Origin of the sequence: Ancylomarina longa (genome assembly GCF_003996985.1) — a bacterium.
Classification (GTDB): domain Bacteria; phylum Bacteroidota; class Bacteroidia; order Bacteroidales; family Marinifilaceae; genus Ancylomarina_A; species Ancylomarina_A longa.
The window spans coordinates 1-51,698 of sequence record NZ_RJJX01000026.1 but is presented as its reverse complement, the minus strand read 5'-3'; the positions used below and the strand labels follow the sequence as shown (position 1 = coordinate 51,698).

The window sequence follows — 51,698 nt, the reverse complement described above, 5'->3', positions numbered from 1 at the left end:
CAAAAGAAAAAACCAAAGTTTTTTCACCTTCTGGAACATTTAAGGAATAATTACCATCGAAGTCGGTTGTGGTACCGATGGTTGTACCTTTTACAATTACTGAAACTCCCGGGATAGACAGCCCATCATCGGCTGAAGTAACCACCCCTGAGATTTCTCGACCTTGAGCTAGTACGCTCTGTAATCCTATAAAAAACAGGATTAACATCGAAAACAAACTTTTTTTCATAAACTTTTAGTTAGTGGTTAATTAACATTAATACACACATATATATAAAGTCTATTGCATTAACCTAGTTAAAACAATAGCAACATTATGCACCCTTTAGAATTTATCTGATAAGATCTTAGTACCCCTACTTATTTCCTATCAAAAAGTACAGATATAATATACCCCTATTTTATCTGCGGTATCAAAAGTGTGAAAAAAACTTAAATATTCAAACATTTATTTTTCGCAAACCTTTTAATTTCACATCAAAACATTAGTGGGAAATTACAATTTGCAGCAAAACAACCATTATTACTTTCAAATACAAAGGAAGCTATACTACTCATTTTCAATTTCATTCCCGTTAACGTTTGCGTAACTTTCCTACAACATCTTATCATTATAATGCTTAAATCTTTTTTTAGTTATCTTTGTATTTATAATCAAACTAAATAAGAATGGCTTATATAAGAGATCTAAATGGGAAGTCACCTATCTATGGCAACAACTGCTTTTTTGCTGATAATGCAGCTATTATAGGTGATGTTGAAATGGGTAATGACTGCAGCATCTGGTTTGGTGCTGTACTAAGAGGAGATGTGCACTATATAAAACTTGGGAATAATGTGAATATCCAGGATAACGCAACAATTCATGCTACTTATAAAAAATCACCTACCAATATTGGAAACAATGTATCTATCGCTCACAATGCAGTTGTACATGGATGTACAATCAAAGATAATGTCCTAATTGGAATGGGCGCTGTTGTATTGGATGATGCTGTAATAGAAAGTAATTCCATAGTTGCTGCAGGCTCCGTAATCACCAAAGGAACTCATGTGGAATCAGGAAGTGTTTATGCAGGTGCTCCAGCAAAAAAAATTAAGGAAATCAGCCCTGAACTGTTGGAGGGCGAAATTAATCGAATTGCTAATAGTTATGCGATGTATGCAAGTTGGTATCAGGAAGATGAAAAAATCAGCAAATAGGCAAAACCATTAAATTGCATTTCCTCTCTAATAATATTCTTCTGGAAATTATTTAGAGAGGATTCTTTTTGTCAATAACTTAAATGCTTTGCTTTTAAATTTGTTTGCAAGAACCTACTGGCTTTTTCTTCAAAACTATCCACAAATTCCGTGGTGAAAAACTGGCGCTCTCCATTCTTTGAGCAAATGGTTTCCATTTCCGGATGCCGATTTAAATAATCGTGCAAGCTTTTTGCAACAATTTCACCCTGTGAGATCAATCGAACTCCCTTTGGAAGATGTTTTTGAATCTCCTTTTCAAGCAAAGGATAATGTGTACAAGCTAAAATTACCGTATCTATCTTTGTATCTTTGGATAGCAAACTCTCTATATTTTCCTGAATAAAATAAGCTCCACCCTTTGTCTGAAATTTGTTGTTTTCGACTAATGGAACCCACATTGGACAAGCTTCCTGCACAACTTTTATTTGAGGATACAATTTATTAATTTCTAAAGGATAGGAATTGGATCTTACCGTACCTACAGTACCAAGTATTCCAACATGATTTGACTGTGATAAATTAATAATTTGTTCCACACTTGGTCGAATAACACCTAATACTCTTTTAGTAGAACTAATATTTGGCAAATCGTTTTGTTGAATACTTCGTAAAGCTTTAGCAGACGCAGTATTACAAGCCAGTATTATTAACTCGCACCCCATAGCAAACAACTGTTTTACTGCTGCTAATGTATAATCATAGACTACATCATAGGAACGCGTTCCATACGGACTCCTTGCATTATCTCCTAAATAGATAAAATCATATTCCGGTAATTCCTTCAGAAACTGATTTAAAATAGTTAATCCTCCATAACCTGAGTCAAATACTCCTATTGGATGCTTTTTTATTTCCATATGATTTTTAAATATGAATTATAACATTTTAGCTAAGAAATAATACTTATCTCATGAAAGGATAAAATTACATTAGAAATTTTCCATGGAAAACATTTTCATACAAAAATGACTTTCATTTTCACGTATCACCCAAAATTGAAATCGACAGAAAAACTATTCCAACTCCTAATTTAGTCAATATCAAGTCAACTCTGGCAGTTTTCCTTATTAAAATAAACGCATAAAAAAAGATGGTATAAAATATACCATCTTTTCATTATATTGTATTAGAAATTATTGGATTCCTAACTTTGCTTTCACCAATGCCATTACATCTTGACTATCTGCTGAGTTGAAAAGAATCACTCCAGTACTGATGTCAAAAATATAAGTGAATCCATTCTCTGCACCAACATCTTTAATTGCTTTAGAAGCTTTATTGAAAATTGGTTTTAACAATTCGTTTTGAGTCTTTTGAAGTTCTTGTTGTGCAAAACCATCAAATGTTTGCATACGATTTGTCAAATCCTGAATTTCTTTCTCTTTATCCGCTCTAACAGCTTCAGATAATGATTCTCTATCTTTCACATAAGCATTAACGAGTGTTTGATATTCAGCTTTCATATCTTTAATTTGCTTATCGTACTCAGCAGCTTTGGCCTGAATTTGTTTTTGGGCTTCGGCTTTTTCAGGCATGATAGATAGCAATTTATTGGAATCGATATGTCCAAATTTTAGTGTTTGAGCAAAAGTATTTACTCCACTAAATAAAAATAATGCTATTAAAGTTACTTTTAAAATTCGTTTCATAGTATCAGTCAGTTTTTATTTTAAATTTTAATTAGTTCTAATACCTAGTTTATACAGCACTTTATCACTCAAATCAAATTTTGAGTTACTGTAGATAATTGTAGGTCCATTAGCACGATCAATAATCATACCATAACTTCCGGACTTTGCAATTTCCCTTATTGCATCATATATATCATCCTGAATTGGCTTCATCAATTCCTGACGCTTCTTATAAAGCTCTCCATTGTGTCCGAAATATTTATTTTGGAGTTTTTGAGCTAAAACCTCTTTATTGTGAATTTCCCGTTCTCGCTTTTGTCGCATATCCGAAGATAAAAATACTTCATCTGCTCTAAACTTAACATGCAACTCTTTTATTTCCAAGCTAACAGTTTCAATCTCTGCTTGCCACTTTTCAGATATCTTATCTAATTGTGCCTGAGCAGTTTTATAATTAGGCATTTTATTCAAAATATATTCTGTATCCACAAACCCATATCTCTGTTGAGCATGAAGGTTTACCAAACCACATAAAAATATACCAATCAATAAAAATACTCTTTTCATACACGTATGAATTTCAAAATTTTATCCTTGAATAAATTAAAAGACTAAAATAATAGAAATTAAAATAGCTCCCAAGACCCAATACTTAAAATATGTTAAAATTGTTGACCGATAACAAAGTGGAACTGACCTCCATTTTGCCCAGGAAGATTTGCCTGATCAAATCCATATCCCCAATCTATCCCTAACAAACCAAACATAGGTAAGAATATACGAATACCCATTCCTGCTGATCGCTTTAAATTAAATGGTTGATATTCATCAAAATCATACCAAGAATTACCCGCTTCAGCAAATGCCAACGCATAAATTGTTGCAGACTGACTTAGGGACAATGGATAGCGAATCTCAGCAGTGAACTTAGAATATATATTTCCTCCTTTACGGCGGCCATCTGAAAAAATAGGGGTTAATGATCCGTTTTCATAACCTCTTAATCCAATATTGTCACTACCATACATACTATAACCCGACATACCATCACCACCAACTTCAAATCCCTCGAAAGGAGAGCGTTTATTTGGATCATAGAATCCAAGATATCCGAATTCTGTTCCTGTATAAAGAACTAGCTTATCATTACTTGGCAAGATAGAATTATACATTTTGCCTTTGAAAACCCATTTATGATACTCAATCCATTTGTATCTCTCTGCATCGCTTGCTCTGGAGTAATCTAAATTCTCAAACAAAGAATACGGTGGAGTTAACTTCAAACTTAAAGAGAAAGAAGATCCTCTACGTGTGTACAATGGATTGTCAATCGAACTTCTGGATAAGGTAGTAGTGAAACTAAAATTATTTGAAGTTCCATTCGCAATTAAATAATATTGCCAATTGTGTAATCTAAAGTTTTGGTAACTGACTTCATTATACAATGAGAAATAATCATCTGGCCATTTCAATCTGCGAGCTAATCCAACACTTGCACCAAAAATCTTTTGATTCTGATCATTGCTGGAACCTCTTGTTGCATAATAATTATAGCTACGGCTAAACCCAGTTTGTTGAGAATAATAGATAGAAGTACTTAATGAAGTTGGCTTCTTTCCACCCAACCAAGGTTCTACAAATGACATACTATAGGAATTATAGTAAGATCCATTTGTTTGAGCACGAATACTTAAGGTTTGACCATCTCCGGTAGGAAGCGGACTCCATGCTTTTTTGTTAAATATATTCCGTATAGAGAAATTGGAAAACTTCAAACCTACAGTACCAATAATCATACCTGCACCCCAACCACCTGAGAGTTCAATCTGGTCGTTTGCTTTTTCTTCCAATTCATAGGTTATATCAACAGTTCCACTCTCCGGATGCGGAGTTATATCAGGATTAATTGTTTCAGGATCAAAGTGTCCTAACTGAGCTAATTCCCGAACACTACGTATGATGTCAGATTTGCTAAACAATTCGCCAGGATAAGTGTACAATTCTCTTCGAGCAACATGTTCGTGAGTTTTCGTATTCCCAACAATTTTTATTCGATCAATTTTTGCTTGCTTTCCTTCTACAATACGCATTTCCAAATTAATAGAATCCTGCCCCATAACAGTTTCTACCGGATTGATATTAAAAAACAAATATCCGTTATCCAAATACAAATTACTCACAGCATCATCATCACTACTTAATCGTTTATCCAGATAAGTTTGGTTGTAAATATCTCCTTTTTGAATCTTCAATACTCTATCGAGGAAGTATGCTGTATATACTGTATTACCTACCCAGCTTATATTATTAATGAAGTATTGTTTTCCTTCCTTCACTTTTAGGTAAAGGTTTACTCTGTCTTCGGATACCTGTTCCACACTGTCAGAGAGAACAATTGCATCACGATATCCCTTTTCATTATATTTATCAATTAAGGCAATTTTATCCTCGTCCCATTTATTTTCGATATATTTTGAAGATTTGAAGAAATTCCTAAATCTTTTCTCTTTCGTATCCTTAATTGCCTTTTTTACTTTTTTATCCGTGAAGGCCGTATTTCCTTCAACAAAAATATTCTTGACCTTAATTTTATTGTTTCGATTCATGTTAATATCCAGAATAACGCTATTCTCTTCAGATGGATCATCCCTCTGCAACACATTAACATTAATATTATAGTAACCTTTTTCCTTAAAGTAGTTCTTAACGATTGTTTCGGTATTGGCAACCATAAAATCAGTAACCTGAACTCCTTTCATTAATTTTAATCGCTCTTTTAACTTACTGGTCTCGCTCTTAGAAGTTCCATTATAATTAACACTTGAGAGTCTTGGTCGTTCCTGAAGATAAATATTCAAGTATATCTTCTTACCTATCAATTTTGTAGCAGAAATCTGAATATCCGAGAACAAACCTTGTTTGTATAATTTTTGTATTGCTTTGGTCACCTTTTCACCAGGAACTTCAATATTAGAACCTGCGCGTAAGCCTGATATTTGAACCAAAACATTGCTCTCTAAATGTTTTACTCCTGTAACGGAGACACCACCTAGTTCGTATTTCACAGGAGTAGCATAATAAAGCTTCGGATTATAAATAGTATCGGATTCCTGTGCCAATGCACTGATACTTAAAAATAGAGTAAATATGAAAGTTAATCTTTTAATCATTACTTAGATTATAATGGTTATTGCCTAATTATCTTTAATTTGTTCGCTCGTCTTACCAAATCTCCGTTCCCGGTTCTGATAATCCACAAGCGCCTTATACAACTCCTCTTTGTTAAAATCGGGCCAAAAAAGCTCGGTAAAATACAATTCGGAATATGCTATTTGCCATAAAAGAAAATTACTGATTCTATATTCGCCACTAGTACGAATCAATAATTCAGGATCAGGTATTTCTGATGTTGTTAAATTATTCGAGAATATATCTTCATTTATATCCTCCATTCTTATTTCACCCTTTTTTACCTGACCAGCTATTTTTTTTACTGCATGAAGTATTTCCCATCGGGAACTATAACTTAATGCCAATACCAAAGTCAATCCCGTGTTTCCAGAAGTATTGCATATGGTGCCATTTAGCTTTTCGGTTACTTCGGCAGGTAAACTGTCCAAATCCCCGATTGCCTTTAGGCGTACATTGTTTTTCATCAGGGTAGGAGTTTCATTTTCGATAGCCTCCACCAATAAGGACATTAAACCTAAAACTTCATCCTGTGGACGATTCCAGTTTTCGGTTGAAAATGCATATAGAGTAAGATAGGATATCCCCAATTCAGCAGCTCCCTCTACCGTTTGCCGAACTGCTTCTACGCCATTCTGATGACCAATAATGCGATGTTCTCCCCGCATTTTTGCCCACCGACCATTTCCATCCATAATTATAGCAAGATGTCTTGGTAGCTTTTCTTTTATTATCTTATCCTTGAATAACATATAATTATTTTACAAAGCGATCGTAAGAATGACATTCCTCATTATCGGGGAACAGTTTATAACTAATCATGATTCCTAAAAAGGATGCCCAATCGTTATTGTGCATTAAATTGCTTTCTTTAAAATTATTCGGATCATCAAGATGATCCAGATCATCGGTAAAAGTTTTTCGAAAACTCCATTCCAATGCTGCTGTCCACCTACCCTTAATATTGGTTTTAAAACCAACACCCATAGGTATAGTAAACGAAGAACTTGTGCTACTTGGAGCAATATATCCAATACCTGAGGTTACGTAAGGTACTACCCTTCTAGTCTTCGATTTTTGAGGAGCCCTAAATGGCTGAAAATTAAATTCTACTTGTAAAGACAGATCTACTAAATCCGTATTAAAGGAGGCTCCTCTGGCTTGTTGATAAGAATTCTTAAAATCCAAATCGTTTCCACTTAAGCCTGAGAATAACATACTTGCTCTTAATGAGTATCTTGAATTAAAATTGTATCGATATATTCCCCCTAATGCAACTGAACTTGAATATAATTGTTTTTGAGGATTGATATCTCCCATATAATAAGCAGCACCACCAAAGATTCCTAATTCAGCTTTGGTTTGCGAAAATGCTGAACTGCTTAATACAAACAACAGTATTCCCAAAATCAGTTTATACATGAAAACAAGTTTGTATTTCTCTTCTTTCAAATGAATTTAAAATTCATGTTCAAATCTCTGTAACCGTTGATTTGATTAGGATACACTAGCCCTAAATTGATTCACAAGCTACAAAAGTAACATATAATCTTAAAAAACCTTGATCGAGAGAAAAAATAAAACGACACGCTCGTTAAATTTTGTTAAAATAAAAAACCGTACAAATTAGATTGTTAATTACGCTTATCAACTCCCCACATCAGCTTATTCCTCAACGTTCCATAAAAACTATGTGTTTTTAGTTTTAAGACTCTTATTTGGAAATCGGATCGTCGGATTTTAAGTTCAACCGACGATTCAAAATTAGCAGATCTTGAATCAAGCGATGCCAAATAGGAATCACAACGTCCTTCTACTCTAAGGGTAATCTCGTGGTAATTGGGAACTACTATTGGTCGTACCGTTAAGTTGTGAGGTGATATGGGGGAAATAATAAAATTCTGTGTATTGGGAATAAGAATTGGACCACCAACACTAAGAGAATAGGCAGTAGATCCTGTTGGCGTAGCGATAATCAAACCATCTGCCCAATAGGAATTCAGATATTCATTATTTAAATAAGTATGAATCGTAATCATCGATGCTGAATCCTTCTTGTGCACTGTAAACTCATTTAGTGCATAATTAAATTCATCAAACAATCCATTTTGAGAAGTAATCAGTTCCAATAAATTACGGTCTTCAATGATAAACTTCTCATCGAATATATCATGCAAGGCTTGTGGTATCTCATCCTGAGCAATATCCGCCATAAAACCAAGCCGACCACAATTGATTCCGACTAAAGGAATACCTGAATCACGAACGATGGTTGCTGCGTCCAAAAAAGTACCATCTCCACCAATGCTGAAAAAATAAGCAACCTCTTTATCCAAATCATGGTAGCCTGAAAAATTCACATCTACTGGCGGTTTAAAGTTAACCTCCCGAATCAAAAAGTCGTAAAAAGGCTCATAAATATGTACTTCCACATTATTTCTGGCAAACACCTCAAACATCATTTTAAAGCTATCGGTAAAGTTTTCATTAAATGATTTACCAAACAGAGCTATCTTCATAGTTTTGAATATTAGAATCAAGATTTAAATTGTTCTATAAAATTCAATCAGACGTGATTAGTCAAACTGGTATCAGGAATATATTTAGAAAATATTATTCAATTAAAATAGTTTTCCTCCACAAATAGATTATATATTCATCTCCCGTCAATCAAATATCCACGTAGGTTCAGCACAAAGATAAAGGAATCTGCCATGATGCAAGAATCAACACCCAAAAGAAAAAGTCATTGATTTTAAATATTCAGAAATCGCATAAAGGAATTATATCTATCCTCCAGCATATCCTTCATATCATCCTCCTTTACGTAAGTTGATGTGATCGTATAATCATAACGAAGAAAAGTCTGAATTATTGAGGTGAGGTTGGTTCGATTTATTTTCAGGGTAAGCTCAATTTTTCTAGAATTAGTAGAAGATTTTACATACAGACTAAGAATTTTAGCATCGTTACCTTCCACAATTCGTGAAATTTCGCTTAAGGAATAATCTACAGAATTTAGCTCCAGAACTATAATTCCACCGGGTTCGCGAACTGAAAATATTCTTTCTATATATTGCATTAAATCATTTAAAGTTATAAGTCCCAAATAAGTTTTTTCATCTTCCAAAACCGGAATTACTGTCAATTTTAAACGAGAAATAATTTCAATCACATCGTAAATGTGATAATTAGCCATTACATAAGGGCTGAATAAAGATAACTTCTGTTTCCCTATTGCTTCCTCCGCTTTATTCAAATCGTAAATATCATTATCAGAAATAAGTCCAAGAAATTCATCTCCCTTAACAATTGGGAGATGAGAAACCCTAAAAATCTCCATCCAATTCAAGGCCTGGAGACCCGTATCAGTTTCCCGCAACACTGGAACAACATCAGAAATTAAATCTTTTGCAATCATACGTAACTATTTTCACGGAATTACTCTTAATTTTGTCTTGGGTAATAGCAATTACTAATCTAATTTTGTTTTGTCCTATTACCTGCAACTCTATTCATTAAGATTTTATAAAATGACCAGATTAAGTGTAAATATAAACAAAATTGCAACACTAAGAAACGCCAGAGGAGGGAATACTCCTAATGTTTGCGAAGCTGCAATCAACTGTGAAAGATTTGGAGCAGAAGGAATTACTGTTCATCCCCGCCCCGATGAAAGACATATTCGATATCAGGATGTACGTGATTTAAAACCCTTAGTTACTACTGAGTTTAATATTGAAGGTTATCCCAATCGTGAATTTATAAATTTAGTGCTTGAAGTTATTCCGGATCAAGTTACTCTTGTGCCCGATCCACCAGAAGCATTAACATCCAATGCTGGTTGGGATACAGTGGAAAACAAAGATTTCCTGATCAACATCATCAAAGAATTTCATGATGCGGGAATAAGAACATCGATTTTTGTAGATACCAATCTGACAAATATTGAGGGAGCTATTGCCACTGGAACCGATAGAATAGAGCTATACACAGAACCATATGCTACTAATTATCCGAAAGATAAAGAAGCCGCAATAAGTGCATTCGTAAGTGCAGCAAAAAGAGCTGGAGAATTGGGCTTAGCTATCAATGCCGGACATGATTTAAGTCTTGAAAATCTGAATTATTTCTATCAAAACATTACAAATTTAGCGGAAGTTTCTATTGGTCATGCACTGATTTCTGATGCTTTATATTTCGGATTGGAAAATACCATTCAAATGTATCGCCGATGCTTGAAATAATTTCAAAAACAGGAATTGAGAATGCTAATTCATAGTTTAAACCTATTTCATAAAAACACAAACAAGGATGCTAATATGGCATCCTTTTGCATTTATATCTTGTCTCAAATGCATACAAAATTGTAATTTTCAGGATTCCAAATATCTGTATTATCTTTATTATTTGAATTAAATTCTGATATCAATGAAACTCAACTATAGAAAATTGGGAGAAGGTCATCCCCTTATTATCGTACACGGATTATACGGTTCATCGGACAATTGGCTTAGTGTTGCTAAAGAATTGGCTCCACACTTTGAGATTTTCCTTATCGATCAGCGAAACCATGGAAATTCACCTCATTCCAATTCTCATACTTACAAGGATTTGAAAGAGGATTTAAAGGAGTTTATGGATGATCATCAAATTGAAAAGGCTATACTAATGGGACATTCAATGGGTGGAAAAACAGTAATATTTTTTGCCGCAGATTATCCCGAAAGAGTGAGTAGTCTGCTGGTAGTAGATATTGCACCTAAAAACTATAGTAAAATCTCTGATTACGCTCCACAAACTATCGATCATCAATGTATTGTTAGTGCAATGCTGAATTTCGATTTGTCAAAATACAAGACCAGAACCGAAATCAATAACAAACTATCCGAAAATATCAGTAGCGAAAGAGTTCGCCAGTTCCTCTTAAAGAATTTAAAACGCAACGAACAGAAAGACTTTATCTGGAAATTAAATATTCAAACTATTAGCGACTTTCTACCTCAAATTATGGATGGGATAGATGGCAATCGCTTTGCCAACGGAAAAGAAATTACTGGTTTTCCGATTTTATTTATAAAAGGAGAAAGATCAAATTACATTACCGATAACGACCATAATTTGATTCGAACTATTTTCCCATATGCCGAAATTACGACCATACCAAATTCGGGACATTGGGTACATGCCGAACAGCCAAAATTACTAGTGAAAACGGTGGAATATTTTGTGCTTGATTGATGAAGCTGCTCAATATAGTAAAATACGGATTTCTAAACCAGAGAATACACTAAATAGTAAGCTACAAAAAACCAAATCCCAAAATCGTAACAGACTTCGGGATTTTATAATTTACTTCTCTATTTCCTAATCTCACCACTGACCAGCTTTAAAAACAAAGCGTGTCATTGCCTGGATGTTCATTTCTTTATTAGAACTATTATTGGCATCGATTCCATCCTCATATTTGAATCCGGTAATTTTCACGTAATAGTCTTCACCAACAGGTAATTCATTTAATAAATTCAACTCATTTGCTACTGAATTATCAATTGCCAAAGTTTTATCTTCTCCAGCAGTTGCAGGCTGTCTGGTGCTTCTGAATTTTGGCAGGTATTCATTCGCATTCTTATCGAGAATCTCTACATAATAGTAAATATCAGCCTCATCAACGGCTTTCCAATTAACGGTAAGCTTTACACTTCCACTGGCATGCGTTGCTGTAATCGAAAAATTATCTAAAGCGTCGATGTCACTTTCATACAATTGATCTTCCAACTTGTAATTCTCACCACCCTCTGTTTTCAAATAGAATTTCACTTTCTGTCCGCCAGTAAATTGATTGAAATAATCTGTTCTATCTTTTTCTGGTAACAGATATATTTTTTGCCCCTGATAGTTCTGAAAATCCTCTAATTGAATAGAGGTATTTGCATCTGGTAAAACTTTTACCTGCGAAAGTTTTTCACCGTAAACTGCATACTCCATTCTGTAAGCCGATTCATACGCGTTATTTACCAACCTTACCTCATTTACCACATAAGCATCAGCAGAAACGTCATTCAAATCATTGATATTGGTAAAAAATTCACGAGTTCCTGTATTGCTATTCAATTTGAGATAATTACTTGTTGATTTCGATTGTACAAACCATTCTTGCCTATTCGTTGCAGAAATAGATTCATCCTCAATAACCAATTCATTATCACTCAAGCTCCAAGAGCCTACTACCTCATCCCTTCTACCACTAAAATCCTGTTTTTTAAGTACTCCTCCACCTTCAAAACGATATACGATCAGTGCATCGTCGCGATTATAATCCGGCGACAAATACGGATTTGCATACCAATACTTATTGGCTAAATCGGTGGATTTAAAGGCAAACACTTCTTCACTACCACCTCCTCCACTTCCACAGGAGGAAAGAGTTAGACTACTAATGATAACAATGGCAAATAAGAGTTTTTTATACAAGGGATAGTTCATTACTATTTTCTTTTAGTTTTTATTCTTAAAGTAAACACGAAAAAACACAATTTATTGTACAATACCAAAAGCTTTACAACAATATTCTTTCAAAATTTTCAACGCGTATTAGTTCCTCTCCCTGGTATTTTAGAAAAACCTGAGCTGTAGYCAAAATATCCTTTTCACAATAAATGGCAATGCGTTCTATATCGTGCTCTTTCCAGTACACCTCTCCAACCATAGAACCATCAATATCATCTTTTGGTGTTGGAATACCAAAAATCTCGCACAAGAGTGCAAGGGAAGTAAAATGCTTATAATCCCCAAATTTCCACAACTCCATGGTATCCAAAAATTGCACTTCCCATGGTTTTTTCCCTGCTATATCCAAAATATCCGGTAAAATAATTCCATGAATAAGCATCCGACGAGCTATGTAGGGGAAATCAAATTCCTTACCGTTATGAGCACAAAGATTTCGATTTGGTTTGCTACAAAAACGATCAAGCATAGTTGCAAATTCTTCCAGCAAGAGTTTTTCGTCATCGCCATAAAACGACTTTGCCTTAAATTTACGAATGCCTTCCTTCCGGGTGATCATACCTGTTGAAATACAGACAATTTTACCAAACTCAGAATAAATTCCGGCGCGCTGATACACATCTGCAGCATTTTGGTCATCGGATCTAAAGTAACTTGATTTTTTCTCCCATAAATCCTGCAATTTAGGAGATAGTTGATCGTAGGAATTTGTTCCGGATACTGTTTCTATATCTATAAACAACAAACTCTCGGCTTTAATATTATTCAGCATGATTAAGATTTATCATAAACGAAAGTCAAAAGTTATAAAAAAAGGGAATGCCAACAAAACATCCCCCTATAAATTATTTTCATCCCAATGCTTACATTCTAACAATCAGATTTTTCTCAATAAAATGAGTTAAAATATCAATCGCAACTACATTATTTCCACCCTGAGGCACAATAATATCCGCATAACGTTTTGTTGGTTCAATAAATTGCAAGTGCATAGGTTTTACAGTCTTTTCATATCGGTTTAATACCTTTTCCACCGATCTTCCCCGCTCAATAATATCCCTTTTAATCACCCGATTTAAACGATCATCAGCATCACAATCCACAAAAACCTTCAAATCCATTAAATCCCTCAGTTCAGGTTGTGTAAGCGCTAATATTCCTTCTACAATAACTACCTCTTTAGGCTCCACTAGAATAGTCTCCTCCGATCGAAGACAGGTCAGATAGGAATAAATTGGCTGATCTATTGGCTCGCCCTTTTTTAATTTTTTAAGATGCTTTACCAAAAGTTCAAATTCAATAGAATCCGGATGGTCAAAATTAATCTCCTGTCTTTCCTCTAATGGCATGTCTGCATTATCCCTATAATAGGAATCCTGAGGTAAAACTGCCACTTCTCCCTGCGGTAATTTTTCAATGATCTTTCTGACAACTGTAGTTTTCCCGGATCCTGTTCCCCCGGCAATTCCAATAATCAACATGTTGTATGATATTTAGATGTTTGATTCAAAATTGATAAGTTTGCATTAATTTCGGCTGGAAAGTTAGTAATTATTTAAAAAAGAATAGAAATGATCAGGCATATCGCAATGTTTAAATTTAAGGCCTTTGAGTCGGAGAAAGAAAAGAATAATTTTTTTAATAGATTGAAAGAAGCCTTTGATGGTTTAGGGAATAAAATCCCAGAGATTAAAACCATTCAAATTGGATTTGATATACTGCATACCGAAGCTTCATACGACTTCGTTGTAAATGTTGAGGTAGAAAACTTAGAAGCTCTACCCAAGTATGCCAATCATCCGGATCATATTAAAGCTGTTGCGGTAATCAAAGAGATGGCCGTAGATAGAAAAGTTATAGATTACGAATTTTAAGCTAATACCAAAAGCCAATAACATCAATCAAAATAATTAATCGAAAAGAAAATGAGTTTGTATCCATTAAAATTTACACCCATCCTGAAAGATAAAATTTGGGGTGGTAGCAAATTAAAAACGGTATTGAATAAGGATTTTTCCCCTCTACCCAATGCTGGCGAGAGTTGGGAGATTTCTGGTGTAGAAGGAGATATTTCAGAGGTGTGTAATGGAAATCTTGCAGGAAATAATCTGGAAGAATTAATTGAAATATACATGGGTGACCTGGTTGGTGACAAAGTATATGAAAAATTTGGAATGGAGTTCCCCCTCCTCATCAAATTTATAGATGCTAACGATGTTCTTTCTATACAGGTTCATCCAGACGATGCACTTTCTAAAGAAAGACACAATGCATTTGGAAAAACAGAAATGTGGTACGTCATTGAAGCAGATAAAGGTTCTGAACTCATTGTTGGCTTCAATCAGGAAGTAGATAAAGAGACCTATTTAAGAAAACTGGAGGATGGTAAACTGGAAGATATTTTAAACAATGAACCAGTGAAAAAAGGCAGTTGTTTCTTTATCCCCGCAGGTAGAGTTCATGCTATTGGCAAAGGGATTTTACTAGCAGAAATACAACAAACCTCTGATGTTACCTATCGTATTTACGACTGGAACAGAACTGATGATAAAGGGAATTCCCGCGAATTACATACAGAACTTGCAGCGGATGCCATTGATTATCGTTTTGAAAAAAAATATGAAACCGAATACGAATCGGGAATCAATAAAAGTACTGAATTGGTTCATTGTCCGTATTTTACTACCAACTTTCTTGACTTCGATAAAAGCATTAATATGGATATTCTGGAACTAAATTCCTTTATCATTTATATGTGTATGGAAGGTGATTTTCAGATAGAATACGATGGAAAAGAAAAATTAAATGTGAGTAAAGGAGAAACGGTATTGATTCCAGCCTCCTTAGATCATTTCGTTTTACATCCTGATGGAAAAACTCAGGTTCTGGAAGTATTTATCAAGTAAAATTTTAAACAAGTTATAAAACCTCTTTTTGTTTTTTACAGAAAGAGGTTTTTATTTTTACCACGCTAAATTATACTTCCTATCAATAAAATGTGATCGGATTTCGGATAATTTAAGAATCTGTCTACCTTTGCCACCGAAAATACAAATCACATGAATATTACAAGAGCTGAATTTTTGATGTCGAACTCGGATGTTACGAAATGTCCGAAGCCCAATAAACCAGAATATGCGTTTATCGGACGCTCGAATGTTGGGAAATCGTCACTGATTAATATGATTACCGATCACAAAAATTTGGCGAAAATTTCCGGGAAACCGGGAAAAACTCAATTAATCAACCACTTTTTAATCAACTCAGATTGGTATCTGGTTGACTTACCGGGTTATGGCTTTGCCAAAGTAGCCAAATCTACTCGTCAAAGATTTTCGAAATTGATATTTAATTATATCGAGACACGGGAGAACCTTATCAATCTTTTTGTACTTATAGATAGTAGGCATGAACCTCAGTCCAAAGATTCCGAATTTATGGAATGGCTGGGAGTAAATGGTATTCCGTTTACGATCATTTTTACCAAGGCAGATAAACTCACCAAACGAAAATTGAGCGAAAACATCAATACCTATGAGCAGGAAATGCTTAAAAAATGGGAAGAAATGCCGCCCTACTTTATTAGCTCTGCTTCGACAGGACAAGGAAAGGACGAGATATTAAGTTTTATCGAAGAAACTAATAAAACAGTTCAGTTTTAAATAGCATTTCACAGTCAAGGAAGATCTCATCACGATGTCTTCTTTTTTATTTTAAATACAGGTTATTACCTGATAAATAAATTGGTCAAAAATTATTGTTAGAGCAAAATCACTTTGCCTTATATTGCAGCAATAATTTATAAATTTGCAAAGTAAATAGTTATCTGATTTATAAATAAATAATACTATAATGAAAGCCCCAATTAAGATCTTTGCTGGTTCAAATAGCGAGTATTTGGCAGATAAAATTGCAGAAGCTGCAGGATTGCAAGTAGGAGAATCAAGCATTGTTAGATTTAGCGATGGTGAATTTGAAACTTGTTACGAAGAAACCGTACGTGGTGCCCATGTTTTCATCATTCAATCAACTTATCCACCAACAGATAATTTGATGGAGCTATTACTAATGATTGACGCAGCCAAAAGAGCTTCCGCATATAAAGTATGCGCAGTAATCCCTTATTTTGGATTTGCCCGTCAGGATAGAAAAGATCGTCCACGTGTTGCGATAGGAGCAAAATTGGTTGCCAACTTATTAATGGCTGCTGGTGTAGATCGTGTGATGACCATGGATTTACATGCGGATCAAATTCAAGGATTTTTTGATATTCCTGTAGATCATTTATATGGTTCCTCAGTGCTATTGCCTTACATTGAGAGCCTAAAATTAGACAATCTGGTAATTGCTTCTCCTGATATGGGTGGTAGTAAGAGAGCCAATGCTTATGCCAAATATCTTAAATCGGGACTTGCAATATGCCATAAATCAAGAGAAAAAGCCAACGTTGTTGGAGAGATGACTGCTATTGGAGATGTTGACGGTAAGAATGTAGTTATTATCGATGACATGATTGATACTGCCGGCACTATTGCTAAAGCAGCAAATATGCTTAAAGAGAAGGGAGCTAGAACTGTTCGGGCTATTGCATCACATGCGGTTCTTTCGGGACCGGCAATTGAACGAATTGAATCTTCGGCTTTGGAAGAAGTAGTTTTCACCGATTCCATACCTCTAAAGAGTACTTGCCCTAAAATCAAAGAATTATCTATTGCTGATATTTTCGCAAAAACGATTCTTAATGTTTATAATTGCCAATCAATCAGTTCCAATTTTATTTTATAATTCTTATATTTGCGCGGATTTAAGGTAAATACAATTATAAACGTGTGATGGGATGGTAACCGAGCTTTTTTACCGGGCGTTGAAGTTCCTATTGAGTAACACAAAAAATGAAGTAAATGAAAACTTTAGAATTAAAAGGTTCTTTAAGAACTGATTTGGGTAAAAAAGCAACAAAAGCTTTACGTAAACAAGAATTAGTTCCTTGTGAATTGTATGGTGGTGGTGAAAACATTCACTTTGCAGTAGATGAAAAAGTATTGGGCAAATTGCTTTATACTCCAGAAGTATTTATTGTGAAATTCGACATCGACGGAAAACTATTCTCATGTGTTAAAAGAGAAGTTCAATTCCATCCGGTGAACGACAAACCTATTCACGTAGATTTCTTCCAGGTATTTGAAGACAAAGCATTCGAAGTTGAGATTCCTATTAAAGTGGAAGGTTTCGCAAAAGGTGTTCAGTCTGGTGGTAAATTAGCTATTAACTTGAGAAAACTTAAAGTAAAAGCTTTAATGGCTGATCTTCCTGAGAACTTACCAATAAACGTTACTGAGCTTGGTCTAAGTAAAAGTATTCAGGTAAGAGAACTTAATTACAAAAACTTAGAAATCTTAAATGCTAAAAACGCTGTAGTTGTTCAAGTTAAGCTTACCAGAGCTGCTCGTGCTGCTGCAATGGCTTCAGGAGAATAATTCCTTTTTTAGTAAAAAACACAACCTCCCATTCTGTAAAGACTTGGGAGGTTTTTTTAATTCTACTTTTAGGAGAAAGACGGAATCTAATCGCAAACACCTTTTTGTACTTATAAATAATATAACTTTGGGTTTGTTATGATTCGACTATTAAGAAAATTATTAGGGATTTCACAGTCCTCTGATATTATAAAATTGAATGAGATGAAATACCTGATCGTAGGTCTGGGTAATATTGGTGCTGAATATCAAAACACCAGACACAACATAGGATTTAGCATTCTGGATGCACTTGCAGAAAGTGCATCCATTGAATTTAAGGATGCCAGATATGGTGCTATGGCTGAGTATAAGTTTAAAGGAAGAACTTATATTTTAGTAAAGCCAAGCACCTATATGAATCTGAGCGGTAAAGCCGTAAACTATTGGCTGCAAAAAGAAAAAATTCCGGTGGAACATATGATGGTTTTAGTAGATGATCTGGCTTTACCATTTGGAACTTTACGACTTCGTTCGAAAGGTAGTGATGCAGGACACAATGGACTGAAGCACATTAACCAAACATTAGGGCATCAAAATTATGCGCGATTGCGATTTGGAATTGGTGCCGACTTTCAAAAAGGACAGCAGGTAAATTACGTATTGAGCAAGTGGGGTGAAGAAGAAATCAAACTTCTTCCTGATTTGTTCAAGACTTGTATCAACATGATAAAAGGAATGAGCACGATTGGTATACAAAGAACCATGACAGCATACAATACCAAAAAAGCTGCTAAATAAATTTCTGATAAAACAATTGCCATGGATGAAAAAGTACGAATTGACAAATGGCTTTGGGCAGTAAGAATATTCAAAACCCGTAGCCTTGCTTCTGAAGCTTGTAAAAAAGGAAAGGTTAGCATTAATGGTGTTTCGGTAAAACCTTCCCGGGAAGTGAGATTGAATGAAATAATTGATCTTCGCATACCTCCCATTACCAGAAGCTATAAAGTAAAAGCTATTTCCGGAAAACGAATGGGAGCAAAACTAGTTGTTGATTTTATGGAAGACGTTACAGCTCAGGATCAACTTGATCTGCTAAATTCAACCAAGCAATTTGGGTTTGAACAACGTGAGCGAGGTAGCGGACGTCCGACCAAACACGACAGACGCCTAATAGATAAACTAAAACAATAAAATGCGAACAGTCATCAGGGAATCTTTCACTGATAACTGATAACTGATAACTGATAACTGATAACTGATAACTGAAGAATATGATTATTGCACAAGATAAAAAGAAAACAAATTTAGCAGAGTACCTATTGTACATGTGGCAAGTGGAAGACATTATCAGAGCCTACCAATTTAATATTGAGACTTTGGATAAGCAGATTATTCAACAATTTAAACAACCTAAGGAAACGCAACAGGAAATTCGTGATTGGTACGAGAACCTGATCGAAATGATGAAAATTGAGAAAATTGAAGAAAAAGGACATCTTCAGATTTTACAGAATAATGTGAATGAACTTTACGATTTTCATTTATACTTAATCGATAAAAAAAAGGATCAGGCTTATATGGGATTTTTTCAACAAGCAGCTGGTAATATCAATGAATTCCGCAAAAAGGCACATGCTACTGAGGAAAATAATGATATTGAAGTATGCCTTACCGCCCTTTACGGCATTTTGATGTTGAAATTGCAACAAAAAGAAATCTCTAAAGATACCATTGCGGCTGTTACTACTTTTAGTCAATTAATTTCTGACTTAACAGCTAAATACAAGGCTTTCGAAGAAGATAAAGACTAATTTCCAACAATTCTCCCTACGATATTCCAAAATGACATTAAGTAAAAAATACAGCAACTGGGCGCTTCTCCTTTTAGTATCTTTCATTTGGGGAAGCCCTTATATTTTAAGAGAGATAGCCCTGAAAAGTTATTCTCATAATCAGGTTGCAGCAATACAGGTTTTTCTGTCTTTTATTTTATTCCTTCCCTTAATTTTTAAGCATTTCAAGAAACTATCAAAAGAAAATATTCTTCCATTGTTACTTTCGGGAATTACAGGAAATATTGGTCCATCGTACTTCTTTGCCAAGGCGCAAACCCAAATCAATTCATCGGTGGCCGGCATGCTAAATGCCATGTTACCAATGGTAACCTTATTGCTGGCAATTCTATTTTTTAGAGCACAAACCAACAAAAAAATCATTGGTGGTATCCTATTGGGTTTTGCCGGAACCATGGTAATTAGCTTTTCGGGTGATTCATATGGAACTTCCTATTTTTGGGGCGTATTCTATGTATTTATGGCTATTGTTTCAGTGGCTATTAGCATAAATATTGTGAGTTTTGCCTTGCCTAAACTCACCGGAACAGAAATTGCCTCTTTGGCCTTTTTATTTGTAGGTCCCATGGCTGGATGCTTTCTAGCCTTTACAGATTTTAGCACTCCCCTTGCTTCCGAAACATTTTTTCGTAGTTCTGTAATGCTCGGCTTATTAGCACTACTCACTTTTGTAGGAGTTATTTTTTACAATCAACTTATTAAAAAATCATCGCATGTCTTTGCAGCTTCAATTGCCTATCTCATCCCTATTATTGCCATTTTTTGGGGAATTGTAATTGGCGGCGATCATATTTCCATTGCCCAAATCGCATCAATATTCCTTATCCTAATCGGTGTAAATCTTACCCACCGGTAAAGGAATTCTGAAATGTTGGAATTTCAAAAATAGCGTATACAGCTCTCGTGTTTTTATTGCGAAATATTAGCATAAATTGTACAGAATTTGCCTGAGGACGGGTCAATATTGCCAGGGAAGTCAATATATTACAAATGGGAGGGGCAAACCTACCTATGGGAAGGGTAATTCTACCTATGGGAAAGGAAATTGTACCTCGGGGCTACTAAAACCAATACATTCAGGTGACCCTTCCTAAAATAACAATAACTAAAAAATAAGATTTATCTTGCCACAGCAATAATCCTTTGCAAGCTTGAGTGATTACAACGAATAAGTAACGCCAATTAATATAATTTGAATGATACCTAAAGTGAATAAAAACATTCTTCTTGCCATTGCATCCGGAATTTTGTTGGGAATACCTTTCTGCATTCCAGCCCTCTTTTTCCTAATTTTTATTGCATGGATTCCCTTGCTGATATTAGAAGATAAACTTCAGAATCATCCTAATTCTTACCTCCTTTTTAATTATAGCCTTATCTGTTTTCTGATATGGAACGCGATGGCTTATTGGTGGGTGGGGAAAGCTCAGCTATTCGGCGTTATCCTCATTATTATCCTGAATGCCTTAATCCTCTCCCTGGTTTTTTGGTTGATCAGCAAAACCCGTAAGATGCAACAGATTCCTATTCTTTTTCCTTTTCTGATTATCTGGCTGGGTTTTGAATATTTCCATACCCAATGGGAATTGGCTTTTCCTTGGTTGAACTTGGGAAATGCTTTTGCCTCCGCTCCAAAGTGGATGCAATGGTACGAATTTACAGGTACCAGAGGTGGTAGTTTGTGGATTATAATAGTCAATATTGCCTGCTACGCCGCATTTGTAAAATCACATTCAATACGCCTAACCAATATCATTGGTGTTGGCCTTATCATTGCTATTCCCTTAACTTTTTCCAATGTTATCTTTCATCAGCCAGAAAGCAAAATATCAACAAGGAGTTTTGTTCTGATTCAACCCAATCTTGATCCATACACCGAGAAATTTGTACCAGAGCAAGAGGAAAAGCATTTTTCTAATTTTCTGTCCCAAGCAGATTCATTATGCCAGTCATTACAACCGGATTATCTTTTTGGCCCGGAAACCCTGATTTTGGATTATATAAAAGAGAATAAACCCAATAAATCCTCCTACTTTAATCGATTACTGGCATTAAAAAAGAAATATCCTAAAACCAATTTCCTTATTGGTGTACAGAGTGAGGGAAGCTATAATGATAAAAAGGAATCCTATAATTCGGCACTTTTTTTAGCGGATACAATACCTGCCTTCTATCACAAAACCAAGCTAGTGCCTCTATTCGAAAGCATGCCTTTTAATCGATACCTTGGATTCCTGAATGATTATGCGCTTGAAATTGGGGGATATAAAGGCACCTACAGTAGCAGAAATAGCACAGCATCCTTTTATTCCAATGATTCTGTTGCGCTAACTCCTATTGTTTGCTTTGAATCGATATTTGGAGACTATTGTGCCCAACGAGTTCCTGCAAAACCTGGTTTTATATGTATGATCACCAATGATGGTTGGTGGAAAAATACTCCCGGTTACCAATATCATTTCCATTACAGTCAGATTCGTGCCATTGAAAGCCGTCGACAGTATATTCGGATTGCCAATAATGGTATCTCCGCTCTCATTAATGCAAAAGGCAAAATTATATCCCAAACTAAATGGTGGCAACCGGCAATACTTTCGGGGAATGTGAGTTTAGAAAAGAAGGCAACTTTTTATTCTCAGCACGGTGATTTTATTGGTAGAATCTGTCTGTTCTTCGCAATACTTCTCTTAATATTTGTTAAAATACAGACATACACCCAGCAATCATTAAAAAGAACAAACTAAATCGCCTATTTTTAAATCATCTTTTTAAATCATTAAACTTTTTAAACTACAGTATATGAAAAGAATCCTGCTTGCTTTAATGGGAATTTGCTTGTTCATTGGTTCTGCTCATGCCAGCAAATACAAGAAAATTGAGAAGATTTTTCCTGCCGTGAAAAATTTGAAGATAGAATCGAAATATGGGAAAATAAAAATTAAACACTGGGAGAAAAATGAAATTCGCTTCGAGATTCTTATCAGCGTTGATGGCTCAAGCGACACAAAAAATGAAACCATTGCCGACAATATTTCTGTTGATTTTACCAAAGGCGATCACCAATTGGTTGCTCAAACGGTTTTGGGTGACTTCTTCACTTTCAAAAAATTGACGAATTCTCTTTTTAATAAAGGAAAGATAAAAATCAATTATACGGTACAATTACCATCTAGTGTGAATCTGGATATCGTGCAGAGGAATGGATCTGTTTTTATGGATAGTCATGATGGTAATATAAGGCTTGATTTGAGTAACGGGAGTTTTACCGCTCAGGATTTGAGTGGTGAAAACAAATTCAAAGTCGCAGGTTCCAACTTTCAGGTAAATAGCCTGGGTAATTCAGAAATTGATTTTGCCAATGCGCATGTAAGTATTCAGGAGGCAGAAAAGCTATCCGGCGAAAGTCGTGATTCAGAGATTGAAATTCACGCCATCGACAATTTAAATATAAAATCGGCTCGCGATAAATTCAATATAAAGGAGATTGAATATCTATATGGATCATCGAACTTCTCGAAATTTGAAATTGCACAAATGGGTGGGGAGATCGATTTTGAATTGAAATTCGGTCATCTTAATGTTTTCAACATCAACAACCTATTTTCCTTTATTAAGCTTGACTCGAAATACGGAAATATCGGTTTAAGCTTTATGCAAGGCTGCCAAATGGATTACGAAATCAATCACAAATCGGTGAAATTCAATAACTCTACCGATTTCACCTTATCCAATCAGGCGACTGCCGACAAAAAGACCTTTGTTGCAAAAGGTAAAATTGGCTCAAAAAAGGCTATTTCTAATCTGAATATTCGTGCCAACAATTGTAAAATTCGCTTGGAGTAACAGCAAATTAATTATAAGCGCAAAGATCAAATCTATCCGGATTTGGTCTTTTGTGTTATTTGGATTCTTCATTATCTCATTAATACAGATATAATAATTCTCTTACAAACTTCGACGCACATTATTTAAAACTAACTCTCTGATAAAAGCTTCCATTCTCTTAAAATGCGAACCTTTCCAAAACACTTTGTCACAATGCTTACAATAAAAAAACTGATTAAATACCCGAGCCGTTTCCCGATCAATTTTATTTATTATTTCTTCCTTACTAATCTCATATAAACTTGCATTGCAGGTCATACAACGAGTAAAAGATCTGAACTGACTATACAGATCGAATTTCTTGACGACCTCAATTAATTGCTCATGCCGATCAATGGCTCTAACAAAATAAGCATGTGATATTTTTGGGGAACTAAGGAGTAACTTATCACGAGTTAAAATTATTCTTTCCTCCTCGCTAGCAATATCTATTATTTCATCATCGCCAAAGTCGTTACGGTACAAGGTGTCAAAACCTAACATTCGCAAGTATTTTGCCAGCTTACCAAGATGGCAATCCAATATAAACTTTGTTACCCGTAATGCCTTTACTCTAACTTTTGTTTTCGATGAAATATCCATGCTTTCAAAAATCGGATATACGGAGACGCGATCATTTTCTTTTAAGCGATGATTCATCGCTACCGATTCTCCATTGACTAATATCAAATCGATTTCAGAAAATGGAATTCCAAGGGATACCATGGTTTCAGCAATGGTGATTGGTGTTTTAAACGATTCTAAGAATGACTTTTGCCTTCTGTTTTGTGGAAGGAAATCGTTCAATTCTGCATAGAACCGAAAAATAAACGTTTTTTTCATACCACCCTTTCCTTTCATTCTGTCTTGTTATAATTGTGATATTGTATAAGCTGGAATTTAAACTTGGCATTTTATGCTTCTACTGTATATTACAATTAGTGCTTTATTTTGTTTATTCTGAAATTATTGCCTTAGAAATACGCAATAGTAATAAGTGGAATAAATTTACAGATTTAAATATCAGTCCTACTTTCAAGATCTATAAAAATTAAAATAAGACTGAAATAAACAGTACAGGTCTTTTCTTTGTTTGTCAAAGACAATCACAACACAAATATTACCTCTAACGGACTACTAAACCCTCATCCTACTATTTTTTTGCTATCTTCCTCTGAAATTTAAAAAGAAAGATATGAGAAGAATTGGCATTATCCTGATACTGCTTAGTTTGTTGCAGACCTCTGTTTTTGCTCAAAACCAACTAAAAAAGCATTTCGAGAAAGATTTAAGAAACTATACAAGTGCTTTTAACAACAGGCAATGGGATGAGGTAACACAGATGATGTATCCTCCAATTTTTGATATGATGAGCAAGGATAATATGGTGATGGTTTTGGAAGGAATGGATAACATGGGTGTGAAAATGCACACTACCTTTCAGGCTATCGATAAAATATCAAAGGTAGTGGTGTCGGGGAAGGAAAAGTATTGCAAGATCTATTACAATGGCATCATAAAGGTTCGGCTCTCGGGATTAATGTCGCAAGGTAAAATTTTAGTACAACCTCAATTCGAACAAGAATTTGGAAAGAGTAATGTGAAGTATGACGAAGCCAGCAATTCATTTACGATAAATGCGCATCGTTCAATGGTCGCAATTGCCAATAAATCTACTGACAATTGGAAATATATTGATGTGAATTCGCCTCAGGCAAAAGGCTTGCAGCGATTGATACCTGCAAAAGTACGAGCGCAGTTAAACTAAAATTCATCTACTCCAAGTTTCTAAAAGGGCTCAAGAAAACAGAAATATGAAAATATACTTTTCAGGGTCGATACGAGGTGGTCAGCAGGATGTAGAAATATACCACGAAATCATTGAGGAATTAAAGCAATATGGAACTGTGCTTACCGAGCATATTGGTACCAAAATTAAAAAAAATAACATGACCGATCAGGAAATACATGATCGGGATATGAATTGGGTAATTGAATCGGATGTTCTGGTGGCTGAAGTTTCTACTCCATCACTTGGGGTGGGATATGAAATTGGAAGAGCGCTTGATATGAAAAAGCCAATTATTTGCCTCTACAGAAGCATCAATGGAAAAACCACTTCTGCGATGATTCGTGGATGTACAGATCTTCAATGTTTTGAATACGCAACGCTGGAAGAAGCAAAAAAGATTTTAAAAAATCAATTAACTCACTAATAAGATGAACTGGGAAAATATAACCTACCTGAACTTCGGATCGGCAAAGCAACAAAAAGCATATCACTGTTTAAACGAGCTTCAACTGTTTGAAAAATTGAAGGAATATTATCCTATACTTACTGGCAGCCTCCCTATTGATATCTCGATAGCTTCAAGTGATTTGGATATCTCCTGCAAATACCAAGATGCAGATAAATTTGAAAACAGACTTCTTTCTCTATTCAAAAATGAATCGCATTTTACTATTGTTCAAAAGGAAAAGGATGGGTATTGGGTTGTAATTGCCAGTTTTCTTTATCAGGATTTTGAAATTGAAATCTACGGTTCTCTTTTCCCTGTTGCCAGTCAGAATGCTTACCGACATATGATTATAGAATCCAGAATTCTCCGACTGCTGGGAGAAGATTTCAAGCATCAGATTATTCAATTAAAAAAAGATGGATTAAAAACAGAACCTGCATTTGCTCATTTGCTTCAGATATCCGGAGATCCTTACCAGAGCTTATTAGCTTTCGAATCCCTAACTGATGCGGAAATAATGAAATTATGGGAATAATAAAGGTCTTAGGTCAGAGAATAATCCAAATTAAGCACAATTTCGAAGCTACTTAACAAATATCTTTGAACATTAGCAATTATTATCCTATTTTAGAAGCATATAATAAAAATATGAAAGTTATTAATTGTTGGGAATATTTTCGTTGTGGAAGAGAGCAAGGTGGAGTAAACGCCGAAGAATTAGGTGTGTGTCCTACCAGTACGCTTGATGTATTTAATGGAATAAATGGAGGCACAGCTGCCGGAAGATATTGCTGGACAGTAAATGGCACTATATGCCATGATAATTTGCAGGGCAAACTCGAAGACAAATTATTGAGTTGTATCAATTGCAGTTTTTTTAAATTGGTCAACTACGAGCAAGGAAGAGAATTCACCCTTTTGACCGAAGAAACTCTAATACAAGAAATAGATTGCTGAAAACCTCAACAATCTATTCTTCATTTAAAGCTCATTCCCTTAAGCTATAATCCTACTAAGGTTTTTATAAAATCTTAATTCTGACATTCACTCAACTCCAGTTCCTGTAATCTTTTTTTGGTTGGATCGCTAATCAAATTATACAATGCTCCTAGAAATAATATGCCTGCAAATACTGTAGCAAGCATAAATCCATATTTTGCAGATTTGTTCATTATAGAACATTCTATTTCAATCACTATTAACAGACAAATTAGTCTTTTTTATTTCCATTTTTAGTACCTTAGGTATTCGAATATTGAATGCTAAATTAAAAAAGGACAAGAAGATGATAGATTTCTCGGAGATTTTCAACGATCGACTTTCTGTTCATAAGCTAATTGAATCGTTGTCTGAAGGTGTTATTTTCATTAATAAATTTGGAGAAATCATTCGGGTAAATCAAAAATCACTTGATCTTTTTGCTTATCAGAAAGATGAACTTATTGGCCAAAATATTGACATCTTAATACCATCCCGATTCAAAAAACAACACTATTTTCATTTAAGTACCTACTTTGATCAGCCTAAAATCAGACCTATGGGTCATTCTACATCTAAACTTTTGGGATGCAAAAAAGATGGTACTGAAATATGGCTTGAAATTAGTTTGAGCTACATCCGTACAAAATATGATGTTTTTGGCATGGCATTTATTACCGATATAACTACCAGAGTGCTTGCAGAAAATGAACTTATAAAACAAAATTTAGAATTAGATGCTTATGCCCATACCATTGCTCATGAATTACATTCTCAATTGAATAGTATTATCGGCTTTAGCCAGATCCTTCAAATAAATGATCGACTGACAAAGGAAAAAAAAGATGAATTTCTGGAAATGATTGTTCAAAGTGGCTTTAAAATGAACAGTATCATACGGGAAATGTTACTTTTTGCTAATCGAAAAAAAGAAGAAGTTGTAAAAACGCAACTTGCCATGAAGGATATTATTTTAGAAGCACTTAGCCGAATTTCTCCAACCGAAAAAAATAGTGCTCAGATTGTTTTTCCAGCTCAATTTGAAAAATCAAAAGGATATGCCCCTTGGATTGAGGAGGTCTGGTTCAACTATATTCGCAATGGAATTAAGTATGGAGGAAATCCTCCAAAATTGGAAATTGGAAGCAATAAAGTCGAAAATGGTTATATTAAATATTGGATTAAAGATAACGGAAATGGACTATCCGAAAGGGAATGTGAATTGCTTTTTATTGATCCACAAAAATTAGGTAATGGTTTTGTAAAAGGCCATGGACTGGGGCTCTCCATTGTAAAAAGGATTGTTAAAAAATTAGATGGTTGGGTGAAAATAGAAAGTATCCCAAATCAAGGAAGTACTTTTAGTTTTTATCTTCCCAAATAATATCTTTAAAAAACAAGCTTGGTTGTAGAGTGTGCTTGCTCCACAACCTAACTGTTTAAACCTCTATAACTGTTTTAAGAATTCACGAGCGATCACAACTCCATTTACCGAAGCTTGCATCAAACCTCTTGTGATTCCGGCTCCATCTCCACCCAAAAACAAATTTTTCACTGAAGTGGATTGAAATTTATCATCCACCTTAGTAATGTTACTGTAGAACTTCACTTCAACTCCATACAAAAGGGTTTCATCAGATGCCAATCCCGGACTCACTTTATCCAAAGCAAGTATCATTTCTTCAATATCTTTTAAAATTCGGTGAGGTAATACCAAACTCAAATCACCTGGTATAGCATCCTTAAGGGTTGGGATGATATTATTTCTATACAGTCGCTTTGCTGTTGTTCGCCTTCCTCTTACCAAATCACCAAAACGTTGCACTAAAATTTGGTTATTGGTAAGCATATTCGCCAAACGTGCAATATGCTTTCCATATTCGATTGGGGCATTAAATGGTTCAGTAAATTTTTGCGATACCAGCAGTGCAAAGTTGGTGTTGTCACTTTTTAAATCTTTATAACTATGTCCGTTCACAACCGCAAGATCTCCATCGTAATATTCTGAAGAAACAAATCCACCTGGATTACTACAGAAGGTCCGAACTTTATCATCAAAAGTATGCGTATAGTGAATTAATTTGGCTTCGTAAAAGTTATCATTAATTTCTTGCATTATTTCATTGCGACATTCTAATCTAACGCCAATGTCAACAACTCCCACTTCCGTGGATATGCTTTCCTTTGTACACTCCTTCATCAGCCAATCCGCTCCATCTCGTCCAACCGAAACCATTACCAGATCGGCAAAATAATCTCCGGAACCATTCCTTACCCCTTTAATTTTATCCCCCTCAAGAAGTAATTGCTCTACAGCACAATTAAAACGAACTTTAACACCTCTATCAATAACATATTCGTACAATTTCCGATAGAGATCCTGGGCTTTTTCAGTTCCAAGATGACGAACTGGGCAATGCACTAATTTAAGGTTCGATTCAATAGCCTTCTTGCGGATTTTTTTCATTGCTGGCGTAAGAATCTCCCCATGAATATCACTAGCTGCACCAAATTCAAGATAAACTTCATCGGTATATTTTATTAGTGCTATTGTCTCTTCTACGCCAAGATATTCGGGCAATGTACCACCTACCTCATGCGATAAAGATAATTTTCCATCCGAAAAGGCTCCTGCACCGGCCCATCCCGTAGTAATGCTACACGGCTTACAATGTACACACTGTCCACCATTTGTGTGTTTTGGGCATTTCCGTTGTGCTATTCCTCTCCCCTTCTCCAGAATCAGAATTTTTAAATCTGCTCTATTCTTTACTAGTTCATAAGCACAAAATATTCCCGCTGGTCCGGCACCAACAATAATCACATCGTATTTCTTCATACGTTTCTATTAATTTGTAAAGATTAATGTGGTTTGCCTGGATTTTTCTAAAGGCAAACTTTCAAAAGTAGAAATTATAATCCTTCAAAAAAATATAATCAGCTTATAATGATTTTAAATAGAAAGGAAAAAAGGCCGAAACAGTTTCCTATTTCAGCCTTTTCGAGAGTTCCATATTTTATCTTTTTTCAAATTCCTTTTTCCCGTTTTCGAGAAACTCAATAAATGAATCTACATCTAAATTATAAGCTCGAGGATCAACCAAAGTCTTTTCCTGGTGATCTAAAAGTACATAATAAGGTTGTGCATTCACACCAAATCTAGAGATCTGGAAATCGGCATATTTTCTGCCTAAGGTCTTTTTAAGCTTACCATCGTAACTAGAAGTTACCCAATCCTCTTTAGGTAGTTTTTGTTTATCATCCACATAGAGTGCGATGATAATATAGTCCTCCCTCAATATTTTTTGAACTCTGGCATCCGACCACACATTGGCTTCCATTTCCCTACAGTTAACGCATCCATGCCCTGTAAAATCAATAAAAATCGGTTTATTTTGAGATTTGGCACATGCCAAACCTTGCTCAAAATCAAAATATCCTTTTAAACCATGTGGTAGTTTCAAATGCTCAGAATATTTTGGAGTTTCGCATATTTCATTCTTCGACTGTTCAAAGTTCGCACCAGATTGATCTCTTACGATAGCAGAAATATCAAAATCCTGAGTAGTTTGCGGAGGTAGATATCCAGAAATTCCTTTTAGAGGCGCTCCAAACATTCCTGGAATCATATAAACAACAAAAGAAAAAGAGAATATCGCTAATATTAATCTTGGAACAGAAATATATTTTACATCACTATCATGGCTAAATTTTAATTTCCCTAATAAATAGAATCCCATTAAGGTGAAAATTACGATCCAAATACCAAGATAAATTTCCCGGTCTAAAAGTCCCCAATGATAGGTTTGATCGGCAATACTTAAGAACTTTAAACCAAAGGCTAACTCTAAAAATCCTAATATAACTTTAACCGAATTTAACCAACCACCCGATTTTGGAAGGTTGTTTAACCAGGAAGGAAAAATAGCGAATAAAGTAAATGGTAATGCAAATGCCAACGAGAAACCAAACATCCCAACTATGGGTTCTAAGACTTCACCTCCGGCAGATTTCACTAGAATTGATCCGACAATTGGTCCGGTGCATGAAAAGGAAACTAAAACCAAAGTAAATGCCATAAAGAACGACCCGGCAAATCCTCCTTTGTCTTCATGTGCAACAGATTTATTTACCAACCAGCTTGGCATCGTTATCTCAAACATACCAAAAAAGGAGAATGCAAAGGCAATAAAAATCACAAAAAACAACACATTTGGTATCCAATGGGTACTCAACCAATTTGCAAAATCAGCACCTAAGGTAATTGCTACAATAGTCCCTATAATAGTATATATTCCAATAATAGAAACACCATACAAAATAGCATTAATAACAGCCTTTCGACGATTTTCTGAGCTGTTCATGAAAAATGATACCGTCATTGGTATCATCGGGAAAACGCAAGGAGTTAAAAGAGCAATTAAACCAAAACTAAATGCGATAAAAAATAAAGACCACAAAGAAGAATACTCTTTGCGAGGATTTTTCATTGGATTAATGACTTCCCTTTTTACAATCTTTTTTGGAGAACTCGCAACAGCAGCTCCTTCGTTAATATTAAAACTGAAATCAGGAGTAAACATCACGCACTCCCCTTCCCTACAAGTTTGATATTCCATCTCTCCAGAAATGATGAAAGGACTTTTTGAAAGTAATTTAACTTTCTGTTTTAGGATAGCTTTCCCTTCGAAATATTGGATATTCATTTCGAAGATATTATCAAATTCTGATTTAGGCTTACTAATTTCTTCTACATCGCCAATTCTTTCGAACTTATCAGAATCATTAAAAGTGAAATTCAAACGAATTGGCCCTCCGTCTTCGAAATGTTGGGAATACATATGCCACTCCTTATCAATATTAGCTTTAAATACCAAATTGATTTCTGAGTCGCTAATTTTTTCGGTAGAATAATTCCAGCTTACCGTTTTTTGAATCTGGGCACGAAGAACAAATATATTACTTAGGAGAACTCCTAAAAATAATATAAGAAGCTTTTTTTTCATATGGTTTAGTTTTGTTGCTTTTAATACTCACAAAAATAGTATTATAAAACAGCCAAGCAAACCAATTAACATTCCAATAACATAATTTCTCCTAAAGGAAGAATACTTCAAATTCTAATATTCTATTTCCTGATTATTTTTATCGAAAAATTTGTATCCCAATAAATCATAGGAAGGAATCTCTTTTACGGTAAGTTTAATGCCAAGTTCGGATTGCCATTGGCGACGCAAATTCTTCCAAAAACCTTTATTAATATATGCTCCTACAAATGGATGAACTTTTAAGGTTAGGTGTTTTTCGGATTGCCGATCAACAATTACATCGAGCTTTTGTTTGATTTGATCCGTTAATAAAACTGCGGGAGCAATTTTACCAGTACCCAAACAAGTTGGACATTTTTCCTGAATCTCAACATTCATCTCAGGACGAACACGCTGACGTGTAATCTGCATTAATCCGAACTTACTTAATGGCAATATATTATGCTTGGTACTATCTAGTGCCATCATCTCTTTCATCTTTTCGAAAACTTTCTGTCGATTTTCGGCCAAATGCATATCAATAAAATCAACAACGATAATACCCCCCATATCACGTAAGCGCAATTGCCGCGCAATTTCTTGTGCTGCAGCAATATTTACTTCCATTGCATTAGTTTCCTGATCATTGCCTGCCTTAGAACGATTACCACTATTCACATCAATTACATGAAATGCTTCTGTGTGTTCAATAATAAGATAAGCTCCGTTTTTAAAAGAAACTGTTTTGCCAAATGATGATTTTATTTGTTTATCAATTCCCAATTGATCGAAAATTGGCAATTCGCCAGTGATATGCTTTACAATTTTAGATTTTTCCGGTGCAATACCTGAAATATATAATTTCAAGTCTTTTGCTGCCGCTGCATCATTCACATAAATATTTTCGAAAGAGGAATTTAAAATATCTCGCAGAATAGCAGTAGTTCTGTCTATTTCCCCTAAAACCAATTTTGGAGGGTGCATCTCCCGAATCTGAAGAAAGCTATCTTCCCATTTTTCAACCAGTGCTCTCAACTCCTGATCCAGTTCAGCTACTCGTTTCCCTTCGGCAACAGTTCTCACAATTACGCCATAATTCTTAGGCTTAATGCTTTGAAGCAATTGCTTAAGTCGATTCTTTTCTTCGGCCGATTTAATTTTTTGTGATATAGAAACTTTATCAGAGAAAGGGATCAAAACCAAATTTCTTCCGGCAATTGAAATTTCAGAACAAAGTCTTGGTCCTTTAGTAGATATTGGCTCTTTTGCAACTTGTACCAATATATACTGTCCAGATTTTACAACATCAGATATTGTTCCATTCTTATCGATATCCTTTTCCAATCTCATTTTCGAGATTGAGATATTTTTGCCTTTTCGTGCTAAGGCTTGTTGTAGAAATTTATTTAAAGAAAGAAATTGATGACCTAAATCTAAATAGTGCAGAAAAGCGTCTTTTTCATATCCCACATCTACAAAGGCTGCATTTAAACCCGGCATAATTTTTTTCACTTTACCGAGATATATATCTCCTACTGCAAATTGAAGATTACTTTTTTCTCTGGTTAATTCAATCAACTGCTTATTGCTAAGTAGTGCAATAACAATTTCATTAGGGGTTACATCAATTACTAGCTCGTTATTCACTATAAAATCTTCTAATTTTTATTAAAGGTAATCAGTTCTTACAAATAGATAAACCTAAAGTACTAAAAAGTTCTTTAGGTTTATTTATTTTATTCTTACAAAAGCATTTAAAGAAATCTATTTCTTCTTCTTATGACGATTTTTTCTTAATCTCTTTTTACGCTTGTGTGTTGCCATCTTATGTCTTTTTCTTTTCTTTCCGCTAGGCATAACTTCTAATATTTAATGAATTTAAATCTTAAAACTACTTTACATTAGTTTTCACTTTACTCACGAAAGTTTTAGCTGGTTTAAAAGCTGGAATAAAGTGTTCAGGGATTATAATTGTAGTGTTTTTAGAAATGTTTCTTGCAGTTTTCTCTGCTCTTTTCTTAACGATAAAACTTCCGAAACCTCTCAAATACACATTCTTTCCTTTTACTAATGAACCTTTGATTGTATCCATAAAAGCTTCAACAGTCTTTTGTACTGTAATTTTCTCAATTCCTGTGTTTTTAGAAATCTCGTTAACAATATCTGCTTTAGTCATCTCTTAAAAAATCTTTAATTATCAATTATTTACAACATCATTTCCTCAAATCAGAGTGCAAATATATATGATTTCTAGGTATTAATGAAATCGAAAACAAATATTTTTACCCAAATTTGAAAAAAAAATTCATCCGGTAAAGTTTTCGAGATGCTTAGTAACCAAATCATAAACTGGTATAACCAACACAAAAGAGATCTTCCTTGGCGTCAAACTAAGGATGCCTACCTCATTTGGATATCAGAAATAATGCTGCAACAAACTAAAGTTGCCTCTGTAATAGAATATTACCTGCGATTTATTGATCGATTCCCGACAATAGGAGATTTGGCCATGGCCGAAGAACAAGAGGTATTGAAAATGTGGCAGGGTTTAGGCTATTACTCCCGAGCAAGAAATTTGCATACAGCTTCAAAAACAATTCAATCACAGCATAATGGGGTATTTCCTGTAAACTATCCTGATATTCTAGAATTAAAAGGAATCGGAACCTATACAGCGGCAGCGATTTCTGCCTTTGCCTTTAATTTACCTTATGCCGTATTAGATGGAAATGTATTTCGGATATTATCCAGATATTATGGTGTAAAAACTCCAATTGACTCCTCTGTTGGGAAAAAAATATTTCAGAAATTAGCGAGCGAAACAATGGGGAAAGCCAGTCCGGAAATTTACAATCAGGCCATTATTGAATTTGGTGCGTTACAATGCACGCCCAAATCGCCAAAATGTGATATTTGCCCTTTGCTAAAAAGTTGCACTGCTTCGCAATCAGGACTAGTAGCACTATTACCTAAGAAAACCAAACAAATCAAATTGAAAAATCGATACTTTTACTATTTGTTCCTATCTTGTAACGATTCTTTGGCAATTGTAAAAAGGGAAGGAAATGACATTTGGAGAAACTTGTATCAATTCCCATTAATAGAGAAGAGTGAGTCCATTTCTATGGAAGAATTACTACAATCTAAAGAATGGATTGATTGTTTTGGAAATTCGGAGCTGGTAATTCAATCCATTTACAAAAATAAAGTACACAAATTAACCCATCAGAATATTCATATCAGTTTTATTCACATTACAATTTCTAATGATACTGGAATAAAAGAAAAGTTTAAATTTATTAGTTGGGAGGAATGGGAAAATTACCCGGTTCCTAAACCCATAGAATCATTTATTAAACTTTTCCTCAAAAAAGAATCTGAGAGTTGATTATGATACAATAAAAAAGTTTGTATCTTTAAAGTATTGTTAACTAAAAAAAATCAAACAAAATGTCAGTAAACAAAGTAATTCTAGTGGGTAACGTTGGTAAAGATCCTGAAGTTCGTTATTTAGATAATGGTGTTGCAGTATGTAACTTTACATTGGCTACCAGTGAAAATTACACCAACAAAAACAACGAAAAGGTTACTCAAACCGAATGGCACAACATCGTGTTGTGGCGCAAATTGGCTGAAATTGCCGAATCGTACGTTAAAAAAGGAATGCAACTTTATATTGAAGGGCAAATCAGAACTCGTTCCTGGGAAGATAAAGAAGGTGTAAAGAGATACACTACCGAAATTTTGGGGAATAGTTTTCAAATGCTTGGTAAAAAATCAGACAATGAAAGCTCTGCAGCAAAATCGACTCCAGATGAAAGTCCAAAGACTGCAACGGCAGATAACTCGTCTATTGAAACAGATGATCTTCCGTTCTAATATCTATCTTGAAAATTAATTTTTTATAAAAATTGGAAACTGAAGATTTTTCAATACTCTTTTTAAACAATTCTGATATTGTTTTTCATGCTATTAGCATAGGTGCCATTGTAAGTTTACTTATAATGGTACTTCTTTTATTCTGTTCTGCCCTAATTTCAGGTTCTGAGGTGGCAATGTTCTCCCTCTCCCCTCAACAAATTAGTGATATAGAATTCGAAGAAAATCAGAAAAGTAAAAAGCTTTTACAATTACTTAAAATACCGGAGAGACTTCTAGCGACAATTCTCATTGCTAACAATTTCGTAAATGTAGGTATCGTAATTTTATCCAGCTTCACTACAAATGCATTGGTTGATTTTTCGAAGGCTCCAGGCATAGGTTTCGTCGTGCAAGTAGTTATTATCACTTTTCTATTATTACTTTTCGGGGAAATAATTCCCAAAATTTACGCTTCACAGACTTCTGTACGTTTCTCTAAATTAATGGCACTACCGTTATTTTATTTGGAAAAACTATTTCGTCCCCTATCTATTATTCTGATTAAATCAACCTCTTTGGTAAACAAACGGATCTCGAAGAAACAAAATATTTCGATGGGTGATCTGTCACAGGCCCTAGAATTAACAGCTGATGAAATCACCGAAGAGATTGAAATTCTGGAAGGAATAGTGAATTTTGGTAATATTAATGTTGAAGAAATCATGCAATCGAGAATGGATGTGATTGCTGTTGATGTTCATACCAGCTTTAGTAAATTAAAGTCCGTTATCATTGAGTCGGGATACTCCCGAATACCTGTATATGATGGTAATTTAGATAATGTACGTGGAATTCTTTACGTTAAAGACCTTCTTCCTCATCACCACAAACCAAATACATTTCGTTGGCAAACCATTATCCGACCACCGTTTTATGTCCCGGAGACAAAAAAAATAAATGATTTACTTGAAGAGTTCCAGACCAAGAAAAATCATATGGCCATTGTAGTTGATGAATATGGTGGAACTGCCGGAATAATAACCATGGAAGATATTCTGGAAGAAATTGTAGGAGACATCACAGACGAATCGGATGACGAAAAGAAAACCTTCACCATTGAAGAAGATGGTTCCTACCTATTTGAAGGAAAAACACTACTCAATGATTTCTTTAAAATCATGGATCTAGAATCAGATATTTTTGATGATATTAAAGGAGATGCAGATACATTAGCCGGTTTATTGCTCGAAATGAAGGGGGAAATCCCTCATAAGAAGGAGGAGTTTCAATACAAGTTCTTTCAATTTATTGTGGAGGCTGTGGACAACCGTAGAATAAAAAAAATCCGCCTTATTACACCCAAAACAAATTCGAAAGTGTAAATTCACGAAATGCTTCAGGCAGCACTGTTTTTCCAATTAAAAACCTACACCATTGAATAAAATCTTCTTATTTCTATTCGTGTGCACTTTTTCATTTGCAGGTATATCCTGCAAAGAAAAATACACGCCAAAACCAAAAGGATATTTCAGAATCGACTTACCAAAGAAAGAATATCAAAATTGGGATATTAATTATCCTTACAGCTTTAACAAGCTAAGTATCTCGAAAGTGGTAATTGATAAAGCTGATGGAGCAGAAAAATATTGGATAAATATTGTCTATCCGGATTATAAGGCAACCATCCATATTAGCTATAAAGAAGTCCATAATAATGTAGATCAATATCTGGAAGATTCCAGAAAATTAGCGTATAAACACAGTGTGAAAGCGGATGCTATCGGAGAACAAGCATACTCTAATCCCCAAAAAAATGTATATGCTTTAATTTATCGGATTAAGGGAAATACCGCTTCGTCGGTGCAGTTTGTTGCCACAGATAGTACGAAACACTTTTTGCGTGGAGCTCTTTATTTTAGGGAACATCCTAATCAGGATTCACTTGCTCCGGTTATTAAATACATCGATAAGGATATGGTTCGATTGATTGAATCATTAGAATGGAAGTAATTTAGGAAACTAGCTATGCCGATAATTCGTGAAATTCAGATCAATGCAAATTGCAGTTTACACCTGTGGAAATTGGATGAAAATCTGTCTGAATTATTGCCGCAAGTTAATTTAAATGACGGGGACAAAAATAAATTAGAAAGATTTGGGAGTGCATCCCGAAAATTGGAATTTGTTGCCACCAGAGTACTGCTTCAAAAAGTTGCAGGTGCATCGGTTCAAATTTCGCACGATATAAATGGCAAACCTCATCTTATCAGCTCCGATCTTGATATTAGTATAACCCACACTAAAAACTATGTAGGCATTATTCTGGGGAAAAACCATGAAATAGCATTAGATATGGAGTATCTCTCAGATCGGGTACATCGCATCAAAACAAGATTTTTATCCGATCAGGAAATACAAAATATTTCTAAAACAGATGAATTGGTTCATCTATACCAACATTGGTGTGCGAAGGAATGCTTGATTAAATTTTACGGCAAAAAAGATGTGCATCTAATTAAGGAACTTAAAATAGATGCTTTTTCACCTTCGGATGAATCATTCACCGGTGGGGTTTTCAGAAAAGATTTCCAGAGAATCTATACTTTTCATCAATTAAGACTGGATGATTATTTATTGGTTTATGCCTGCAATAAAATGGCACTATAATCATTCATCAATATTCCCTCAACTTTCACCCTACTCTTATCTCACCAAATCTTCAATAGGATTTCCATCACATCCCGCAGGAGTTGAAATATTTAAAAAGTTGGAAATACTTGGCACAATGTCCTCTACAAATATCTTTTTTGTGATGGTGGAATGTTTGATTTTCCAACCATACCAAAACAAAGGAACCTGATTGGTATAACTGTATTGGGCAATCAAATCGTTTTCATCTTTCACCTTATGTCTCCATCCTGGCTGCAAAGTGATTAATACATCCCCCGATCTTTTCTGGTTAAAAGAGCGCTGAATCTTTTTCAAAATTCCATGACTATAATTGGAGTTCACCAAACTAGATGAAGGCACAGTATTCGCCACACCAGCAAACTGAATCAGGAATTCCGATGCCTTCACCTGCATCTCCGGTATATTTAATTTTGAATCTTCAATCAATTGATGATTTAAATACACTTGCTGCAAATCGTATCCCAGAATCCAATCTCCTTGTCCATATAAAATATTCAAATAAGACTTTAACAAGGCAATAGCATTGTACATACTAAAGTAACCAAACGGCACATTTTGAGCAGCTAAATCTTCAGGTGTGTAATTGGAGGACTGATCGGCAGTAAGAAATATCAAAACATTCTCCAAGCCTATTTGCTCATCTAAAAAATTTAAAAAATGCTCTATTTCCTGATCTAGGCGAATAAAATTATCCACCATTTCGGGTGAAAAAGGCGATAGTTCCCTCTGCCTAAAATCCAAACATGAAAAATTGAGGGTCAACAAATCGGTATCATCATCTTTACCCAGATTCTCGTTGATAATAGCTGAAATCGCAAAATCCTTCGCAAGCATATTCCCAAATGGTGTTCCCTTTATTGCTTTATAGGATAACTTTTTCTTTTCCTTATTTAAATCGTAATAAAAGGAAGTATTTAAGCCAACCTTACCCAATATTTTATCCGAGATGCCAGGCTTATTCTCCCCATCATATGGAGTCCAAATGCGATTCAAATAAAAATCTGCAAATTTCTTCTCATTAAACTCCCGAACCCAATTGTATAAGGTATCCTGATAATAGGAAGAAGAAATAAACTTTCCCGAAAGATCGTCCATCCAGTAAACACCATCAGCAGCATGGCCAGCCGAAAACATAGCCGACTCACAATTTAAACTTACACCTATTACTCTCGATTGAGGATTAAAAAGTTTCATTTCATCTCCTAAGGTGGTTGCCAGTAATTTTCGCGGAGAGACTCCTACTTCGGTAGAATCTACACCGAGTAAGCTTTCCTTTTCATCCGTTTTTGCAAAACTCTTGGTTCCTAATATCCTATTGTACCAGGCATCAGAAATAATACCATGATAAGCAGGAGGTGTACCTGTAAAAATACTAGCATGATCGGTTCCTGTTTGCGAATAGAGATAGCTAAACCGGGTATTCTGACAATAAGCTCCTTTTTTCATTAATCTTTTAAATCCACCATCACCTAACAAATTAGAATAGCGGAAAAAATAATCAGAACGCAAATGATCTACTACAATTCCAACTATCAATTTTGGTTTTTCTGAGGGAATTTTTCGTCTATTTTGTCCAAATGAGATGGTTGTGGTGAATATTAATATTATCAGAAACAAAAATCCAATTCTTTTAATCATGTTTGTTGTGCGTTCTAAGGTTATAAATCTCAACAAATATAATAGAAACAGATCAATATAATCCCACGAAGCATTCTATATAAGAGTAGGCAATTTTCCATTTATCAATCCTATTTCACAGCATATTTCCTAAAAAAACTAGTAGTATGACAATGTTGGACTGAAGAGTGATCATTCCACTTTTAGGAGTCATCATTCCGTGCGGAATGGTCATTCCTAAAATAGATTTTTATTTTCCCCAAGATACCTGTATGGATTGTTCTGAAGAGAGAAGAAAGAAGACTTTTATTTATTTTGAGGTTGGTATCGAATCACGTCCACCTGTTCCATGGTAATCATACCACCGCCACCGGCTTTTTCAATCAGTAATTCGAGAATATGAAGAAAGCCTTCCACCTTTTCCGAAGTATCAACAAATTCAATAATGATAGGCAGATCGTCGGAAAGTGTAAATATTTTGGAAGAATGTACTCTGGAATTTGCCCCGTAAGACATAATGCCCCGATGAACTGTCGCCCCTGCCATTCCATATTTTTTAGCACCAAAAACTATGGCTTCATACAATGGACGCTGATAAACTCTGGCAGCTTCTCCAACAAATACCCGTAATAATTTAGACCTTCCTATTAGCTTCATTTTTTTAAGGATTAAAACAGCTTGTAAACTTGTGTTCCCAGGTAAACAGACAGCAGTCCTAGAAATACGCTGCCTCCCAGATATAAAGAAAGGTACAAAAATCCACTGTCTTTTAAAAGATTGAGCTGATCGAAGGCAAAAGAGGAGAACGTTGTAAATCCTCCACAAAAACCAACTGCTAAAAACATCCTCATTTCCGGGTTAATTAAATTCTCTCTTTCGGCAAGAGAATAAACAACCCCTATAATAAAGCTACCAATTACATTTACAGTCATTGTTCCAATAGGAAACATAGTATTAAAGATCCGTTGCATTCCTTGTCCTACCAGAAAACGCAATACACTCCCTAAAAATCCCCCTGTACCAATTACTAATAAAGTCCGAAACATGATCTGCAAATTTTAATTAATAGAACAAATACCTACTACTCTTTCCAAGGATTTGTCTATAAATCATTTATCTAACAATTAATTTTAACGCGACAAAGATAAGAAAGCTCTTCTCAAATTCAGTCATTTAAGTAATCAAAAAAAATGACCATTCTAATGAAATGGTCATTGGTTTATTTTTATAAAAAGCATTATACGTTAAAGCGGAAATGCATGATATCACCATCCTGAACGACATATTCTTTTCCTTCAACATTCATTTTGCCAGCTTCCTTACAAGCTTGTTCTGATCCAAGGCTCACGTAGTCGGAATATTTAATTACTTCCGCACGAATAAATCCCTTTTCAAAATCGGTATGAATAACGCCTGCCGCCTGAGGTGCTTTCGATCCTTTTGGATAGGTCCATGCACGAACTTCCTTCACTCCTGCAGTAAAGTAGGTTTCCAGATTTAACAGATGGTAAGCCGTCTTTATTAATTTATTTACTCCTGGTTCTTTTAAACCCAGATCTTCTAAAAACATTTGCTTCTCCTCGTAAGTCTCCAGCTCGGCAATGTCAGCTTCGATCGCTGCCCCAATCAAAATAATTTCTGCATTCTCGTCTTTTATTGCCTCTTTTACTGCATCTACAAATTTATTTCCGATTTTAACAGCAGCCTCATCAACATTACAAACATATAAAATAGGCTTTGTAGTAAGTAGATATAGATCTTTCGCTACTTTTTGCTCCGCTTCGCTTAACTCAACAGTTCTGGCCGAATTACCTTGTTCTAAAACCTCCTTGTAACGATGAAGCACAGCAACCAATCTTTTAGCATCTGCATCTTTACCAGTTTGAGCCATCTTCTCGGTACGTTGTAATCTAGCCTCAACGGTCTCTAAATCCTTCAATTGTAATTCGATGTCAATAGTTTCCTTATCCCTTACCGGATCAATATTTCCATCAACATGAGTGATATTATCATTTTCGAAACAACGCAATACGTGAATAATTGCATCTGTTTCGCGGATATTTGAAAGAAATTTATTTCCTAAACCTTCTCCTTTGCTTGCTCCTTTCACCAAACCTGCGATATCTACAATTTCAACAGTTGCAGGCTGTATTCTTTCCGGATGAACCAGGTCTGATAATTTTATCAAACGTTCATCAGGAACAGTTATCACCCCCACATTTGGTTCTATGGTACAAAAAGGAAAGTTAGCCGATTGAGCTTTCGCATTCGACAAACAATTAAATAAGGTGGATTTTCCAACATTTGGTAATCCTACAATTCCACACTGTAACGCCATCGCAATTCTATATTATATGATATGCTAATATTCGATTTTAAAAAATCTGTGCAAAAGTACATTTTAATTTTAGATGTGCCAATTTTAATCTTTCTTCTCCTAAATATTTGTTAAAGTGTTAAAATCAAGCAGCAACAGTCCATTCATTCCTTATCTTATTACTAGATTTAATCCGATGGTTTACTGGCGATATTCCTACTGAATCAATTTCCTATCCAAAAGAGGAATCAACATGTTGAAAAAATTAATATTTCTATGCTTACTAGTAGCTTTTTGTCTTCTTAATTGGGAGGCTTCTGCACAGCATGCCGAAAATTTTCGCAGAATTAATTTTCGTGCAGAAAACGCACCTGATTCTGTCTCGAATCATTTGATTTCCCTTCATCAATATTTGGTTCGAAATACGAAAAATGATACCGAGAAAATCAGAGCTTTTTATATATGGATAATTCATCATATCACCTATGAAGATCGATCAGAACTGATATTCAATCCTCATATACTCTTTTATATGGGTACACAAAATTGCAGTTCCCCTGTATGCGTTCTATCTGTTAAAAAAGCAGTTTGTGAAGGCTATTCCAACCTTTTTCAATCCTTATGCCAATTATCCGGATTCGAATCCTACACGATTGGTGGATATGTCAAACAAAACAATATCCTCTACGATAGGGCAACTCACGCATGGAATGTGGTAAAAGTTAATGGGAAATGGTGTTTTTTTGATCCAACATGGGCAAGTGCAGCTATTCAACAAAAACACAAGAACACAGATGCGATAAATCAATTATTTATGGTTTCTCCTGAGAAATTTATCGAGGATCATTTGCCATTAATCCCCTTGTGGCAATTTATGGAAAGACCGGTTCCCTACTCTGTTTTTAATGCAGGAAAAGAAAGTATTGATGAATTTTTGGGGCAAACGACTTCCCGAGGATTTTATCATTTCACAGATAGTTTAAGGGTGTTTAATCGTCTGGCAGCTGCCCAGCAACACCTAAAAACAGGAGAGCAAATTGCCAAAACCAATCCATCCAATAAATTCAATCGGGCGATTGAATACTATCGATTTGCACATATGACCTTAAATTACCAGAAAACCAGAGCAAACAAATCAATTGATACACTTTTGGAGGCAAAGAAATATATTCAGAAATCTATTCTGATATTTCAAAAGCAAAGTGATGTAGCTTCTCAATTAATGAAAATTAAAGCCAATGAAGATCTTCAAAAGATTCAAGACTGTATCCTTTCCTCCTCTGAAAAGAGCAACAATTAGTATTAATTCATTGCTTGATCAAAACTCACTTCGCGATAGGTATTCGGAACAACAAAAATTGAATCGTCCAGATTTTTTTTAATCAAATTAAGCACTTCACTTTCTGTCGTGCTTCCCTCTCCATAAGTGCGAATCTTCATTGGAAATCCATTTTCCACCGCATCCATAAACAAATCTAAATGTTCGTGCATAGGGGATTCGGAATGCTGTAATAATTCATCCATGAAATCATTGTACAAATTCAAATCAAGATTATAACGAATGTAGTTCTTCAAATTCTCTGCAATCCAAACATCCTCCACCACTTTCTTGTTTTTTATTAATTCATATTTACGGGAAACGTAGCCTGCAATAGAAATAAAATCGGGAGTTATCTTTATACTACAAATTTCCTCTTGTGATGGTTTACTCTCCTTGGTTTTTTCATCGGAATTATTAAACCTACTCCTGTATTTCGCCAGGTTTTGATCAAAATCATTTAAACTCCCCTCCCAATATATCTTATGATTGCGATCTAATAATGCCATTTGCTCTTTTTTAAAAACAATTGTTTTGCTCTCACTAACTACCTTTAGCTTATTATCCTTCAAATAAAATACGTTTCGAATCTCTTCTCCATTTTTATGAATCCTAATTTTCACAACAAGATCATTTTGAAATGGGTTGAGAATCCAGATTCCCAGCAAACCAAGAATTATCAGAAATAAATAAGCAATTACTCTATTGTCTTTTTTCATTAAACGAAGCGTGAATCTATATTTTTTTTATCAAAAATAAGAATATAACTTAATATTGAAAAAAATACTATTTTCATTTCATTTTTTCATAATTAACAAACTATGTCAACGAAACAGCAATAATTATATCAAGCATTTTATTTCTTTAATTCTATCCGTAACTTTACGATTTATTCATTCAAACCTCAAGCATTGAAACCATATCTTAAATTATTCGCTACCATCCTTCTATGCATTTTAATTTCCGATTCTATTTTTGCACAAAATTCTAAGCTTGGTAAGGAGAAAACACACATTCTTTTTATTTTCGATGCTTCGCAAAGTATGAACGGGTATTGGCAGAAATCAAAAAAAATTGATATTGCCCGTAAATTTCTAATCCAGATGATCGACAGTTTGGAAAAAGAAAATAATGTAGATATGGCTTTAAGAGTTTATGGACATCAAAGCGTTGTGCCCCCACAGGATTGCAACGACACCAAACTAGAAGTTCCTTTTCAGATAAATAATGCTGGCAAAATCAGACAAACCCTTCGTTTTTTAATTCCGAAAGGAACTACTCCTATTGCTCATTCGTTAGAAATGGCAGCGAACGACTTTCCTGCATACAATCCAACTAGCAGAAATATCATTATACTGATTACCGATGGCGTTGAAGCTTGTGATGGGGATCCTTGCAAAGTATCACTAGAATTACAAAAAGCCGGAGTTATTCTAAAACCATTTATTATTGGGATTGGCTTGGATGTAAACTTTAAACAGAGCTTTGAATGTATTGGCAACTATCTGGAAGTAGATAAGGAGGAGAAATTCGGAGGTACTTTGGAATATGTAATTTCACAAGTTCTAAACAAAACTTCCGCGCAAATCAACCTTATTGATGCAAATGGTTCTCCTACCGAAACGGATGTTCCCATGACATTTTATAATGCTATATCAGGAAAAGTGCGTTATCAGTTTATACATACTATGAATGTAAAGGGAAATCCGGATACGCTTTATTTGGATCCATTATTGACATACAACTTAACGGTTCACACAAAACCGGAAATTCATAAAAACAACATTAAGATTGAAACAGGAAAACACAATACATTCGGTATAGATGCTGCCCAGGGAATGCTGCAAATAGTATCGGAACGCACTACACTATACAAAAATCTTAATATCCTGATTAAAAAAAACAGGGAAATCATTAATATCCAGATGCCTAACAATAAGGTTAAATATTTAACGGGGCAATATGATCTTGAAATTCTCACACTTCCCCGAATTACAATACCCAATGTTGAAATCAGTCAAAGCAAAACTACTGTGATACAAATTCCACAACCGGGTTTGGCTACCATTTTTAAACCAACCGTTGGTCCTTGTAGTATATTCGTTCAACGAAACAACAAACTGGTTTGGATCTATGATATTGATGAAAAAAAGCTTCGCCAGACACTCACCTTGCAACCAGGGACATATCATATTATCTTCCGAAACAAAAATGCTTATCTCTCGCAGAGTTCACGTAAAAAAAGTTTTATCATTACTTCCGGTAAATCTATTCCCATTCACCTGTAAACTAATTGATTTATAAGATTATATTATTTACAAATTCGTAAAGTTTTTGCTCTATTTAAAGCATTTTGAATGATGCCAATATTCAAATTTATATATCTTTGCATGCATTAATAAAACCATACCAAGTTTTATATCATCTAAAATCTCATTTTTCAAAATGGATCTAAAAGAAATGAAAAACCAAGTGGATCTAACCGTGACAGACAAGGCTGCGAATAATATTCGTATTCTTGCAGCTTCGATGGTTGAAAAGGCTAAATCAGGACACCCGGGAGGTGCAATGGGCGGTGCTGATTTTATCAATGTACTGTATTCTGAATTCTTAAATTTTGACCCTTCTGACATGAACTGGATTAATCGTGATCGATTTTTCCTTGACCCAGGTCACATGTCGCCAATGCTTTATTCTATTCTTTCCCTTACCGGAAATTATACTATGGAGGAGCTGGCCAATTTCAGACAATGGGGTAGCCCAACTCCAGGTCATCCGGAAGTGGATCCTGCCCGTGGTGTTGAAAACACATCCGGACCATTAGGACAAGGACATACCATGGCTGTAGGTGCTGCAATTACAGAGCGCTTTTTGGCTGCTCGTTTTGGCGAGTGGATGTCTCATAAAATATACACTTTCATTTCTGATGGTGGAATTCAAGAAGAAATTGCGCAAGGAGCAGGAAGAATTGCAGGAAATTTAGGTTTGAGTAATCTAATCATGTTCTATGATTCCAATAACATTCAACTTTCTACTAAAGTAGAGGAAGTCACCATAGAGAATACAGCTAAAAAATATGAAGCCTGGGGATGGAATGTTATCTCAATTGATGGTAATAGTTCTTCTGAGATTCGTGTAGCTCTTATTGCTGCAAACAATGAAACAGAACGTCCTACTTTAATTATTGGAAAAACCCTAATGGGTAAAGGTGCTGTTGATGCAAATGGAGTAAGTTTTGAAAATAAAGTTTCTACCCATGGTCAACCTCTGGGAGCCGCCGGTGCTTCTTTGGCTAAAACCATAGAAAATTTAGGAGGTAATTCCGAAAATCCATTTCAGATTTTTCCTGAAGTACAAGAATACTTTAAAGAAGTACTTCAAAAGAAACAAGAATATGCTAATGCCAAAAAAGCAGAACAAGCTGAGTGGGCAAAAGCAAATCCTGAACTAGCTGCTAAATTGGAGAAATTCTTTAGCAACGAAGCTCCGGATATCGATTATGCAGCTATTGCTCAAAAATCCGGATCTGCTACTCGTGCAGCTTCATCTGCTGTTTTAGCTGAACTTGCTCAAAAAGTGGACAACATGATTGTTTCATCTGCCGACTTGAGTAATTCTGATAAAACCGATGGATTTCTAAAAAATACAAAGGCAATTGTAAAAGGTGATTTCTCCGGAGCATTTCTTCAGGCTGGAGTTGCTGAACTTACCATGGCTGCCATTTGTAATGGTATCGCTTTACACGGTGGAGTGACTGCTGCTTGTGGTACTTTCTTTGTTTTTTCTGATTACATGAAGCCTGCTGTACGTTTATCAGCACTAATGCAAGTTCCTGTAAAATATATTTGGACTCATGATGCTTTTCGTGTAGGAGAAGATGGCCCTACACATCAGCCAATAGAACAGGAAGCACAAATTCGTTTGTTGGAGCAATTGAAAAATCATTCGGGACAGATGAGTTTATTAGCACTTCGTCCTGCTGATGTTCATGAAGGTACTGTGGCATGGAAAATGGCTATGGAGAACACAAAAACTCCTACAGCTCTGATTCTTTCCCGTCAAAATATCAAAGATCTTCCTTCCAATGGAAACCGTTACGAGGAAGCTTTGCAAGCACAAAAAGGTGCTTATATTGTACAAAAACCAGAATCTACTCCTGATGTAATTCTATTGGCAAGTGGATCTGAGGTAGCTACCTTAGTTGCAGGCGCTGAAATTTTACGTTCCAAGAGTGACTTAAAGATTCAAATCGTATCTGTTCCTTCTGAAGGATTATTCCGAACTCAATCTGCGGAATATCAAGCAGAAGTGATTCCTGCAGGAATTCCTGTTCTTGGATTAACAGCAGGCTTACCTGTTACGCTTCAAGGCTTGGTTGGAGCTAATGGAAAATCGGTTGGTTTAGATCATTTTGGATACTCAGCTCCAGCGGGAGTTCTTGATGAAAAATTTGGTTATACTGCAGAAAACGTAGTCAAAGAAGTGGAAGCATTACTTCGATAAGTTTTCTAATCATACAAATAGGAATCCGGAGTCTGTTTGATTCCGGATTTTTTATTTAGACACCAATATTGTCCTAATTAAATTGGCGCTTCGCCCAAACCCGACTTCATTTTTTGGCTTAATCCAAAAAACAGAAGCAAAAAAAATCAAGGCTTCTTATTAAATACCTTTCTTATTTGCCTCAAGCTTAAGTGCGGCCGGGTGATTTTCGAACAAAGTTCTCAACTTCCCGGTCTTACTAAAGCTTTCGTAAAACGAAAAATATTTAATAAAGATGCCACTGCTTAAAAATAATCCCTTTATTGTGTTTTTAGGTATAATCATCTTGTTTGCAATTAAATATACAAATAAACAGAAACGTTTAGGACGATATTGTTTCTACATTAAACCTTCTGACCAAAAATCAGTCTTAGTAAGCGAATTCATAAATTAGAAATGGCTATTTTTAAGCTTAATAATTAAAAGCAATTGATGAATAATCTATCCGACGAAGAAATATTACAACTTTTTCAGGACAAAAAGATGCAGTCTAAGGCTTTCGCTATGTTGGTTCAAAAATATCAGGAAAGACTGTATTGGCAAATCCGGAAAATTGTTCTCTCGCATGAAGATACTGATGATATTTTGCAGAATACTTTTGTGAAGGTTTGGAAAGGCTTACAAAATTTTCGATACGATTCTCAACTATTCACCTGGATGTTTCGAATTGCGACCAACGAATCCTTAACTTTCCTAAAGGAAAAACAAAAAAAACACCTGGGATATTCCAATGGAGAAGTGGAAGAGATGTTGCTCGCCAATTTAGAATCAGACGAATATTTTGATGGAGATAAAGCGCAATTGGAACTCCAGAAGGCAATATTAAAATTACCGGAAAAACAACGATTGGTTTTTAATATGAAGTATTTTGATGATCTGAAATATACCGAAATGTCCGAAATACTCGATACATCGGTTGGGGCACTAAAAGCTTCCTATCATCATGCAACAAAAAAGATTGAAACACTGTTAAAACTGAATGAAGTTTAAACCAATTGGAGAATTGACAGTCTAAACTCAAAGAGAGTAGCGACAAAATGAATTTTATGAAGTACAGTTCCGTAAAAAATGAAGGCAAATTAATTAGATATGAAAGATCTCTCGAATAAGAAAAAAGAATCTCCTTTTAAAGTGCCGGAAGATTATTTTGAAAATCTGGCTGATCTGGTGCAAGAAAGAATTAAGACAGAAAAAACATCGAAGGAAAAGAAGATTATTCCGATGCTGAAGCCTTACCTTTGGATGGCAGCAAGTATCTTTGGGCTTGTTTTTATTGCTAAAATAATATTAACAAATGCTGTTCCTTCTGAATTTAGGAATCCGAAAATATCACAAACGGAAGTTTCTGTTAAGGATACTCCAAATGTAGTTTCGAATGCCGATTCTGCAAATTCAATTTGGATTAAGGATGCATTATCCGATACTTCCTCCGATGAAATTATCGAGTATTTATCGGATTACGATATTGATTCAGAAACACTATTAGCTAATTTATAAGTATCAAAAAATGAAATCTATCCTATTAATATTATCATTTATTCTCGTATTTAGCACTTTAGGATTTCCCCAGGAACATAAACAGGGAGATTCACATGGCCAGATGAGGGAAAAAATAGAATCCCAAAAAATTTCGTTCATCACCGAACAGTTATCCTTAACGCCTAAGGAAGCTCAAATATTTTGGCCTGTTTACAACGAATTAGAACAGAAAAAAAGAGAACTAAGAAATAAAAACAGAACCTTATTTAGAACACTACGCGATAAACAGGATAATTTAACGGATAAGGAATTAACTAAGCTCAGCGACCAATTAATAGAATTAAGGCTGGAGGATGTGAATCTGGATAAAACCTATCACGAAAAATTTAAAAAGATTCTTCCTCCCAAAAAGATATTAGAACTCTATCATTCCGAAAAGCAATTTCAATCGATGTTGCTCCGAAGGATAAAAGAAAGAGGTCGCTATCAACATGGCAGATAATAAAAAGACACAAAAAACAGGCTGTATCAAATAAAAGGATACAGCCTTTTTTTCTCTGGGATAAACCCCAGAATTATTCCTATACCAATATTGTCCTAATTAAATTGGCGCTTCGCCCAAACCCGACTTCATTTTTTGGCTTAATCCAAAAAACAGAAGCAAAAAAAATCAAGGCTGCTTTTTAAATACCTTTCTTATTTGCCTCAAGCTTAAGTGCGGCCGGCTGATTTTCGAACAAAGTTCTCAACTTCCCGGTCTTACTATAGTTTTCGTAAAACGAAGGCTATTTAAAAAAGATGCCACTGCTCAAAAATAATCTCTTTATTGTATTTTTAGCTATAAACGTCTTGTTTGCAATAAAATATACAAATAAACAGAAACGTTTAGGACGATATTGTTACTATACCTATTCTAATTTCCTTCTCTGGGATAAATCCTCTGCGAATTGCCTGTGTTATTCTCTTGCGAAAAGCTTTATTACTTCTTTGAGGGTTTTGTTTTCGGCTTTTAAGGCTTCTTTTTCAGTATCGACAAAGGAAGCTTTGTCATTTTTAATCCCCATTTCGTCGGCAAGAATCTCAAAGAGATTAAGGTTAAGGATCTTGCTTATTTGCCAAAGTCTATCAACCTGAATGGTAGATTGCCTTAAAAGATGGTAAATGCTAGTATTACTGATGTACAAGCTTCGTGCTAAATCGGGTGGACGAAGACCTTGTCGCTTCATTTCTTCCATAATTAGCTTGTTTACGGGACTGTGTTTTGCCATTGTGCTGAGTATATTGGTTTTACTAGTAGCAATTTAATGGTAATATTGCAAAAAACAAAACTATTTTTTAGATGCTTAGCTATAATTTTTAGCTTGTTAACTCTAAATTTTAGGTACTTAACTATTATTTTTAGCTAATGAACTACATATTTTAGGTTTTAAGATGCAATATTTAGCAAGCCAACTATATTTTTTAGCTATTTAGATATGATTTTTAGCTTTTTTACTATATTTTTTAGCTCTTTAGACTAAAAATACTGCTTCAATCACTAATTATACTAGTATCCTGATTATTTATTTGTATTAATTACCTGATTATACTTGAGTAGTTACTAATTATTAGCGTTAGTGTTCAATTAAAATTCAAACTAAATAAGGAATGATTGATAAATTTTAATGCAATATCATCCTATTAAATTGGCGTTATTCAAGCTGCCGAAAAATAAGTCCTCTATTTGTTGTAATCAGCAACTTTAAAGTGTCAAATTTTCGCAACAGGAAAGTACCAGTTAGGAACTAAAAAAAAATCCTTCATTTTTAGGGTGATCAAAACCAATAAAAATGAAGGAAAATAACTACCTAAAAAAGGCACTTATGTGGTACAAA

At 34.9% G+C, this 51,698-nt stretch carries 54 protein-coding genes; 30 read left to right on the top strand and 24 right to left on the bottom strand.

Going from position 1 to position 51,698, the window contains the following annotated elements; translation table 11 throughout:
- A partial coding sequence (locus DLK05_RS14460) for a carboxypeptidase-like regulatory domain-containing protein (protein WP_148114110.1) occupies window positions 1-229 on the bottom strand: 229 nt, incomplete at its 3' end.
- Between the two features lie 440 nt (window positions 230-669).
- On the opposite strand from DLK05_RS14460, the gene DLK05_RS14455 reads away from it, so the two are divergent.
- Complete coding sequence (locus DLK05_RS14455) at window positions 670-1,203, top strand: gamma carbonic anhydrase family protein (protein ID WP_127344721.1); 534 nt, start codon at window positions 670-672, stop codon at window positions 1,201-1,203.
- A gap of 71 nt (window positions 1,204-1,274) precedes the next feature.
- Here the strand turns inward: DLK05_RS14455 and murI are convergent, their stop codons facing one another.
- The 8 genes from murI to DLK05_RS14415 all read right to left on the bottom strand — a co-directional run bounded on the left by murI (window position 1,275) and on the right by DLK05_RS14415 (window position 9,486).
- Window positions 1,275-2,102 (bottom strand): glutamate racemase, encoded by an 828-nt coding sequence (gene murI, locus DLK05_RS14450; protein ID WP_127344720.1) that lies wholly within the window; start codon window positions 2,100-2,102, stop codon window positions 1,275-1,277.
- 276 nt (window positions 2,103-2,378) lie between these two features.
- Window positions 2,379-2,894 (bottom strand): OmpH/Skp family outer membrane protein, encoded by a 516-nt coding sequence (locus DLK05_RS14445; protein WP_127344719.1) that lies wholly within the window; start codon window positions 2,892-2,894, stop codon window positions 2,379-2,381.
- Window positions 2,895-2,921: 27 nt separating this feature from the next.
- Window positions 2,922-3,443, bottom strand: coding sequence for an OmpH/Skp family outer membrane protein (locus DLK05_RS14440; protein WP_127344718.1), 522 nt, complete (start codon window positions 3,441-3,443; stop codon window positions 2,922-2,924).
- Between the two features lie 95 nt (window positions 3,444-3,538).
- Window positions 3,539-6,046, bottom strand: a complete 2,508-nt coding sequence (gene bamA / locus DLK05_RS14435) for an outer membrane protein assembly factor BamA (RefSeq protein ID WP_127344717.1) — start codon at window positions 6,044-6,046, stop codon at window positions 3,539-3,541.
- Window positions 6,047-6,070: 24 nt separating this feature from the next.
- On the bottom strand, window positions 6,071-6,817 hold the full coding sequence (uppS, locus tag DLK05_RS14430) for an undecaprenyl pyrophosphate synthase (RefSeq protein WP_127344716.1): 747 nt from the start codon (window positions 6,815-6,817) through the stop codon (window positions 6,071-6,073).
- Between the two features lie 4 nt (window positions 6,818-6,821).
- Window positions 6,822-7,487, bottom strand: coding sequence for a type IX secretion system protein PorG (gene porG / locus DLK05_RS14425; RefSeq protein ID WP_127344715.1), 666 nt, complete (start codon window positions 7,485-7,487; stop codon window positions 6,822-6,824).
- A 212-nt stretch (window positions 7,488-7,699) separates the two neighbouring features.
- The gene (locus DLK05_RS14420; RefSeq protein WP_127344714.1) at window positions 7,700-8,584 is read right to left on the bottom strand and encodes an NAD kinase; all 885 of its coding nucleotides are present in this window, start codon (window positions 8,582-8,584) and stop codon (window positions 7,700-7,702) included.
- Window positions 8,585-8,820: 236 nt separating this feature from the next.
- Complete coding sequence (locus DLK05_RS14415) at window positions 8,821-9,486, bottom strand: CBS domain-containing protein (protein WP_127344713.1); 666 nt, start codon at window positions 9,484-9,486, stop codon at window positions 8,821-8,823.
- A 112-nt stretch (window positions 9,487-9,598) separates the two neighbouring features.
- Between DLK05_RS14415 and DLK05_RS14410 the strand changes: the two genes are divergently transcribed.
- Entirely contained in the window at window positions 9,599-10,312 is a 714-nt protein-coding gene (locus DLK05_RS14410; RefSeq protein ID WP_127344712.1) for a pyridoxine 5'-phosphate synthase, read from the top strand.
- 184 nt (window positions 10,313-10,496) lie between these two features.
- A complete protein-coding gene (locus DLK05_RS14405; protein WP_127344711.1) occupies window positions 10,497-11,306 on the top strand; it encodes an alpha/beta fold hydrolase in 810 nt (269 codons plus the stop codon).
- A 132-nt stretch (window positions 11,307-11,438) separates the two neighbouring features.
- Here the strand turns inward: DLK05_RS14405 and DLK05_RS14400 are convergent, their stop codons facing one another.
- The 3 genes from DLK05_RS14400 to udk all read right to left on the bottom strand — a co-directional run bounded on the left by DLK05_RS14400 (window position 11,439) and on the right by udk (window position 14,056).
- Complete coding sequence (locus DLK05_RS14400) at window positions 11,439-12,551, bottom strand: hypothetical protein (protein WP_127344710.1); 1,113 nt, start codon at window positions 12,549-12,551, stop codon at window positions 11,439-11,441.
- 73 nt (window positions 12,552-12,624) lie between these two features.
- The gene (locus DLK05_RS14395) at window positions 12,625-13,347 is read right to left on the bottom strand and encodes a 3'-5' exonuclease (protein ID WP_127344709.1); all 723 of its coding nucleotides are present in this window, start codon (window positions 13,345-13,347) and stop codon (window positions 12,625-12,627) included.
- A 91-nt stretch (window positions 13,348-13,438) separates the two neighbouring features.
- Window positions 13,439-14,056 (bottom strand): uridine kinase, encoded by a 618-nt coding sequence (gene udk, locus DLK05_RS14390; protein WP_127344708.1) that lies wholly within the window; start codon window positions 14,054-14,056, stop codon window positions 13,439-13,441.
- Between the two features lie 90 nt (window positions 14,057-14,146).
- Here udk and DLK05_RS14385 point away from each other — a divergent pair, with 90 nt between their 5' ends.
- The 11 genes from DLK05_RS14385 (at window position 14,147) to DLK05_RS14335 (ending at window position 23,733) form a co-directional block, all read left to right on the top strand.
- Window positions 14,147-14,449 carry a Dabb family protein gene (locus DLK05_RS14385; RefSeq protein ID WP_127344707.1) on the top strand — a complete coding sequence of 101 codons (303 nt, stop codon included), beginning with the start codon at window positions 14,147-14,149 and terminating at the stop codon, window positions 14,447-14,449.
- A 51-nt stretch (window positions 14,450-14,500) separates the two neighbouring features.
- On the top strand, window positions 14,501-15,481 hold the full coding sequence (locus DLK05_RS14380; RefSeq protein ID WP_127344706.1) for a type I phosphomannose isomerase catalytic subunit: 981 nt from the start codon (window positions 14,501-14,503) through the stop codon (window positions 15,479-15,481).
- Window positions 15,482-15,634: 153 nt separating this feature from the next.
- Entirely contained in the window at window positions 15,635-16,237 is a 603-nt protein-coding gene (yihA, locus tag DLK05_RS14375) for a ribosome biogenesis GTP-binding protein YihA/YsxC (RefSeq protein WP_127344705.1), read from the top strand.
- A 190-nt stretch (window positions 16,238-16,427) separates the two neighbouring features.
- Window positions 16,428-17,360, top strand: coding sequence for a ribose-phosphate pyrophosphokinase (locus DLK05_RS14370; RefSeq protein ID WP_127344704.1), 933 nt, complete (start codon window positions 16,428-16,430; stop codon window positions 17,358-17,360).
- Between the two features lie 116 nt (window positions 17,361-17,476).
- Window positions 17,477-18,052, top strand: a complete 576-nt coding sequence (locus DLK05_RS14365; protein WP_127344703.1) for a 50S ribosomal protein L25/general stress protein Ctc — start codon at window positions 17,477-17,479, stop codon at window positions 18,050-18,052.
- Between the two features lie 138 nt (window positions 18,053-18,190).
- Window positions 18,191-18,832 carry an aminoacyl-tRNA hydrolase gene (pth, locus tag DLK05_RS14360; RefSeq protein WP_235832013.1) on the top strand — a complete coding sequence of 214 codons (642 nt, stop codon included), beginning with the start codon at window positions 18,191-18,193 and terminating at the stop codon, window positions 18,830-18,832.
- 21 nt (window positions 18,833-18,853) lie between these two features.
- The gene (locus tag DLK05_RS14355) at window positions 18,854-19,228 is read left to right on the top strand and encodes an RNA-binding S4 domain-containing protein (protein ID WP_127344702.1); all 375 of its coding nucleotides are present in this window, start codon (window positions 18,854-18,856) and stop codon (window positions 19,226-19,228) included.
- A gap of 80 nt (window positions 19,229-19,308) precedes the next feature.
- Entirely contained in the window at window positions 19,309-19,848 is a 540-nt protein-coding gene (locus DLK05_RS14350) for a DUF4924 family protein (protein ID WP_127344701.1), read from the top strand.
- A 31-nt stretch (window positions 19,849-19,879) separates the two neighbouring features.
- Window positions 19,880-20,746 (top strand): DMT family transporter, encoded by an 867-nt coding sequence (locus DLK05_RS14345; RefSeq protein ID WP_127344700.1) that lies wholly within the window; start codon window positions 19,880-19,882, stop codon window positions 20,744-20,746.
- Window positions 20,747-21,086: 340 nt separating this feature from the next.
- Entirely contained in the window at window positions 21,087-22,634 is a 1,548-nt protein-coding gene (gene lnt / locus DLK05_RS14340; RefSeq protein WP_127344699.1) for an apolipoprotein N-acyltransferase, read from the top strand.
- A gap of 55 nt (window positions 22,635-22,689) precedes the next feature.
- Window positions 22,690-23,733: a hypothetical protein gene (locus DLK05_RS14335; protein ID WP_127344698.1), complete on the top strand. Its 1,044-nt coding sequence runs from the start codon at window positions 22,690-22,692 to the stop codon at window positions 23,731-23,733.
- Window positions 23,734-23,835: 102 nt separating this feature from the next.
- Here DLK05_RS14335 and DLK05_RS14330 read toward each other — a convergent pair whose 3' ends face one another.
- Entirely contained in the window at window positions 23,836-24,597 is a 762-nt protein-coding gene (locus DLK05_RS14330) for a Mut7-C RNAse domain-containing protein (protein ID WP_209319896.1), read from the bottom strand.
- 352 nt (window positions 24,598-24,949) lie between these two features.
- Between DLK05_RS14330 and DLK05_RS14325 the strand changes: the two genes are divergently transcribed.
- The 4 genes from DLK05_RS14325 (at window position 24,950) to DLK05_RS14310 (ending at window position 26,951) form a co-directional block, all read left to right on the top strand.
- Window positions 24,950-25,522 (top strand): hypothetical protein, encoded by a 573-nt coding sequence (locus DLK05_RS14325; RefSeq protein WP_127344696.1) that lies wholly within the window; start codon window positions 24,950-24,952, stop codon window positions 25,520-25,522.
- Between the two features lie 46 nt (window positions 25,523-25,568).
- Window positions 25,569-25,970 (top strand): nucleoside 2-deoxyribosyltransferase, encoded by a 402-nt coding sequence (locus DLK05_RS14320; RefSeq protein WP_127344695.1) that lies wholly within the window; start codon window positions 25,569-25,571, stop codon window positions 25,968-25,970.
- A 4-nt stretch (window positions 25,971-25,974) separates the two neighbouring features.
- The gene (locus tag DLK05_RS14315; RefSeq protein ID WP_127344694.1) at window positions 25,975-26,529 is read left to right on the top strand and encodes a DUF4269 domain-containing protein; all 555 of its coding nucleotides are present in this window, start codon (window positions 25,975-25,977) and stop codon (window positions 26,527-26,529) included.
- A 113-nt stretch (window positions 26,530-26,642) separates the two neighbouring features.
- Window positions 26,643-26,951: a two-CW domain-containing protein gene (locus DLK05_RS14310; protein ID WP_127344693.1), complete on the top strand. Its 309-nt coding sequence runs from the start codon at window positions 26,643-26,645 to the stop codon at window positions 26,949-26,951.
- 74 nt (window positions 26,952-27,025) lie between these two features.
- Here DLK05_RS14310 and DLK05_RS17560 read toward each other — a convergent pair whose 3' ends face one another.
- A complete protein-coding gene (locus DLK05_RS17560; protein WP_209319895.1) occupies window positions 27,026-27,166 on the bottom strand; it encodes a hypothetical protein in 141 nt (46 codons plus the stop codon).
- Between the two features lie 113 nt (window positions 27,167-27,279).
- On the opposite strand from DLK05_RS17560, the gene DLK05_RS14305 reads away from it, so the two are divergent.
- Window positions 27,280-28,356 (top strand): PAS domain-containing sensor histidine kinase, encoded by a 1,077-nt coding sequence (locus DLK05_RS14305; protein ID WP_127344692.1) that lies wholly within the window; start codon window positions 27,280-27,282, stop codon window positions 28,354-28,356.
- A 63-nt stretch (window positions 28,357-28,419) separates the two neighbouring features.
- On the opposite strand, the gene DLK05_RS14300 is transcribed toward DLK05_RS14305, so the two are convergent.
- The 4 genes from DLK05_RS14300 to DLK05_RS14285 all read right to left on the bottom strand — a co-directional run bounded on the left by DLK05_RS14300 (window position 28,420) and on the right by DLK05_RS14285 (window position 34,175).
- Window positions 28,420-29,811 (bottom strand): NAD(P)/FAD-dependent oxidoreductase, encoded by a 1,392-nt coding sequence (locus tag DLK05_RS14300; protein WP_127344691.1) that lies wholly within the window; start codon window positions 29,809-29,811, stop codon window positions 28,420-28,422.
- Between the two features lie 178 nt (window positions 29,812-29,989).
- The gene (locus DLK05_RS14295) at window positions 29,990-31,978 is read right to left on the bottom strand and encodes a protein-disulfide reductase DsbD family protein (protein WP_127344690.1); all 1,989 of its coding nucleotides are present in this window, start codon (window positions 31,976-31,978) and stop codon (window positions 29,990-29,992) included.
- 114 nt (window positions 31,979-32,092) lie between these two features.
- Window positions 32,093-33,646, bottom strand: coding sequence for an Rne/Rng family ribonuclease (locus DLK05_RS14290; RefSeq protein WP_127344689.1), 1,554 nt, complete (start codon window positions 33,644-33,646; stop codon window positions 32,093-32,095).
- Window positions 33,647-33,890: 244 nt separating this feature from the next.
- A complete protein-coding gene (locus tag DLK05_RS14285; protein ID WP_054714163.1) occupies window positions 33,891-34,175 on the bottom strand; it encodes an HU family DNA-binding protein in 285 nt (94 codons plus the stop codon).
- Window positions 34,176-34,325: 150 nt separating this feature from the next.
- Between DLK05_RS14285 and mutY the strand changes: the two genes are divergently transcribed.
- The 5 genes from mutY (at window position 34,326) to DLK05_RS14260 (ending at window position 38,527) form a co-directional block, all read left to right on the top strand.
- Window positions 34,326-35,387, top strand: a complete 1,062-nt coding sequence (gene mutY, locus DLK05_RS14280; protein ID WP_127344688.1) for an A/G-specific adenine glycosylase — start codon at window positions 34,326-34,328, stop codon at window positions 35,385-35,387.
- Window positions 35,388-35,449: 62 nt separating this feature from the next.
- On the top strand, window positions 35,450-35,878 hold the full coding sequence (locus DLK05_RS14275) for a single-stranded DNA-binding protein (RefSeq protein ID WP_127344687.1): 429 nt from the start codon (window positions 35,450-35,452) through the stop codon (window positions 35,876-35,878).
- Between the two features lie 32 nt (window positions 35,879-35,910).
- Window positions 35,911-37,242: a gliding motility-associated protein GldE gene (gene gldE, locus DLK05_RS14270; RefSeq protein WP_235832012.1), complete on the top strand. Its 1,332-nt coding sequence runs from the start codon at window positions 35,911-35,913 to the stop codon at window positions 37,240-37,242.
- Between the two features lie 52 nt (window positions 37,243-37,294).
- Window positions 37,295-37,870, top strand: a complete 576-nt coding sequence (gene gldD / locus DLK05_RS14265) for a gliding motility lipoprotein GldD (protein ID WP_235832011.1) — start codon at window positions 37,295-37,297, stop codon at window positions 37,868-37,870.
- Between the two features lie 15 nt (window positions 37,871-37,885).
- On the top strand, window positions 37,886-38,527 hold the full coding sequence (locus tag DLK05_RS14260) for a 4'-phosphopantetheinyl transferase family protein (protein WP_127344686.1): 642 nt from the start codon (window positions 37,886-37,888) through the stop codon (window positions 38,525-38,527).
- Between the two features lie 36 nt (window positions 38,528-38,563).
- On the opposite strand, the gene DLK05_RS14255 is transcribed toward DLK05_RS14260, so the two are convergent.
- The 4 genes from DLK05_RS14255 to ychF all read right to left on the bottom strand — a co-directional run bounded on the left by DLK05_RS14255 (window position 38,564) and on the right by ychF (window position 42,506).
- Window positions 38,564-40,189: an alkaline phosphatase family protein gene (locus DLK05_RS14255; RefSeq protein ID WP_127344685.1), complete on the bottom strand. Its 1,626-nt coding sequence runs from the start codon at window positions 40,187-40,189 to the stop codon at window positions 38,564-38,566.
- 285 nt (window positions 40,190-40,474) lie between these two features.
- Window positions 40,475-40,825, bottom strand: a complete 351-nt coding sequence (locus DLK05_RS14250; protein WP_127344684.1) for a DUF190 domain-containing protein — start codon at window positions 40,823-40,825, stop codon at window positions 40,475-40,477.
- A gap of 11 nt (window positions 40,826-40,836) precedes the next feature.
- Entirely contained in the window at window positions 40,837-41,214 is a 378-nt protein-coding gene (crcB, locus tag DLK05_RS14245; protein ID WP_127344683.1) for a fluoride efflux transporter CrcB, read from the bottom strand.
- Between the two features lie 191 nt (window positions 41,215-41,405).
- Window positions 41,406-42,506: a redox-regulated ATPase YchF gene (gene ychF, locus DLK05_RS14240; RefSeq protein ID WP_127344682.1), complete on the bottom strand. Its 1,101-nt coding sequence runs from the start codon at window positions 42,504-42,506 to the stop codon at window positions 41,406-41,408.
- A 232-nt stretch (window positions 42,507-42,738) separates the two neighbouring features.
- Between ychF and DLK05_RS14235 the strand changes: the two genes are divergently transcribed.
- Window positions 42,739-43,785, top strand: coding sequence for a transglutaminase domain-containing protein (locus tag DLK05_RS14235; protein WP_127344681.1), 1,047 nt, complete (start codon window positions 42,739-42,741; stop codon window positions 43,783-43,785).
- A gap of 2 nt (window positions 43,786-43,787) precedes the next feature.
- On the opposite strand, the gene DLK05_RS14230 is transcribed toward DLK05_RS14235, so the two are convergent.
- Window positions 43,788-44,522 (bottom strand): DUF4412 domain-containing protein, encoded by a 735-nt coding sequence (locus DLK05_RS14230; protein ID WP_127344680.1) that lies wholly within the window; start codon window positions 44,520-44,522, stop codon window positions 43,788-43,790.
- 192 nt (window positions 44,523-44,714) lie between these two features.
- On the opposite strand from DLK05_RS14230, the gene DLK05_RS14225 reads away from it, so the two are divergent.
- The 5 genes from DLK05_RS14225 (at window position 44,715) to DLK05_RS14205 (ending at window position 50,326) form a co-directional block, all read left to right on the top strand.
- A complete protein-coding gene (locus DLK05_RS14225; protein WP_127344679.1) occupies window positions 44,715-46,091 on the top strand; it encodes a vWA domain-containing protein in 1,377 nt (458 codons plus the stop codon).
- A gap of 157 nt (window positions 46,092-46,248) precedes the next feature.
- Window positions 46,249-48,306 carry a transketolase family protein gene (locus DLK05_RS14220; protein ID WP_235832010.1) on the top strand — a complete coding sequence of 686 codons (2,058 nt, stop codon included), beginning with the start codon at window positions 46,249-46,251 and terminating at the stop codon, window positions 48,304-48,306.
- Between the two features lie 471 nt (window positions 48,307-48,777).
- Entirely contained in the window at window positions 48,778-49,335 is a 558-nt protein-coding gene (locus DLK05_RS14215) for an RNA polymerase sigma factor (protein ID WP_127344678.1), read from the top strand.
- Between the two features lie 99 nt (window positions 49,336-49,434).
- On the top strand, window positions 49,435-49,842 hold the full coding sequence (locus DLK05_RS14210) for a hypothetical protein (protein ID WP_127344677.1): 408 nt from the start codon (window positions 49,435-49,437) through the stop codon (window positions 49,840-49,842).
- Between the two features lie 10 nt (window positions 49,843-49,852).
- Window positions 49,853-50,326: a hypothetical protein gene (locus DLK05_RS14205; RefSeq protein WP_127344676.1), complete on the top strand. Its 474-nt coding sequence runs from the start codon at window positions 49,853-49,855 to the stop codon at window positions 50,324-50,326.
- A gap of 454 nt (window positions 50,327-50,780) precedes the next feature.
- Here the strand turns inward: DLK05_RS14205 and DLK05_RS14200 are convergent, their stop codons facing one another.
- On the bottom strand, window positions 50,781-51,092 hold the full coding sequence (locus DLK05_RS14200; protein ID WP_148114109.1) for a hypothetical protein: 312 nt from the start codon (window positions 51,090-51,092) through the stop codon (window positions 50,781-50,783).
- Window positions 51,093-51,698 lie beyond the last annotated feature (606 nt).

Excerpts from the sequence above, each read along its gene's own strand:
- mutY (WP_127344688.1), top strand. The coding sequence starts at position 34,326 with ATGCTTAGTAACCAAATCATAAACTGGTATAACCAACACAAAAGAGAT.
- bamA (WP_127344717.1), bottom strand. The coding sequence starts at position 6,046 with ATGATTAAAAGATTAACTTTCATATTTACTCTATTTTTAAGTATCAGT.
- DLK05_RS14315 (WP_127344694.1), top strand. The coding sequence starts at position 25,975 with ATGAACTGGGAAAATATAACCTACCTGAACTTCGGATCGGCAAAGCAA.
- DLK05_RS14235 (WP_127344681.1), top strand. The coding sequence starts at position 42,739 with ATGTTGAAAAAATTAATATTTCTATGCTTACTAGTAGCTTTTTGTCTT.
- DLK05_RS14400 (WP_127344710.1), bottom strand. The coding sequence starts at position 12,551 with ATGAACTATCCCTTGTATAAAAAACTCTTATTTGCCATTGTTATCATT.
- DLK05_RS14205 (WP_127344676.1), top strand. The coding sequence starts at position 49,853 with ATGAAATCTATCCTATTAATATTATCATTTATTCTCGTATTTAGCACT.
- pth (WP_235832013.1), top strand. The coding sequence starts at position 18,191 with ATGATTCGACTATTAAGAAAATTATTAGGGATTTCACAGTCCTCTGAT.
- DLK05_RS14250 (WP_127344684.1), bottom strand. The coding sequence starts at position 40,825 with ATGAAGCTAATAGGAAGGTCTAAATTATTACGGGTATTTGTTGGAGAA.
- DLK05_RS14320 (WP_127344695.1), top strand. The coding sequence starts at position 25,569 with ATGAAAATATACTTTTCAGGGTCGATACGAGGTGGTCAGCAGGATGTA.
- DLK05_RS14325 (WP_127344696.1), top strand. The coding sequence starts at position 24,950 with ATGAGAAGAATTGGCATTATCCTGATACTGCTTAGTTTGTTGCAGACC.
- DLK05_RS14335 (WP_127344698.1), top strand. The coding sequence starts at position 22,690 with ATGAAAAGAATCCTGCTTGCTTTAATGGGAATTTGCTTGTTCATTGGT.
- uppS (WP_127344716.1), bottom strand. The coding sequence starts at position 6,817 with ATGTTATTCAAGGATAAGATAATAAAAGAAAAGCTACCAAGACATCTT.
- porG (WP_127344715.1), bottom strand. The coding sequence starts at position 7,487 with ATGTATAAACTGATTTTGGGAATACTGTTGTTTGTATTAAGCAGTTCA.
- DLK05_RS14230 (WP_127344680.1), bottom strand. The coding sequence starts at position 44,522 with ATGAAAAAAGACAATAGAGTAATTGCTTATTTATTTCTGATAATTCTT.
- DLK05_RS14385 (WP_127344707.1), top strand. The coding sequence starts at position 14,147 with ATGATCAGGCATATCGCAATGTTTAAATTTAAGGCCTTTGAGTCGGAG.
- DLK05_RS14295 (WP_127344690.1), bottom strand. The coding sequence starts at position 31,978 with ATGAAAAAAAAGCTTCTTATATTATTTTTAGGAGTTCTCCTAAGTAAT.
- DLK05_RS14370 (WP_127344704.1), top strand. The coding sequence starts at position 16,428 with ATGAAAGCCCCAATTAAGATCTTTGCTGGTTCAAATAGCGAGTATTTG.
- DLK05_RS14365 (WP_127344703.1), top strand. The coding sequence starts at position 17,477 with ATGAAAACTTTAGAATTAAAAGGTTCTTTAAGAACTGATTTGGGTAAA.
- DLK05_RS14420 (WP_127344714.1), bottom strand. The coding sequence starts at position 8,584 with ATGAAGATAGCTCTGTTTGGTAAATCATTTAATGAAAACTTTACCGAT.
- DLK05_RS14200 (WP_148114109.1), bottom strand. The coding sequence starts at position 51,092 with ATGGCAAAACACAGTCCCGTAAACAAGCTAATTATGGAAGAAATGAAG.
- DLK05_RS14410 (WP_127344712.1), top strand. The coding sequence starts at position 9,599 with ATGACCAGATTAAGTGTAAATATAAACAAAATTGCAACACTAAGAAAC.
- DLK05_RS17560 (WP_209319895.1), bottom strand. The coding sequence starts at position 27,166 with ATGAACAAATCTGCAAAATATGGATTTATGCTTGCTACAGTATTTGCA.
- DLK05_RS14220 (WP_235832010.1), top strand. The coding sequence starts at position 46,249 with ATGGATCTAAAAGAAATGAAAAACCAAGTGGATCTAACCGTGACAGAC.
- DLK05_RS14445 (WP_127344719.1), bottom strand. The coding sequence starts at position 2,894 with ATGAAACGAATTTTAAAAGTAACTTTAATAGCATTATTTTTATTTAGT.
- udk (WP_127344708.1), bottom strand. The coding sequence starts at position 14,056 with ATGTTGATTATTGGAATTGCCGGGGGAACAGGATCCGGGAAAACTACA.
- DLK05_RS14300 (WP_127344691.1), bottom strand. The coding sequence starts at position 29,811 with ATGAAGAAATACGATGTGATTATTGTTGGTGCCGGACCAGCGGGAATA.
- DLK05_RS14330 (WP_209319896.1), bottom strand. The coding sequence starts at position 24,597 with ATGAAAAAAACGTTTATTTTTCGGTTCTATGCAGAATTGAACGATTTC.
- DLK05_RS14380 (WP_127344706.1), top strand. The coding sequence starts at position 14,501 with ATGAGTTTGTATCCATTAAAATTTACACCCATCCTGAAAGATAAAATT.
- crcB (WP_127344683.1), bottom strand. The coding sequence starts at position 41,214 with ATGTTTCGGACTTTATTAGTAATTGGTACAGGGGGATTTTTAGGGAGT.
- DLK05_RS14350 (WP_127344701.1), top strand. The coding sequence starts at position 19,309 with ATGATTATTGCACAAGATAAAAAGAAAACAAATTTAGCAGAGTACCTA.
- ychF (WP_127344682.1), bottom strand. The coding sequence starts at position 42,506 with ATGGCGTTACAGTGTGGAATTGTAGGATTACCAAATGTTGGAAAATCC.
- DLK05_RS14305 (WP_127344692.1), top strand. The coding sequence starts at position 27,280 with ATGATAGATTTCTCGGAGATTTTCAACGATCGACTTTCTGTTCATAAG.
- DLK05_RS14310 (WP_127344693.1), top strand. The coding sequence starts at position 26,643 with ATGAAAGTTATTAATTGTTGGGAATATTTTCGTTGTGGAAGAGAGCAA.
- murI (WP_127344720.1), bottom strand. The coding sequence starts at position 2,102 with ATGGAAATAAAAAAGCATCCAATAGGAGTATTTGACTCAGGTTATGGA.
- DLK05_RS14405 (WP_127344711.1), top strand. The coding sequence starts at position 10,497 with ATGAAACTCAACTATAGAAAATTGGGAGAAGGTCATCCCCTTATTATC.
- DLK05_RS14455 (WP_127344721.1), top strand. The coding sequence starts at position 670 with ATGGCTTATATAAGAGATCTAAATGGGAAGTCACCTATCTATGGCAAC.
- DLK05_RS14275 (WP_127344687.1), top strand. The coding sequence starts at position 35,450 with ATGTCAGTAAACAAAGTAATTCTAGTGGGTAACGTTGGTAAAGATCCT.
- DLK05_RS14260 (WP_127344686.1), top strand. The coding sequence starts at position 37,886 with ATGCCGATAATTCGTGAAATTCAGATCAATGCAAATTGCAGTTTACAC.
- DLK05_RS14440 (WP_127344718.1), bottom strand. The coding sequence starts at position 3,443 with ATGAAAAGAGTATTTTTATTGATTGGTATATTTTTATGTGGTTTGGTA.
- lnt (WP_127344699.1), top strand. The coding sequence starts at position 21,087 with ATGATACCTAAAGTGAATAAAAACATTCTTCTTGCCATTGCATCCGGA.
- DLK05_RS14210 (WP_127344677.1), top strand. The coding sequence starts at position 49,435 with ATGAAAGATCTCTCGAATAAGAAAAAAGAATCTCCTTTTAAAGTGCCG.
- DLK05_RS14345 (WP_127344700.1), top strand. The coding sequence starts at position 19,880 with ATGACATTAAGTAAAAAATACAGCAACTGGGCGCTTCTCCTTTTAGTA.
- DLK05_RS14255 (WP_127344685.1), bottom strand. The coding sequence starts at position 40,189 with ATGATTAAAAGAATTGGATTTTTGTTTCTGATAATATTAATATTCACC.
- DLK05_RS14415 (WP_127344713.1), bottom strand. The coding sequence starts at position 9,486 with ATGATTGCAAAAGATTTAATTTCTGATGTTGTTCCAGTGTTGCGGGAA.
- DLK05_RS14355 (WP_127344702.1), top strand. The coding sequence starts at position 18,854 with ATGGATGAAAAAGTACGAATTGACAAATGGCTTTGGGCAGTAAGAATA.
- DLK05_RS14215 (WP_127344678.1), top strand. The coding sequence starts at position 48,778 with ATGAATAATCTATCCGACGAAGAAATATTACAACTTTTTCAGGACAAA.
- DLK05_RS14285 (WP_054714163.1), bottom strand. The coding sequence starts at position 34,175 with ATGACTAAAGCAGATATTGTTAACGAGATTTCTAAAAACACAGGAATT.
- yihA (WP_127344705.1), top strand. The coding sequence starts at position 15,635 with ATGAATATTACAAGAGCTGAATTTTTGATGTCGAACTCGGATGTTACG.